The sequence below is a fragment of the Sphingomonas hankookensis genome (assembly GCF_001619955.1).
In the GTDB taxonomy this organism is placed as follows: Bacteria; Pseudomonadota; Alphaproteobacteria; order Sphingomonadales; family Sphingomonadaceae; genus Sphingomonas; species Sphingomonas hankookensis_A.
This window is the reverse complement of the sequence record NZ_LQQO01000021.1, coordinates 53,354-111,024: the sequence shown is the minus strand read 5'-3', so window position 1 is coordinate 111,024 and position 57,671 is coordinate 53,354. Positions and strand designations below refer to the sequence as shown.

At 62.6% G+C, this 57,671-nt stretch carries 46 protein-coding genes and 3 pseudogenes (2 of these 49 running past the window's edge); 7 read left to right on the top strand and 42 right to left on the bottom strand.

The window, feature by feature from the left end:
- From AVT10_RS18865 to AVT10_RS10730, 14 genes and pseudogenes are all read right to left on the bottom strand, one after another.
- A protein-coding gene (locus AVT10_RS18865) for a sensor histidine kinase (RefSeq protein WP_066690862.1) crosses the window boundary here: on the bottom strand, positions 1 to 1,208 show its 5' portion. 1,078 nt of this gene lie to the left of the window's left edge; the window shows 1,208 of its 2,286 coding nt (coding positions 1-1,208); the start codon lies at positions 1,206 to 1,208; its stop codon lies off the left edge, out of view.
- 32 nt (positions 1,209 to 1,240) lie between these two features.
- Positions 1,241 to 2,977, bottom strand: a complete 1,737-nt coding sequence (locus AVT10_RS10780) for an N-6 DNA methylase (RefSeq protein ID WP_084401597.1) — start codon at positions 2,975 to 2,977, stop codon at positions 1,241 to 1,243.
- A 188-nt stretch (positions 2,978 to 3,165) separates the two neighbouring features.
- Positions 3,166 to 4,107, bottom strand: coding sequence for a DUF2493 domain-containing protein (locus AVT10_RS10775; protein WP_066690858.1), 942 nt, complete (start codon positions 4,105 to 4,107; stop codon positions 3,166 to 3,168).
- Between the two features lie 315 nt (positions 4,108 to 4,422).
- Positions 4,423 to 4,812 carry a toprim domain-containing protein gene (locus AVT10_RS18900; RefSeq protein WP_332307330.1) on the bottom strand — a complete coding sequence of 130 codons (390 nt, stop codon included), beginning with the start codon at positions 4,810 to 4,812 and terminating at the stop codon, positions 4,423 to 4,425.
- Complete coding sequence (locus AVT10_RS18955) at positions 4,695 to 5,201, bottom strand: DUF7146 domain-containing protein (RefSeq protein ID WP_420038507.1); 507 nt, start codon at positions 5,199 to 5,201, stop codon at positions 4,695 to 4,697. Before AVT10_RS18955 ends, AVT10_RS18900 begins: the two co-directional genes overlap by 118 nt.
- Before the next feature lie 274 nt (positions 5,202 to 5,475).
- Positions 5,476 to 9,813: a strawberry notch-like NTP hydrolase domain-containing protein gene (locus tag AVT10_RS10765; RefSeq protein WP_066690856.1), complete on the bottom strand. Its 4,338-nt coding sequence runs from the start codon at positions 9,811 to 9,813 to the stop codon at positions 5,476 to 5,478.
- A gap of 86 nt (positions 9,814 to 9,899) precedes the next feature.
- Positions 9,900 to 10,715 (bottom strand): DUF7007 domain-containing protein, encoded by an 816-nt coding sequence (locus AVT10_RS10760; RefSeq protein WP_066690854.1) that lies wholly within the window; start codon positions 10,713 to 10,715, stop codon positions 9,900 to 9,902.
- Positions 10,712 to 11,188 carry a hypothetical protein gene (locus tag AVT10_RS10755; RefSeq protein ID WP_066690851.1) on the bottom strand — a complete coding sequence of 159 codons (477 nt, stop codon included), beginning with the start codon at positions 11,186 to 11,188 and terminating at the stop codon, positions 10,712 to 10,714. The genes AVT10_RS10760 and AVT10_RS10755 overlap by 4 nt, the downstream gene beginning before the upstream one ends.
- Positions 11,189 to 11,282: 94 nt before the next feature.
- A complete protein-coding gene (locus AVT10_RS10750; RefSeq protein WP_066690845.1) occupies positions 11,283 to 13,373 on the bottom strand; it encodes a ParB/RepB/Spo0J family partition protein in 2,091 nt (696 codons plus the stop codon).
- A 119-nt stretch (positions 13,374 to 13,492) separates the two neighbouring features.
- A pseudogene (locus tag AVT10_RS10745) lies at positions 13,493 to 13,756 on the bottom strand (zincin-like metallopeptidase domain-containing protein); the annotation flags it as partial.
- Between the two features lie 378 nt (positions 13,757 to 14,134).
- Complete coding sequence (locus AVT10_RS10740) at positions 14,135 to 15,484, bottom strand: dihydrolipoyl dehydrogenase family protein (protein WP_066690839.1); 1,350 nt, start codon at positions 15,482 to 15,484, stop codon at positions 14,135 to 14,137.
- The gene (gene merB, locus AVT10_RS10735) at positions 15,466 to 16,245 is read right to left on the bottom strand and encodes an organomercurial lyase (RefSeq protein WP_021224338.1); all 780 of its coding nucleotides are present in this window, start codon (positions 16,243 to 16,245) and stop codon (positions 15,466 to 15,468) included. The genes AVT10_RS10740 and merB overlap by 19 nt, the downstream gene beginning before the upstream one ends.
- Positions 16,246 to 16,257: 12 nt before the next feature.
- Positions 16,258 to 16,482, bottom strand: coding sequence for a GDCCVxC domain-containing (seleno)protein (locus AVT10_RS17820; protein ID WP_021224337.1), 225 nt, complete (start codon positions 16,480 to 16,482; stop codon positions 16,258 to 16,260).
- On the bottom strand, positions 16,475 to 16,834 hold the full coding sequence (locus AVT10_RS10730) for a hypothetical protein (protein ID WP_021224336.1): 360 nt from the start codon (positions 16,832 to 16,834) through the stop codon (positions 16,475 to 16,477). Before AVT10_RS10730 ends, AVT10_RS17820 begins: the two co-directional genes overlap by 8 nt.
- A 74-nt stretch (positions 16,835 to 16,908) precedes the next feature.
- Here AVT10_RS10730 and AVT10_RS10725 point away from each other — a divergent pair, with 74 nt between their 5' ends.
- A complete protein-coding gene (locus tag AVT10_RS10725; RefSeq protein ID WP_016744720.1) occupies positions 16,909 to 17,325 on the top strand; it encodes a MerR family transcriptional regulator in 417 nt (138 codons plus the stop codon).
- Between the two features lie 3 nt (positions 17,326 to 17,328).
- On the opposite strand, the gene AVT10_RS10720 is transcribed toward AVT10_RS10725, so the two are convergent.
- From AVT10_RS10720 to AVT10_RS10680, 9 genes and pseudogenes are all read right to left on the bottom strand, one after another.
- The gene (locus AVT10_RS10720; RefSeq protein ID WP_030538909.1) at positions 17,329 to 18,192 is read right to left on the bottom strand and encodes an ArdC family protein; all 864 of its coding nucleotides are present in this window, start codon (positions 18,190 to 18,192) and stop codon (positions 17,329 to 17,331) included.
- A 169-nt stretch (positions 18,193 to 18,361) separates the two neighbouring features.
- Positions 18,362 to 20,524: pseudogene (locus AVT10_RS10715) on the bottom strand (integrase).
- A pseudogene (locus tag AVT10_RS10710) lies at positions 20,521 to 22,307 on the bottom strand (hypothetical protein). The pseudogenes AVT10_RS10715 and AVT10_RS10710 overlap by 4 nt, the downstream one beginning before the upstream one ends.
- Entirely contained in the window at positions 22,304 to 23,653 is a 1,350-nt protein-coding gene (locus tag AVT10_RS10705; protein ID WP_021224415.1) for a tyrosine-type recombinase/integrase, read from the bottom strand. The pseudogene AVT10_RS10710 and the gene AVT10_RS10705 overlap by 4 nt, the downstream one beginning before the upstream one ends.
- A 157-nt stretch (positions 23,654 to 23,810) precedes the next feature.
- Positions 23,811 to 24,581 carry an ArdC family protein gene (locus AVT10_RS10700; RefSeq protein ID WP_084401603.1) on the bottom strand — a complete coding sequence of 257 codons (771 nt, stop codon included), beginning with the start codon at positions 24,579 to 24,581 and terminating at the stop codon, positions 23,811 to 23,813.
- A gap of 175 nt (positions 24,582 to 24,756) precedes the next feature.
- A complete protein-coding gene (locus tag AVT10_RS10695; RefSeq protein WP_066690833.1) occupies positions 24,757 to 25,431 on the bottom strand; it encodes a hypothetical protein in 675 nt (224 codons plus the stop codon).
- A 10-nt stretch (positions 25,432 to 25,441) separates the two neighbouring features.
- Positions 25,442 to 26,692 carry a nucleotidyltransferase domain-containing protein gene (locus tag AVT10_RS10690; RefSeq protein WP_066690831.1) on the bottom strand — a complete coding sequence of 417 codons (1,251 nt, stop codon included), beginning with the start codon at positions 26,690 to 26,692 and terminating at the stop codon, positions 25,442 to 25,444.
- Positions 26,692 to 27,663: a CBASS cGAMP-activated phospholipase gene (locus AVT10_RS10685; protein ID WP_066690828.1), complete on the bottom strand. Its 972-nt coding sequence runs from the start codon at positions 27,661 to 27,663 to the stop codon at positions 26,692 to 26,694. Before AVT10_RS10685 ends, AVT10_RS10690 begins: the two co-directional genes overlap by 1 nt.
- A gap of 18 nt (positions 27,664 to 27,681) precedes the next feature.
- A complete protein-coding gene (locus AVT10_RS10680; RefSeq protein WP_066690824.1) occupies positions 27,682 to 27,918 on the bottom strand; it encodes a DUF2188 domain-containing protein in 237 nt (78 codons plus the stop codon).
- A gap of 99 nt (positions 27,919 to 28,017) precedes the next feature.
- Between AVT10_RS10680 and AVT10_RS10675 the strand changes: the two genes are divergently transcribed.
- The 6 genes from AVT10_RS10675 to AVT10_RS10650 all read left to right on the top strand — a co-directional run bounded on the left by AVT10_RS10675 (position 28,018) and on the right by AVT10_RS10650 (position 40,454).
- Positions 28,018 to 28,881 carry a WYL domain-containing protein gene (locus tag AVT10_RS10675; RefSeq protein ID WP_066690818.1) on the top strand — a complete coding sequence of 288 codons (864 nt, stop codon included), beginning with the start codon at positions 28,018 to 28,020 and terminating at the stop codon, positions 28,879 to 28,881.
- 26 nt (positions 28,882 to 28,907) lie between these two features.
- Positions 28,908 to 32,411 carry a helicase-related protein gene (locus AVT10_RS10670; RefSeq protein WP_066690815.1) on the top strand — a complete coding sequence of 1,168 codons (3,504 nt, stop codon included), beginning with the start codon at positions 28,908 to 28,910 and terminating at the stop codon, positions 32,409 to 32,411.
- Entirely contained in the window at positions 32,408 to 33,259 is an 852-nt protein-coding gene (locus AVT10_RS10665) for a hypothetical protein (protein WP_066690811.1), read from the top strand. The genes AVT10_RS10670 and AVT10_RS10665 overlap by 4 nt, the downstream gene beginning before the upstream one ends.
- The gene (locus tag AVT10_RS10660; RefSeq protein ID WP_066690802.1) at positions 33,256 to 36,054 is read left to right on the top strand and encodes a DUF1156 domain-containing protein; all 2,799 of its coding nucleotides are present in this window, start codon (positions 33,256 to 33,258) and stop codon (positions 36,052 to 36,054) included. Before AVT10_RS10665 ends, AVT10_RS10660 begins: the two co-directional genes overlap by 4 nt.
- A gap of 11 nt (positions 36,055 to 36,065) precedes the next feature.
- The gene (locus AVT10_RS10655; RefSeq protein ID WP_066690799.1) at positions 36,066 to 39,359 is read left to right on the top strand and encodes a DUF499 domain-containing protein; all 3,294 of its coding nucleotides are present in this window, start codon (positions 36,066 to 36,068) and stop codon (positions 39,357 to 39,359) included.
- Between the two features lie 198 nt (positions 39,360 to 39,557).
- Positions 39,558 to 40,454, top strand: coding sequence for a LysR family transcriptional regulator (locus tag AVT10_RS10650; protein WP_066690796.1), 897 nt, complete (start codon positions 39,558 to 39,560; stop codon positions 40,452 to 40,454).
- Here AVT10_RS10650 and AVT10_RS10645 read toward each other — a convergent pair.
- From AVT10_RS10645 to AVT10_RS10565, 19 genes are all read right to left on the bottom strand, one after another.
- Positions 40,442 to 40,669 carry a DUF2274 domain-containing protein gene (locus tag AVT10_RS10645; protein WP_066690793.1) on the bottom strand — a complete coding sequence of 76 codons (228 nt, stop codon included), beginning with the start codon at positions 40,667 to 40,669 and terminating at the stop codon, positions 40,442 to 40,444. The two genes, AVT10_RS10650 and AVT10_RS10645, sit on opposite strands and share 13 nt — an antisense overlap.
- On the bottom strand, positions 40,666 to 41,862 hold the full coding sequence (locus AVT10_RS10640) for a TrbI/VirB10 family protein (RefSeq protein WP_232307972.1): 1,197 nt from the start codon (positions 41,860 to 41,862) through the stop codon (positions 40,666 to 40,668). Before AVT10_RS10640 ends, AVT10_RS10645 begins: the two co-directional genes overlap by 4 nt.
- 83 nt (positions 41,863 to 41,945) lie before the next feature.
- Positions 41,946 to 42,857 (bottom strand): P-type conjugative transfer protein TrbG, encoded by a 912-nt coding sequence (gene trbG, locus AVT10_RS10635; protein WP_066690790.1) that lies wholly within the window; start codon positions 42,855 to 42,857, stop codon positions 41,946 to 41,948.
- Entirely contained in the window at positions 42,854 to 43,537 is a 684-nt protein-coding gene (gene trbF, locus AVT10_RS10630) for a conjugal transfer protein TrbF (RefSeq protein ID WP_066690921.1), read from the bottom strand. The genes trbG and trbF overlap by 4 nt, the downstream gene beginning before the upstream one ends.
- A gap of 22 nt (positions 43,538 to 43,559) precedes the next feature.
- Complete coding sequence (gene trbL, locus AVT10_RS10625; protein ID WP_066690787.1) at positions 43,560 to 44,834, bottom strand: P-type conjugative transfer protein TrbL; 1,275 nt, start codon at positions 44,832 to 44,834, stop codon at positions 43,560 to 43,562.
- Positions 44,831 to 45,034, bottom strand: coding sequence for a putative entry exclusion protein TrbK-alt (trbK-alt, locus tag AVT10_RS17815; protein WP_232307971.1), 204 nt, complete (start codon positions 45,032 to 45,034; stop codon positions 44,831 to 44,833). Before trbK-alt ends, trbL begins: the two co-directional genes overlap by 4 nt.
- A gap of 52 nt (positions 45,035 to 45,086) precedes the next feature.
- A complete protein-coding gene (trbJ, locus tag AVT10_RS10620; protein ID WP_066690784.1) occupies positions 45,087 to 45,806 on the bottom strand; it encodes a P-type conjugative transfer protein TrbJ in 720 nt (239 codons plus the stop codon).
- Positions 45,803 to 48,259: a conjugal transfer protein TrbE gene (trbE, locus tag AVT10_RS10615; RefSeq protein WP_066690918.1), complete on the bottom strand. Its 2,457-nt coding sequence runs from the start codon at positions 48,257 to 48,259 to the stop codon at positions 45,803 to 45,805. The genes trbJ and trbE overlap by 4 nt, the downstream gene beginning before the upstream one ends.
- Positions 48,256 to 48,525, bottom strand: coding sequence for a VirB3 family type IV secretion system protein (locus AVT10_RS10610; RefSeq protein WP_066690782.1), 270 nt, complete (start codon positions 48,523 to 48,525; stop codon positions 48,256 to 48,258). The genes trbE and AVT10_RS10610 overlap by 4 nt, the downstream gene beginning before the upstream one ends.
- Entirely contained in the window at positions 48,525 to 48,857 is a 333-nt protein-coding gene (locus tag AVT10_RS10605) for a TrbC/VirB2 family protein (protein WP_066690780.1), read from the bottom strand. Before AVT10_RS10605 ends, AVT10_RS10610 begins: the two co-directional genes overlap by 1 nt.
- Positions 48,854 to 49,789, bottom strand: a complete 936-nt coding sequence (gene trbB / locus AVT10_RS10600) for a P-type conjugative transfer ATPase TrbB (RefSeq protein WP_420038505.1) — start codon at positions 49,787 to 49,789, stop codon at positions 48,854 to 48,856. The genes AVT10_RS10605 and trbB overlap by 4 nt, the downstream gene beginning before the upstream one ends.
- 237 nt (positions 49,790 to 50,026) lie before the next feature.
- Complete coding sequence (locus AVT10_RS18240) at positions 50,027 to 51,037, bottom strand: hypothetical protein (RefSeq protein WP_157092744.1); 1,011 nt, start codon at positions 51,035 to 51,037, stop codon at positions 50,027 to 50,029.
- A gap of 198 nt (positions 51,038 to 51,235) precedes the next feature.
- A complete protein-coding gene (locus AVT10_RS10590) occupies positions 51,236 to 51,616 on the bottom strand; it encodes a CopG family transcriptional regulator (protein WP_157092747.1) in 381 nt (126 codons plus the stop codon).
- 20 nt (positions 51,617 to 51,636) lie between these two features.
- A complete protein-coding gene (locus AVT10_RS10585; RefSeq protein WP_066690768.1) occupies positions 51,637 to 53,700 on the bottom strand; it encodes a conjugal transfer protein TraG in 2,064 nt (687 codons plus the stop codon).
- A gap of 28 nt (positions 53,701 to 53,728) precedes the next feature.
- Positions 53,729 to 55,486, bottom strand: a complete 1,758-nt coding sequence (locus tag AVT10_RS10580; RefSeq protein ID WP_066690915.1) for a relaxase/mobilization nuclease domain-containing protein — start codon at positions 55,484 to 55,486, stop codon at positions 53,729 to 53,731.
- A gap of 235 nt (positions 55,487 to 55,721) precedes the next feature.
- Entirely contained in the window at positions 55,722 to 56,384 is a 663-nt protein-coding gene (locus tag AVT10_RS17810) for a lytic transglycosylase domain-containing protein (protein ID WP_232307970.1), read from the bottom strand.
- Between the two features lie 113 nt (positions 56,385 to 56,497).
- Entirely contained in the window at positions 56,498 to 56,830 is a 333-nt protein-coding gene (locus AVT10_RS10575) for a DUF736 domain-containing protein (protein WP_066690766.1), read from the bottom strand.
- The gene (locus tag AVT10_RS10570) at positions 56,827 to 57,420 is read right to left on the bottom strand and encodes a S26 family signal peptidase (RefSeq protein ID WP_066690764.1); all 594 of its coding nucleotides are present in this window, start codon (positions 57,418 to 57,420) and stop codon (positions 56,827 to 56,829) included. Before AVT10_RS10570 ends, AVT10_RS10575 begins: the two co-directional genes overlap by 4 nt.
- On the bottom strand, positions 57,417 to 57,671 hold the end of the coding sequence (locus AVT10_RS10565) for a DUF2840 domain-containing protein (RefSeq protein ID WP_066114786.1). Its footprint extends 255 nt past the window's final position; 255 of the gene's 510 nt are visible here — the last part of the coding sequence; its start codon lies off the right edge, out of view — the gene reads right to left on this strand; the stop codon is at positions 57,417 to 57,419. Before AVT10_RS10565 ends, AVT10_RS10570 begins: the two co-directional genes overlap by 4 nt.

Below are 57,671 nucleotides of genomic sequence, written 5' to 3'. Positions count from 1 at the left end.
TTGGTATCCGTGCTCAGTTCGACATGACCGAAGAAGTTGCGGTTGTTCGCGGGGACCAGAAGATCGCGACGCGATACGTCGATGTCGAGTTCCAGCCAGTCGTCTGCCGCTTCGCCGTACGGCAAGACGCGGAAGCCATTGCGATAAATCCTAATGCCACCAAACAAACGGCCCAGTTCGGCGGCCGATGCCATAGTCATTCCAGATAGGGTAGCTGGAAGATAAATGAAGTATGATGCGTTCAGTGATACCGGGCCGGTCACGAGGAATTTTTTGTCGAATTCCTGGCTGTCATCCAGATTGCTTTTTGGGGAAACAACACGAACCGTGGCACGGCCATCTTCGTCGATTGACGCCGAAATAGTGGCGAAGGCCTGCGACAGAAAGCTGGTTTCGATAGAATATTCGGTCCGTTTGGCGTCACGACTGACGCCATTGATGTTCACGGCAAAGCCAGGATCGCCCGATGAAGGTTTCTCCTCCGCCGGCTCGGTGCGGGCAACCGGGAATGGGGGCTGAAGCAGGAGTACCGATCGCCAGACTTTGGCGAGAGCCGCTTCGCTCCATCCGTCCCTCAGATCGACGATCCTGAGCGTTGTCCCGCATTCATCGGATGGCTTCTCGAAGCGCTCGATTTGACTGAAGACCTCGTTGAGATCCCGGCCCGGTCGAAATTCTTCATCCCAGCTAAACCTGACGCGGAAACCAGTGGTCGAACCTCTCGGGCGCGTTTCTAGGTAAAGCCATTTTCCAAGCCTCTGCACCGAGAACCGGCCGATGCCTTTTCTGCCAGCTCTTACTCGTCGATAAATCGGTGACAGAGGCTGATCGACCTTTGAAGCCGTCGAGATCCGCATCCAGGACGAACGAATAACATCGTCCTGCATGCCCGACCCATCATCCTCGATCACCAATGTGCCTCCTGGCTGTTGGTAATCGGTGAAGGTTAGTACCACCTTCGTGGCGTCGGCATCGTACGCATTTTTGATAAGTTCGGACAAAGCAGTATCCTGCTTGCCCACCAACTCTGCACCAAGGCGCTGAATATGGCCGGCGTCGACCGTAAAGCGAACATTGTCCGGGTCGGACTCCACTCGTGCCCGGCTCCATTGTTCGATACGATGCCAGTCCGGGGAGGCCTTCTTGAGTTCCTCCTCGATTGCAGTCTTGATCTGCTCTGGATCCAATGTCTCGCCTGCCCCGCTCATATACCCGTCACCCTCTTCAATTGACGCAAGGCTCAGGCACCGCGCCGAGGCCGACGGCTCTGCCGAATACGGTCTAGAGCCCTGCTTAGCGCGGTCGAGATAGCAGCTTGATCATCAAGCTTGATTGAAGAGAAAACCAGCTTGTCAGCGCGTTTCATCGCACGCTCTCGATCGCCCGCTCTGAGGTCGCGATCAACGGCGCTGAATGTCTTCTCGATCGCTGCCGGGCCGAGCTTTGGCAAAAGGATACGGATTTTTTCGGCTTCCCGAGGCTCATGTTTGAGTACACCGGAGCCATATCGTCGCCCGACCAATTCTGCGGACAATTGCGAAAAGCTGGTCAGCAGGGAAATGGCAATCAGTTTGCGGGAAATATCGTCCATTGCATCCGGGAAATAGACCCGATGGATCGTGTTCGTGTTCGTGAACCCATAGGGGTTCAGAACCAGCCTCGGCCCCCAGTGATGCATGACGGGAAAAAAGGCATCTGGCACCCGCCCGTCGTCCGGTTTCGACCAGCTTTTTCTTTTTTTAAAGGTACTTGTCTCCATGCGCCGCTCGAGCGGGAAGGTGCCAAGATATGCCTGAATGCGGTCATTACCGCATCGCCCGTCACTATCGACGAGATAACCCCGGCCGCCGCTTGCTAGGAACGACAGATGGTCGGTCAGCGAAAATGACACACCTGGCGCGGCAATGAATTTCGCGAGGATTGGCGTGCAATCCTCTTCCAGGAGACCAGCCTCCTCCAGCCCATCATTACCAAGAACGAAGAACTCATTGGCACCTGTGACCAGACCAATCTGGACAGAGGCGACGTCACCCAGAGACTTACAGTTGGGCAGGCATTCAATACGCGCCAGGATATCGCTTTCGCCTTGCGAAAGATTCAGCGCAGCGGGGCGAAGGTCGGACTTTTTCCCGACCCACTTCCCAGTGTCCCAGTCCTCTATGAGCTGTCGCAGAGCATCCAGCGTCTCGACTTGACCGAGTTCGATACCCCCCGACGGCGAAGCCTGATACCCATCGGCTAATAATATGACCGTCTCCTCATCCGCACCGACATCCAAGAAAATACGTTCGCGAATGACGATGGCGGCTACACGGCTGAAGGCGCCGGCCAAGAATATCCGGATCGGCGTTGCATAATCGGCTTGGAGAAAAGCTCCGGGCAGCACCCAGGCCATCCGGCCTTCCTTCGCAAGAAAGGATAGAGCGTGGGTCAGGAAATATGCCCAGAGACTTGCGCGCCCGGCCACACCATCGATCAGCCATCTTTTTGAACTGAGGACATGCCGTCGGTCTGTTCCGAGCTCCTGGTAAGGAATATAGGGCGGATTTGCGAGCACCACCGAGAAGGTCTTCGGCCACTCGCCGCCCGGCGAAACCTCAAGAAAATCTGTTTGTATGAAACGACTTAGATCGACTGGGGCCTGAAAGACATCTGCAAGATATTCAAAGGCAACAGGGTCTATGTCGCAACCGTATATCTGCTTCCGCGGCTCCACGCAGCCCAGCTCGCCAAGTCGGGCCTGCGCGCTTTGCAAAAAGCCACAACCGCCAAAACTGGGTTCAAGAATAAAATCTACGGGCGAACGAATAGCCCAGTCAGAGAGTATATGACTTAATGGCTCAGGTGTGTAAAATGCACCGATCTTGCGGCGCTCTACAAGCAGCCGGTCTCGGAACGCATCATCGCCTGTTGCAAGAACTCCGCTCAAACTATCCCTTTCGAACCTATTCAAGGCATTAGCTTGCCCCTCGATCATATTGCAACCTTAGCGGGAAAAACGCAGCATGGGGAGGGCTTTGGTCATCGCGATCCGCGAGGTGGCGCCTTCATGATGCTTCGCCGAAAAGCCAAAAGCTTCCCAAGACCAGCTCAGCTCTTCGGGTGCCAGCAAATTCAGCGGACCTGCAAGTGGAATTGGCTTAAATTGCAGGGATGTATCTCAAGTCACACGGGCTTGCGATCCCGAAAATCCCAGAGCGGAATGCCCAGTTTGCGGGCCTTGTCGGCAAGGTTGTCCTGGATGCCTGTGCCGGGGAAGATCACAAGGCCGACCGGCAAGGCTTCGAGCAGAAGATCGTTTCTCTTGAAGGGCGCGGCCTTCTTGTGCCTGTTCCAGTCCGGGCGGAAGGCCACTTGCGGGACGCGCCGGGCATCGGCCCAGCAGGCGGCTGCGCGTTCTGCGCCGGTGGGCGTTGCGCCGTGCAGGAGCACCATGTCGGTGTAGCGGGCATGAACCCGGTCAAGCGCCGCCCAGATCGCAGCATGTTCATTGCAATCAGTGCCGCCGGTAAAGCCGATCCGCGTGCCTTCAGGCAGCATGACCCTGGCTTTCTCGCGGACGCGCTTGTCGAGAAAATCCCGGCTATCGATAACGGCGGAGGTAAGCGCCTTGTGGTTGACCCGCGAACCCGAGCGCGGTGTCCAGGCCTTGCGCATATGGATGCGGAACTGATCCGCTGCGGCATCGCGAAAGAACTCCATCGTATCCCGACGCTCGATCATCGATACACCTTCACAGATTGACCGTTCCAGTTCGACCGAACGCACTTCGCTGCCGTCCTGCTCGCGCTGCAGTCGCTTTTGCGCCTGTTCGTTGTCGTCGAGGTCGCGTTCGATCCGCTCGGCCGAGCGATGGAAGACGTTGACCAGCTGCCAGAGCAGATCCTCAAGATCGGGTTCGATCCGGGTGTCGATCAGCGCTGCGACCATGCCGTCGAACATGTCGGCAACCGCGCCGCCTGCGAGCCGGGCTTCGGGCAACGGCCGTGCGTCGGGCTCGTCGTCGAAGGGGCGATAGCCATAGAGCTGCATTTCCTGGAGGAGATAGGCGGTAGGGCCAGGTTCGCTCTGGCCCTCGTCATCGAAATGGTCGGAAGCGTTTTGCATGATTGTCTCCGCATCTCACGCCGCGCCACTCGCGGCTTCGTGGCGACGCCGGGCGGCAGGGGAGGCAGGGATGCACCCGCGCTCTCGCGGGCCGGAGCGACAGCGGAGGATGGAAGAAGGCGCCTATTTTGCTTCGCGATGCAAAGGAGCACCGCTCCGGCGGAAAATAGGCGCCGCTCGCCCATTGCAGCGCCTGGCGCCCATGCCGCAGTCGCCCCTTCACGAAGCCGTTGCGCGGCAACCGACCGATTGCGGAAAATTTTCAATGCGCTCCTGCCAAAGAGACGGGCGAGCGATGGGCATCACCGCTTCCCTCTATGGTCGCAAAAATGCAGCCGCATCGTCGCCGAAAAGTTGTGCCCGCAGTGCCATCGCCAGCTGCTCGGCACCGTCGGCCTGTAGGTCAGTGTTGAAGTCATCGCCGCTGGGTTTCAGCGCGATGACTTCGATCCCGGTCCCGGCAACACGGTGTTGAAGCGTTGCCACCGCGTTTTCGCCAGCCGTGTCGTTATCGCACCCTACGTACAGGCGACGCAGCGCAGGAGGGAAGTGCACAGCAGCCAGATGTGCAGCCGACAGGCAGGCGATCATCGGCAATTCCGGCAGGACGTGGCGGAGCGACAATGTGGTTTCGATCCCTTCGGCTGCGACCATGACGGGACCGGCCAGCCCGAAACGGACGCCATTGCCCAGAAGACCACCCATGGCGCGGCGTGGCGTAGTGATCTGCGCCTTGCTACATGTCGCGGGGTCGAGCCAGTGCGGTGAACGCCGGTGATCGCCCCGTGAAGATCGGTGACAGCTGCGATCATCGCAGGCCATGCACGCGGCGTGTCGGGAGAGTCCTGGCGCGACGGACGGTAGTAGCATGAAGGATGGAAGCGCAGAGCCTGGCCATGCCCGGATGACGTGAGCACTCGGCCTTCCAGATACTTCGAGACGACAGTTCGCTCGATCGGCTTTGAGGCGGCCCAGAGTCGCCGCGCCGCCTCGGCGGTTCCAGGCCGTGCCTTTGCCGATCGTGCATTCTGCAGATGGGCATCTACTTGCGGCAGACTCAAGAAGCGGCGCGCTTCCTCCAGCGTCTCGCGCATCGAATGGTGGCCGGATGCGGCGGCGATGATGTCAAGCAGGTCGCCATGCTCTCCGGTATGGGCATCGGTCCACTTTCCCGCAGCCCCTCGACCGTCCGCCGATGTGCTGAGACGAACATAAAGACTCTGACCGGGTGCGTTTCGCGTATCACCGACCAGCCAGTAGCGTCCTTCCTTGCGTCCAGCGGCGAGGTAGCGTCGGCATACGGCCTCTGCACATTCGCCAAGACGGCGGGCAATGTCACGGGCGGGACTGTCCATGCACCGGGCTCCTTCAAGCGGCCTTGCGTGGATTGACGCGCACAACCGGGAACCGGTCGAGCAGCTTTTCCAACACATCACCGCCGACAGCCCCTGTCGGCACGTAGAGGCGGAGTTTCCATGAGACGATCTCGGAGATCAAGCCCATAGACTTGAGCCGTTCGACCCCCAGATCGTTGAAGCCGGTCAGTTCGATGCGCCATTCGTGCATCGCGCGAACGCGGCGCAAGGTCTGACCCTCTGCGATCTCGATCGATGCCTCGTCGGCGATCAGCATCGACCAGGCCGTGTCCGGCGTGATTTGCGGGGCAGCGTCCGGGACAATGCTTGTTGCCCAGGCCGGTGAAACGCGGCGTCCGATGACACGTTCACCTGCATCGGTCTGAAGGCGATAGACCCGTGTCGATTCGTTCGGGAGACGTCTCCAGATCGGCAGAAGCAACCCTGTCACCATGTGCAAGGTCGAGATTTCGAATTCGGGCAGTTCGGCAAGTTCGCCGGTCCATGCGGCACAAAAGCTGGCACGATCCGCCGTTTCCCAGTGGCTCGAGGCAAACAGGTCCGCGAAGAGGGTGGAAGCTTCCATGGGCCGCACGAGGCGGATCCGTGAGAGTATGGCACCGTCATCATCGACAATGCTGCGGGCACGCAATTTGACGGCGGCCCGGCCGGATCGGGCGTTGATCATCAGATCGGCATGCGCCTCGCCCGCCAGTTCCAAAGCGCGCTCAAGCGATACGGGTGTGAGCTTTTCTTTGCGCGAGATGGTGAGCAAGTGGGTCAGCGCACCGGTCCCCGGATGCGTGTAGATCGTGCGCCGCTCCGAGATCGTGAAACTCTCGGCCTGGAGAGTTTCAAGGCCAGTCTCGAATGTGCCGCTCGCAATCGCGCCTTCGATCCGGGCGGTAAGAAGGCCCTCGAATGCCTCAAACAGGATATTCTGAAGGTCGATTGTCAGCGCCAGCATCCGGTTGAGGAACGTCGTGATGCCGGGCAATTCGTCCTTGATGCCGCCATCGCTGTCGAGCAGTGAAAGCCCCGTCGCTGTCTCGAAGGCGGTGAGAGAGCATCCTTCGATCCGCCCGCGCACCAGCAGCATGTAAAGCTGGCGCAAGGCATCGCGGGCGTAGAAGGATTCGAGATTATCCTCGGGCCGGAACATATTCTGCCCGCCGGTCTGGCGTTGGCCACGGGTGATGGCACCGAGGCTGTCGAGACGCCGCGCAATTGTTGAGATGAACCGCTTCTGCGCCTTCACATCGGTCGAAACCGGCCGAAACAGCGGTGGCTGCTTCTGATTGGTGCGATTGGTCCGGCCAAAGCCCTGTATGGCGGCATCTGCCTTCCACCCGGCCTCCAGCAGATAGTGAATCCGGCGTCGCTGGTTCTGCGCGCCAAGGTCGGCATGATAGGACCGGCCGGTGCCGCCTGCTTCGGAAAACACCAGAATGCGTTTGGCGTCGTCCATGAAGGCGTGGGTCTCTGCGATGTTCGCTGATGCGGGCCGGTTCTCGACAGCGAAGCGGACGGAACCGTCATTGCCTGTGCGCGGCACGATCCGGCGCGACCGGCCGGTAACTTCAGCCACAGCATCGCTCCCGAAGTACTGAACGATCTGATCGAGTGCGCCCGGCACAGGCGGCAGCGCGGCAAGACCTTCGATCATTTGGTCGCGGCGGCGGCAGGCCTCGCGATTGAGCACCGGATTGCCGTCGCCATCGAAGACAGGCCGTGATGCTAAATTTCCTTCGCCATCAGTAAAGGGCTCGAAAAGCTGAACCGGAAAGCTGTGTTCCAGGTACGACAGAACATATTCGCGCGGCGTAATGTCCAGGCGGACATCGTCCCACTGGTCGGTGGGAATTTCGGCAAGGCGCCTTTCCTGCAGCGCCTCACCGGTCGAGACAATTTGCACGACTGCGGCGTGGCCTGCTTCAAGATCGCTCTCGATCGACGCAATGGTGCTCGGGGTCTGCATGGCAGTGATGAGGTGGTTGAAGAAGCGTTGTTTCACGCTTTCAAACGCCGATCGCGCTGCTGATTTCGCCTGGGCATTGAGCGTACCGTGCACCGAGCTGGTCACGCCGGACGCCTCAAGCGCGGCATCGAGATGGGTGTGGATGATCTGGAACGCCGCGGCATAGGCATCGTAGATCCGGACCTGCTCGGCGCTCAGTCGATGCTCGAGAAGGTCGTATTCGACGCCGTCGAACGATAGCGAGCGGGCGGCATAGAGGCCCAGGGCCTTCAAGTCGCGCGCCAGCACTTCCATCGCCGCAACGCCGCCTTCCTCGATGGCCGATACAAAATCCGCGCGCGATGCGAACGGAAAGTCTTCGCCGCCCCACAGGCCCAGCCGCTGCGCATAGGCGAGATTTTGCACGGTCGTGGCACCGGTTGCAGACACATAGAGAATGCGTGCATTCGGCAGCGCATGCTGGAGATGCAGGCCGGCACGTCCCTGCTGAGAAGCCGCGACATTGCCGCGCTCACCTTTGCCGCCCGCCGCATTGGCCATCGCATGGGCCTCATCGAACACGATGACGCCGTCGAAGTCCTGCCCGAGCCACTCAACGATCTGGCTGACCCTGCTGGCCTTGCCCGACCGCGCCTGCGAGCGCAGGGTTGCGTAGGTCGTGAACAATATGCCCTCGGCGAGCCGGATTGGCGTCCCCTGCCGGTAGCGGGACAAGGGCGTCACAAGTAAACGTTCTTGCCCGAGAGCGGACCAGTCGCGCTGTGCGTCTTCGAGCAAGCGATCCGAGACCGAAATCCACACCGCGCGGCGGCGTCCCTTGCACCAATTGTCGAGGATGATGCCTGCGACCTGACGCCCTTTGCCCGCACCGGTCCCGTCACCCAGAAACCAACCCCTGCGGAAACGAACTGCGCCTTCAGCATCATCGGCGGCTGCAGACACGACGTCCCGGGTCGCATCTACCGCCCATGCGCCTGACAAGTGTCCAGCATGGGCTTCGCCAGCGTAGATGATGGCTTCAAGCTGCGCGTCCGAAAGGGTGCCGTTCGCCACCAGCGTCGCCGGGATATGGGGCCGATAGCTGGGCTTGGGCGGTGCGACCGATGCCATCGACGCTGACTGAACGAGCGGCGTCGGATGAGGTTGTGCGCCGGGAATGACCAGCGATTGCAACCCATAGGCTTCGTAGATCGTGTCGCCGAGCCGCTCTGAAGCGGGCGCCCAATCCACGGTCTGGTAGGCGAGCTCGTCTGCCTCGACCGCAATGACGGTCTCCGATGGTGCAACCACGTGTCTATGTCGATCGGTCGGCCTTGATGGCAAAGCTGCACGCTCTGCCGACGGCATCGGCGCAACCGGTGGCCGTGGTGGCACAAGGCCTTCCACCCATTGAAGCAGGGTCGCAGCATCGGGCGCGATGCCAGCACTGGGCACAAATTGGGCAGGATCTTCCGCCGGCACCTTGTCGATCAAGGTGAGCCGGGTCTCGATTGTCGTTCCGTGCTTGCGATAGATGCGGCCGTCGATGGCTGCGGTGAAAACAATCCGGCCGCTGCGCTGCAAGGCTTCGAACGCAGCACGCCAATTCCCATTCTCCGGGCAGTATGTCGCTGAAGTAATCGCGACCAGTCGCCCGCCCGGTTCAAGCCGTGCCAGCGCTGACGCGATGTGCCGGAGCGCGGCATCCTTCATCGCGCGATCGACGTGCGCAATGGCCGAAAAAGGCGGGTTCATAAGAACAACTGTCGGGCGATGGCCCACGGGTAGCCTGTCGTCGATCGATGCCGCATCATGCTTACTGACGGCCGCATCCATGATTTTGCTCAGCAGTTCAGCGCGGGTCTCGCTCAGTTCGTTGAGAACGAGGTTTGCCCGCATTAGCTCGGCGTGCACCGCCAGCATCCCGGTGCCGGCTGATGGCTCGAGTACTACATCGCCAGGCTCGATCATTGCAGCGGTCGCAGCAACAAAAGCGAGCCCAAGCGGGGTCGAGAATTGCTGAAGGGCCTGCCCGACCTCCGAACGGCGCGTGTGCGTAGGCACGCGTGCCGCGATCCGCTCCAAAGCCGTGAGCATGCGCTGGGGTTCAGGATTGCGGCGGGCCAGCGCTCTGCCATAGCGACGAAGAAGCAGAATCTGGGCGGCTTCGCAGGCGTCATACGCCATCTTCCAGTCCCATGCCCCTTCGGCATCGCTCCGGGTAAAGGCACCGGTCATGACATCGCGCAATTGAGTGCTGCTGATGGGCGAGCCTGTTTCCAGCAAAGGAAGCAGCGCATTTGCTGCGGCGAACAGTGCAGCCGAGCGGGGGCTGGTAAGGCGCATGGAAGTGGGCGACGCGGCGCAGGCCGCATCGGCTAGAGTGTCGGACATGATGAGGACTCCGGGAGAATGGAAAAAGGAAAGCCCGCGCCCAAGGCTCTTTCGATGCTATGGCGCGGTCATGGGCAACGGGCAGGTCATCGAGGCGAGAGTTCGATCTCGCCGTGCCTGTCCGGGTCGATGACGAAACCGTGGCGGCCACGGTGTGCATAGTCTTCACCGGGAACGAGGAATGCTCGCTTTGGCGAGGCGTCGCGCCGACCACCCAGCGACGCGATTACCTCGACGTAACCGGGGGGCGATGCTGTTGTCCTGGCGGAAATGACGACCCAGTCTTGGGTATGCCTGCGGGAAAATTCGTCGCGCTCACGGGAAAAGGATTCACCTGGCGCCAGTGCCCGTCCGTGGATCGCTTCCCAGGCGTCGGGGCACCAGTCGCGCAATATCCGGTCAGCTGAGGCCTGCTCACGGTAGGTGAAGAGGTCAGGATAACCGGCTGCAACCCTCGCCCAGTCTCCATCCTCCTCATACCATCCGCCAGCGATGCGCAGCGCTTCTGGCATGGCCTTGTTGCGCATATGATCGAGCTTGAACCCACCATGCCCCGCAGTGGAGTGAAAAACGATCCCCGGGGCATAGACCGTGGCGGTCTGCGATTTGCCCCAAGGCGTCGAAATGGGATGGACCGTCTCGATCCGCCCGAGCGCCTCGCGCTGGCGCACATGAAGCGCGATGTCTCCGACATAGGCCCGGAAGGCTTGGTGGTCGCTGACCGAGCATTCAGCACCGTAAACATCTGCGCGGTTCCACTCGTGTAAGGGGCGACTGAGACGCCAAGCCGATGCGACCGAAAAGCCGGCGTCTATCGGAATGGCGATATAGGCGAGATCGCCCACGCGCGCGGCCATATCGCCATCGCGCGTGGTACCAAATTCGACCATGATGGCGCTCATGCCGCCCTCCTCGTCGTTGGCGGGAGGATGACCGGGTCCGGATCGCTGACAATCTCCGTCCGCATGTTCGAGTAACGATTGACTTGCATCCAGCTCTCGGCGGCAGCCAGGTTGCTGGCGAGATGACGCAGCTCATCGCGGCCATCGACACTGGTTAGGATGCGCACGGAACCCGCTCGCGGAGTCTCGACAATCTCAAAATGCAGACTGCTATCGAGGCCATAGGCGCGCCGCACGGTCAGGACGATCGTGCCCTGACTGCCATAATCGCCCAGGTGGAGCATGAAGTGGGGCGGCGAGTTGAAACTTGCGCTGACGTAACCCGGATAGCGCTCGACCAGGCGACCCACGCCGTTTTCATGCTCCCATGCCCTCAGCTTGCGCCTGAAACGGGCCGGAGGACGGGGTTTGCCATTGGAGTAGCGGATCAGGCTGCCGAGCGGAGCGCTGGTGTAGATATGCTGGGCTGACACGGGATATTCCTCAAGAAATGCGAAAGCCCGACGCAGTGGCCGGGCTTTGCGGGAAAAGGGAAAGAGCAAGGCGGCTCTTGCCGCCCTGCCGGTTTCATTCGGCAGCGATCGCGTAAGCGCCGTCCTCGTTTTCGAGGAAGGCAGGCAGAGCATCGCTGTCCATGTCGCCGGGCTCTGCTTCGCAGGCTGGCGGCGTGCGGAGCGGCTCGGGCAGCCATTGGGCGTCCTCGAGCAGACGTTCGGCCTCGCGCGCCATGTCTGCCTTTTTGAGGTGATCGATCATGCCTGCGAACTGCTCGCCGCGCGCTTCGGTGACGTCGGCGAGAATCCGCGGCTTGGTGACGCTCCGGAAGTAGCCGTCGACGGTCGGTCGCCAGCCTGCGGCTACAGGATCAAGACCAACGGCCCGCGCGAGGACGTGGCTATGGGCAAGACGGCGCTCGATGCTGTGCTTCGATACACGGCCATTGTCGTACTTGGGCACAATCTCGCACTGGGCATTCACGCTGCGCGAAGCACAATGAGCGAACAAGGCCGCCTGCTCGTCGCCGTTGAGGGCGAGCAACGCATCCCACAGATCAGCGTCTGACTCGGGAAGCCGCTCCTCCCAGTAACGGGCGCGCTCGGCGAGGCTGCGGGCAGGCGCGCTGTCACGCAGGCCGGAGGGCGGATTGGCGAAGCTCACATCCTGTACAGTAAGCTGGAGGCAGCTTTCCCGGCTCGCGAAATAGCAGGTCTGCAGAACCAGTGCATGCAGCACCGCGGCGAACGCGGTTGCCGGATTCTGCGCCAGCGCATCCTGCAAGGCGAGTGTGCGCCAGGCGGTCAGATCGGCAACGAGACGATCCGGCAGCGGCTTGAGCCCCTCGTCGGCTTCCTCGTCATCCTCGCCCCCAGTGCGGCCATCGTCATCCGTGCCGACAGGTCTGGCGCTGCCCGTGTCGCCGTCAACCGATACCAGCTCGTGCTCAGTGCCATCCGGCACCGGATCTGCTGCCGGCTCGTCTTCGGGACGGACATAGCCGCGTTCGACACATAGGGAGCCGTCGCGCTCGATCGAAACAAAGACGCCAGCGATTGCCACATCGGCGGGTTCGAAAACCAGCGGTCGATCCGCGAGTTTGCCGATCTCAGCGTTGATGGCGTCGAGCCGGTCATAGACGTCCTGCGGCACATCATGCTCGTCCGCCCATTGCGCTTCGATCTCGTCCGATTCCCCTTGCAGCGCGACAAAGCGGGCTTGCTCAGCCTCGGTCATGGCGACTTCGGTCCCGCTGATTTCGCGATGGCCGTTGGTGACCGCCCAGGGCATGTCGACGGCCGTCGCCACCCACTTCCAGCCTTCGGCGGCGACGTCTTCCCCCGCCCGGCGCAGCTTGTCCGCAACGAGCGTGTCGAGCAATCCGGGGTCGGTCAGCCACCCTCCATCGTCGTCCTCGAACAGGTCGCGCATGACCCCGCCACCGGCAGCGACATAGGCATCGATAGTGACGAAGCGGACACGCTTGTCGGCAACCCGCACGCTGTTTTCGGTGAGGCGCTGCCGAATATATGCCCCCGACTTGTTGTAGCTATGGGCCAGCATCTCCCACACCTGCTCCTGGCGGGCATGGTCGTCCGACACGGTGAACGCCATCAACTGTTCGAGGGTCATGCCGTCATCGGCATAGATTTCGCACAGACGCGGCGAGACCGATGCCAGTTTGAGGCGCTGGCGCACCACGGCGGGCGTCACGCCGAAGTGGGCGGCGATGTCCTCGACCGCGCTGCCTTTGTCGACCATGGCCTGCATGGCGCGAAACTGGTCGAGGGGATGGAGCTGCTCGCGCACCGCATTTTCCGCATAGCTGTCCTCCTCGGCAGATATGTCGGTAGTGGCCGCCTTGACGATGCAGGGTACGAGAGCGGTGCCTGCCAACCGCCTTTGCTTCACCAGCAGTTCGAGCGCACGGTAACGCCGGCCACCGGCCGGAACCTCGAACATGCCGGTTTCGGCACCATTCCCGTCCAGAACAGGCCGGACACTGAGGCTTTGCAGAAGAGTGCGCCGGGCGATGTCTTCGGCAAGCTCGGGAATGGATACCCCCGCCTTGATCCGGCGGACGTTGGACTGGGACAGGACCAGCTTGTCGAACGGGATGTCGCGCGACGGGCTGAGGGTGATTTTCGCAGGCTGTTTGCCCATGTGGTTTCTCCATGACAGGCCGCCGCGAGACTCTCTCCCGGCTCCCGGGCCCATCACGAATTTCCCGGCCCTCCTCTTCCTCTGGCCCGCCGCGAGCGGGGCCGTGCGCAGCCGCGGGGTCACGCCACCGCCCTCGAGGTGGGAGCACCTCCCGCATCAGGCTCGTCTGGCTCCTCGGGATCGTTGGCGGCTTTGCCGCTCGCAGCCGACGGGCCATGCTCGAGCAAGTAGTTGGCCGCCTTTGATGCGGCGCTGGCAGCACGGAGAATGGCGCGATTGTCCTCCCGGATGATCTCGAGCCACGACCCGATATAGTCAGCGTGACGGACGGTCGGGGTGATCCCCAACGCGGCGCAGACAAAGGCACCGGTCATCTCGGCGACATATCCTGACAGTCCAGCCCAAAATGGCGGTTGGAAGGTGAAAACCATCGGTTGCCTCCAGCACTGCCCAAAAGCCCCATGGCCTCCCCCGAGGCGGGGGTGGGCGGCGAGAGCGACCGGAGAGGCCTGCTGAAGCGGCGGGCTGCACCCGCAGGGGCGAAATGAAATGGAGCAGCCCGGCGAAGCCGAGGCTTGCAGCGCGCCGCGGCGGGCCTAGCAGGGAGCGCCGACCACTCCCGCATCGAGGGAGAGGCCAAAAAATCGGAGCCGCCGCGCAAGCGGCGTCCGCTTAATGGCGGGCGACAGCCCGCATCGACATGCATCGCGAAGCGGCCGATCGCGCGAGGGATCGGCCGCCATGGCAGTGGCGCTCGTGCGTTAAGTCAGCATGTAGCCGACGTCGGAGGCGCCGGTCGGATAGGCGAACATGGTGGAGCGAAGATCGGCCGCGGTGAGGCCGTGGCGGATTGCCAGACCGAAAACGTTGATTACCTCGTCGGCGTTCGGCCCCACGAGATGCGCGCCGAGGATGAGGTCCGTGTCCTCGTCGATCAGCAGCTTATGGCCGTAGACCGGCTCGGCGAGGCGGCGGGCGGTGAACCAGTCTGGCGTCGAGGCTGCGTTGACCCGGAGCGCGACGCCGCCGCGGCGCGCCGCCTCCTCTGACAGTCCGACGGCGGCGATCGGCGGCAGAGTGAAGGCCACGCTCGGCACGCCGCGATAGTCCGGCTGGTGCGTCGGGCCATCCAGGAGGTTGGCGGCAACTACCTTGGCATCGTGGCTGGACACCGGCGTCAGCCGCGGCCCGACTCCGGCAGCGTCGCCGGCGGCATAGACCCGCGGGTTGGAAATGCTCCGCAGATGCGCGTCGAGCTGCAGGCGCCCGTCCTGCACCGCCACCTCGCCGGCGGACAGGTCGAGCGCCTTGAGGTCAGGACCGCGCCCGGCGGCATGAACGACGAGATCGGCGGCGACGCTGAGATCAGGCTCGCCCTGGCGCTCGGCGTGGACCAGCAGACCGCTCCCGCTGCGCTCGACCCGGGTAACGGTGGCACCGGTCTCGACGCGGATGCCGAGCGCCTCGAACCGGGGCGTCAGCCAGCCCACCAGGTCGGGATCGAAGTGCGGCAGGAGCCGCTCGGCCCGCTGTAGGATGGTGACCTCTGCGCCCGCTCGGGCCGCCAGATGCGAGAACTCCGCAGCGACATAGCCGCCGCCGATCAGCACGATCCGGCGCGGCAGGGCCTGAAGCTCCAGGAACGCATCGCTTGTGCTCACCAGATCTTCGCCCGGAATGCCGAGCGGGACTGGACGCGCGCCGCTGGCGATCAGGATATGGCGGGCCCGCAATGTCCGGCCTTCCACCACGATCGTGTCTGGGCCGGCAAAGCGAGCAACACCGTGTAATACGTCGACACCGAGCTCGGCGTAGCGGTGCGCCTGCTTGGCGGGGATCGGATCGGTGAAGGTCCGCTTGAACGCCATCAGGTCGGGCCAGTCGATCGCCAGCGTGCCGTCGACGCCATGTCTGGCCATGCGCCTTGCCGCGTCGATCGCTTCCTCGCCGCTGACCAGCATCCTCTTGGGATCGCAGCCACGCAGCGCACAGGTGCCGCCGAACGGACGGTGATCGATGACGGCGACGGACCATCCAGCGGCACGGACCCGGCCGACCGCGACCTGCGCTGCCGTGCCACTGCCGATGACGATCAGGTCGTAGGAAGCCATGGTCGCATCTCCATCCGCATCGGCGCAAAAATCGCGCGCCCAACCTCGAGCGCTTCGGCCAGGCACAGACGAATGCCGTCATCGGCTCCGACCGGACCGCTCGCGCACCAGGCCGCCAGATGATCGTCATCGCAGAAGAAGGCCTGCAAGGTGCAGAGCGACGATGCCGCGCAGCCACTGGCATAGCGACGGCCGGACCAGACGACGATCGCGCCCGGCTCAACCTCTTCCAGCTCGCGGCCGCGGCTGGGGGTATGGATGGCGAGCGTGCGCCGGCACTGGCGGCAGGCCGAGCGGATCATGCAGTCCCGCTCCAGCATGGCGCCGATCCCCAACGCGTCGATGGCGCACATGGCGCTCATGGTCACTCCGCTGACTTCGACTTGATGTTCGCTGGGGCCGTCGGTGAACGGATAGGCGCCGGTCACCCGGCCCGCGCCGTCGAGGACCACGAGATCGCGCCCGGCGAGCCGCTGCAGGGCCGAGCCGACCTCGCCGGAGGGGAGTCCCGATGCGGCGGCGATCTGTGCCGGCACCGGCGAGCGACCATCGGCAGCATAGGCTTGAAGCACGGCGCGCCGGACCCGCTCCTCGACGCCGTCCATCCCGCGCCACTTCGAACCGATGAACGCCGCGAACAGTGCCGTCAGGGCTGCGCGGGCGCTGGGTGTTGTGACTGCGCTCCAGTCCGGGACAACGGCACCGCCGGGAAATGTAACCGTCGATCCAAAGGCGGCTTCAGCGGATGATGCGCGCGCCATCGCCCGCCCTCCTCAGCCGCAGCACGCCTTGCCGCCGCTCTCCTGGATCGGCGGACAGGGCACGTCGCCGTAGGAGCAATAGACGCAGCAATCGCCCGGCTTGGGCTTGAGGACCGCGCCGCAACCCCGGCAGTCGTAGAAATACTGGCAGGCATTGGTCGGCATGGTCTCCGTCGCCCGATGACCGCAGTGGGGACAGGTCAGCGTCGAGCGCAGCTCGGGGGTGGCATCAGACATAGCGATAGCCTGCCCAGAGCAGGGCCGCACCGAGCAGCAATCCGATGAGCGTGAGAACACGCATCCAGCGCGGCGTGCATATGCCGCCCGGCCCACAGCGCGCCGCCGTAACTTGCTGGCGCAACAGCAGCGCCGCGCCGGCAAGCAGGCACAATGCGCCAATGAGGAGAAGCGGCGTGCGATACGGCGCGGCGACAATGGCCACGCCGCCGAGCCAAGCTGCGCCGATCCCGGCGGATGCGAAGAGGATCGGCAGCGCACAGCAGGCGGCGACGCCGAACGCCGCAGCGATCCCCGCCAGCGTGAGCGTGGCGGTGCCGATCCCCTTAGGCGGGCTTGGCGTCTGGGTCACGGGCGACTCCTTGTGGCGGGCATTGAGCTGTCCTAACATCTGTAGCGACTACAGACTCAAGAGGTATTTTGGGGATGGCCGCAACCGGCGCGATCCAGATCGGCGAACTCTCACGCCGCACCGGATGCAACATCGAGACGATCCGCTATTACGAGCGGATCGGGCTGCTGCCCGCTCCGCCGCGGCGGGGCCGCTACCGCAGCTATGGCCGGGAGGACGTGGCTCGCCTGGGCTTCGTGCGCCGCGCGAGGGAGCTGGGCTTTACCCTGGACGAGGTACGCGCCTTGCTCGGACTCGCGGTTGGCGGTCAGGCCTCCTGCGCCGAGGTGCGCGAGCTCGCGGCGTCGCACCTGAAGGACGTACGCGCGCGGATCGCGGACCTCAAGCGGATGGAACGGGTTCTGGCCGACTCGGTGCGCGCCTGCGATGCCGGTCGGGATCCGGGCTGTCCGCTGCTCGACACACTTGGCGCCGAAGTGCGGGTCGCGTGAGCATTACGGCTGTCGGGCGTGCATCCAGTCGGCTGCCGCCTGCGCCTTGCTCGCCGCGGTGAAGATCGCCCGAGGCTCGTCCTTGAGCAGTTGCAGCCAGGAGGCGATGTAGGCCGCATGATCGGGTCGCGGTTCGTGCGCGATCCCAAGATCGGCGAGCAGGAACGATGCGGTCAGTTCGGCGGTCGCTTCCTCCATGGCGAGCGCGTGCCTGGTCCACTTGGCGCTGAAATCCCGGTCAAGCCGATGGGCTGCGCCACTGGCATGAGCCGCTTCGTGAATGTGGGTGGCGTAGAAGCCGTGGGCATCGTGGAAGGCGCTGAAATCCGGCATGTGAATGCGGTCTTCGGCGATATGATAATAGGCGCTGGCCGAGCCGTAGACAGTATCGATGCCGAGCGCGGCGATGAAGGCTTCGGCGGCGGCGAGGCGTTCGCTCTCAGGCAGGTCCGGCGCCGGTTCGGGCGCGTAGCCATCGACCTGATCGGCGTTGAACAGGCTGAACGCCTTGGCGAAAAGCCGTCGATGGTCGTCATCGCCGCCGGCGTCGTCACCCTTCGCGCGAAACTCCTTCCAGAGGACGCCGAGGCTGGCGTGCTCGCCCTTGCGGACCTGCGCGCCGAGCGCCTGCCACTGGCGATAGGTGCCCCAGACCCCGCTCGCGTAGCCGCTGCCATAGGCGGCCGCCCAGAGCGAGATCGTATTTATGCCGCGATAGGGCTTGCCGCTGGCGACGTTGGTCGGGCGGGTGACGTCGGCGCCAAAATGATGCCACGGCATGCGCCAGGTGCCGGTGCCGGCTTCGATGGCGTCGACGATCGCTTGCGTGACGCGAGCGTAGACGTCTGAGCGTGGTGAGGCTGACATGATATGTTCTCCGTTCTCGCGCCGGGGACCATCCCCGGCGGCGGAGGCCCGTTCGCGCCGGGCACAGGGGGGCTCGCGCACCCGTCAGGGCCGCAGCGAAGCGAAGGACGGCGAAGCCGTTGCACGGGCGCGCCGACCGGCGCAGGACTCCGCCAACAGCCGGGGTGGTCTACGGCGCGGGAGGGTCGATCCCGGCAATCACCGCGGTCAGGCGATCAAGCTCGCGCTGGAGCGCCTGACGCTGGAGGTCGGAGATGCGCCGTTCGCGTAAGTGCGCCCGGGCATCGGCCGCCGCACGTTCCCAGGCCGGTCTGTGGCGGGCGGTGATGCAGGCGTTGGGGCAGCGGGTCGGTTCGCACAGGGCGGTAAGCGGCTGCGCGGGATCGGGGGTCGTCACGCGCTTGAGGCAGAGCGCGGTCGCGGGATCGAAGAAGCAATCCGCGAGCGGGCCGACATGGAAGGTGCGCGCGACGCTGGCGAGCATGACGCGCAGGCGGGCCCGATCGGCGATCATGGCGGGCAGTGGCCCGAGCTTAACGGCGGCATCGTCGAGGGTCCGCGCGATGCGTGGTCCCGCCGGTCCGCCGAGTCATGCGCCGCCCTGCCGCCGGTCGAAATAGTCCAGCAGATCGTCAATCTGACCGAGCCGGCGCTGCGCCTCGACCTCTGCGCGAAACCCCGATCCACTGGTCCCGGCATAGCCCTCGAAAGCGGCGACCGAGGCATGCTTGTACTGGATCATGCCGGCGATGGTGCCGAACGGACGGTTGGCGATGTGCCACGCGATGGTGCGCCGGAACTGCCGCGTCGTGATGCGCCACGGCTTGCCATCGGGGCCGGGTGGGATGACCGGCGCATCGGGGCTGCCGAAGACGGTGTTGAGGTGGTCGCGGAAGGCGTTGAGCTGGCGGACCACCTCGCTCGACAGATGCGTCTTGGTGACAGCGCGGGGACGAAGCACCGGCCAGAGCGTGTCGCTTCCAGTCTTCCGTGCCGCGTGTTCCGACAGCCGTTCGAGCACCGTGATCGCCTCGGCCACCGGTTCGATCGTCACCCAGCTCGCCGACTCACCGGCGCTCGATCGGCGCTTGTAGAGGGTCGATCGGACGCGTTGCCGCTCGATCAGGCCGTCTTCGCTGCGCGCGATCGAGAGGCAGCCGCGCCGCATCGCCTGGACCTCGCAGTCGCGCATGCCGGTCAGATAGGCGCATACGATATAGGCGGCGGCCTGCAGCATCCGCTCCTCGATCGCTACGGTCTTCACGTCGAAGCGGGCACGCCATGGCCGACCGCTCTCGGGAGCGATCGAGATCGGCGTGTCCATGCCGCCGACCTCGGTACCAAGCGATGCAACCGCTTCGCGAATGACATCCGGTGCGCCGGTAGTGAGCATGAGATGCATGGCCGGCTCGGCGACGGCATCGATGCCGGCATGCAAATGGAGGAGATGGGCGTTGATCGGCGGGGTTGCATCCCCGGTGAGGGGATCGATGCGCGTGGCGCCGTTGTGTGCCGTCGTCCAGATGGGCACGCCGCGTCCTTGCCGGGCTCGGCGCGCGAGATAGCGCTCGAGGCGCGCGCGCTGCCGCAGGCGGCGCTCTGCATCAGGCAGTCCGCGTTCGGCGGCGAGCAGCCGAGCGCGGACTGCCTCGAGCCGATCGAGCGCGACCCGAGCCGCCAGAATATCGGTCGCGAAGGTCGTGACATAGCGCAGCGACCAGGCGAGCAGCGGCGTGACAATCTCCTCCGGCATGCGTGGGGTGCGGTTCTCGCGCACATGCCGATATCCGGCGACGCGCGCAGCCGCTTGCCCGGCCCACGGCTCGAACCCGAGACCGCCTCCAGGCAGGTGATCCCGGAGATGGTAGAGATCGGTGACCACCTGCAAGAGCTGGCCGACGATGACGGGGCGCCGCGCTGAATCATCCCGCAGGTGGCGCGCATAAGCGTCGATCAGCGCCTGATCGATGCGGCCCAGGTCGAGCCGCCCAAGCCGCTCGCGCGCGAAGGCGAAGAACCGGCGAGCCCGGTTGAATGCCTGTCGGATGCTGGCGGGCGGCAGCTTCGGGTGGTAGCCGGGAAGACCGACGTTGAGGCGGGCGTAGAGATAGGCGCGCATTGCCGCCTGCACATCGGCATGTTCGAGCACGTCGAAATGCACGGTGACGTGGCAGCGCCGAGCGTTCTCGCGGAAGACGGCGGGACCGAGATCCCAGGTCGGGTCGCCGACGTGCGACAGCTCCTCGCGGGCATGGCCCGCCTTGAGCGGCGCGCTCGCCAGCACAGGGCGATCGTCGAACGCGGGCACGAGGGCATGGACGGGCGTGGTCATGCGCGTGCCTCCGGCGGCAGATAGAGCCGTTCGCTCCCCATCTGCCGGCGCGCTTCGGCGATAACGGCATCGGAGAAGACCGGCAGGACCTGGACCGTGATCCGGGTGTGGACGCGGCCGAACTTGGCGGCCCAGTCGCTCGCCGGCAGGCTGCATCGCTGCTCTTCGACGAACGCGAGAAAGGCGAGGATCGCGGGGAGCTTGCGCGCGGTGATGACGGCGTTGGGACAATCGAGGCAGCCCCAGAAGGGCTGCGCGCAGGGCGAACCGGGCTCGGCGAAAGGACTGCTATGGAAGCCCGCGCAGGCGGCGAGCCAGACATCCTGTTCGCCGTCGAGCACCGGACCCACCGTATCAGCCGACATCAGCGACGCGACCTGTTCGGGCGCTTCGCGCAGCGCCTGCTCGGCGGTGGGTGGAAGCACGGTCGGCATCGCCGCAGCGACCGCTGCGCGGAAGGCATCGGCGACGGCCGCCTCGTGCAACGGCCGGAGCGACGGCAGATCGGCATAGTGGCGCGCCGCAACCTCGCGGGTGTGACCGACCGCGAAGCGGGCCATATGCCCCTCGGTCTTGGTGTACCATAACGCCTTGTGGGTCTTGCGCAGCCGGGAAAGCAGCAGATGGAGCGGCTTCCCATCATCGCCGGCGATACCATGGCGACGAGCCCAGGCGGCGAGTTGGAACTTGGGATCGACGATGCCGGCGCGAAGGCCGCCAACGTTGTGATAGAGCCAGAGGCAATCGTCGGTCAGATGCTCGCGTGCGACGGCGGTGACGTCGATCAGGCGACGCATGAGGCCGCCGGGTGTGCCGCTACCCCATCGCGGACCCGCATGCTCTTGTGCTCGGCACCGCGGGCGCGGCGCTTCAGATAGCGCAGCTCCACCGTGCCGGCATGCGGGTTGGTGAGACAATCCACGGTCAGCGTCTTCAGGCACTCCGGCTCGAGGCCGGTATCGAGCGTGAGCAGCACGAGCAGCGCCGGCAGATCGCGCGCGAGCAGATGATGGCGGCCATGCAGGTCGTCGATGAGCGTGCTGATCGGCAATCCGCGCCGCATGCGCATGAAATAGAGGCGCTTCAGCGCGGGCTGGTCTGCGACGATAAAGCCCTGCCGCGCGATGATCGCTTCGACATCGGCGCGCGCCCTGGCGACGACAGGGTCGCCCTCATCAGTGCGGTCGTCGGCGCCGAGGCGGCGAAGCATCGCTTCGATATCGGCCCTCGCGGCGTCGCGCAGCGCGCGGGCGACGAAGGGGCTATAGGCATCGCGCGGGGTCGAGCGGCCCGCCGAAGTGGCCAGCGTGTAGCGCAGCCGCTCATGCAGGTCGGGCGCGATCCGATCGGGCCGGTCTGCCTCGATCGCGCGCAGCGTGTTGATGACCTTGCCGACCGTTATGTGCCGGTGGATCGCGCCCATCCCACGCCGTTCGAGCGCGGACGCAAAGCCATCGATATGGACTGCGCGCAGGTCGTTGACGCCGGTCACCTCCGGCGCATCATCGCCAAGCCAGGCGAAGAAGTGGCGATAGACCTGAACATACTGCTTGATGACGCTGGCCGCACCGATGGGGCCGCCGAGCGCCGCCGATCGACGCAGCGCACCGGCGAAAGCGATGGCGAGTGGGCGAGGATCGAGCCCGGTCATATCGACTAGGACCGTTCCGCCATGCCGCGCCTCGATGGTGAACTTGAGGCCGAGCACAGGATCGGGCTGCGATCGCTCCGGCGTGATCGGCGCAAAGGCGACAGGCCGGCCCTTGCGGGGACGCCCGCTCATACGCCTTGCGGCCCCGGCAGTAACGCCAGCAGCTCCTCGACGGCCGCGTCCACCGTATCGGCGCGGGTCGCGATATGGTCGAGGTAGATATAGGTGGTGGTGAGGCTGGCGTGGCCAAGCAGGCGTTGCACCTGTTGCAGCGGGTCGCCCAGGATCAGCCGATAGCTCTCCACCGGCCCCACCGGCAATGCCGCTTCGCGCAGCCGCTGCTGGATCAGCAAGGCGAGCATATGGACTGCGAAGGCGTGGCGAAGCTGGTGCGGGCTGATCGACAGCGGGAAGCCGTTCTGTGCGCACCGCTTGCAGGCGCGGGTGAAGATCACCTCCCACGAGTTGGGGCGGACAGGCTGGCCGACCTCGGTCAGCCATAGCGCCGCCGGCTCGCGGGGCGTTCCATCCTCGTCGCACAGGATCAGGCGGCATCGTTCCTCCGGGGTGCAGATATCGCGCATGCGGTCGAGACCGGCGCGGGTGACAGGGATCGGTCGGTCGAAGCTGGCCGCACCGTCGCGCGCGGCGAACTTGGCCACGCCCGCGGCGCGCTCGACCGCGACATAGGCGGCGATCTGACGAAGCAGCCGGCGTGGGACCAGAACGCTGCGTCCGCGGTCGCCCTTGGTGAGCGGCGGCGGAAGGGGCAACCAAAGTTGTTGGACGTCACCGTCCTCGCGGTCGATCGCCGCGAGCTCGACGGTGAGCAAGCCCGACGCCTCTTCGAGGCGCAGGCCGGTGGTGACGAGAAGATCCGCGAACAGCGCGTTGCGCAGCCCATTACGGTCGCGAGCGCCGGGGCGCTCCGTGCCGTCAGGGGTGAGCCCGCGCAGGCCGACCTCGCGGAAAATGCGGTAGTCGTCCATCGTGACGAACCGGACATCCGATCGCCTGGCGACACGTTCATAGGCATCGTTGCGCGCCGCGATCATGCCGCGACGGCCACCTTGCGCCGGTCGCCACACGGCGCGGCGGCTGAACGGCGCGTCGGCGATCAACCCTTGCTGCTCGCCCCAACGGTAAAGGCGATCGAGGCTGGCGACGGCGCGGTTCCAGCTTGCCGCCGTTATCCGGTGATCGGCATCGTCGCGGCGTCGCTCACGATGATAGGCGTCGACATCGTCGCGGGTCGCAGCCCACACGGTCTTGCCGCAGGCATCGAGAAAACGAAGCCAGACTACGACATCATAGGCGTAGGCGCGAAGCGAGTGCCGCGAGCGGACGCCCGACAGCGGCAGGTCGAGAAAGAAGCGATCCAGATCGGGATCGTAGAGCGCGTCGTCGCGCTGGATCAGCGGCACATGCGCATCGAGGCCCCTGGCCTCGCGACGCTCGCAAACAGTAATGATCGACACCGGCGCGAAGCCCTCCCCCCGGACCCCCCACCCGGAAGCTGACCTTCACACCGATGCGCGCTATGGCCCGGCAGCTATCAGGCTGGCCTCCGCCAGCTCTTGGGTCAGCGCTACGGCCAGCCTGATTACTGCCTACCGTGGGCGTCCATCGCCGACCTTACTGCAATGTTGCGGACGGCGCAGACTGTCCAGATAACGCGACCAACTCTTCGCGCCCATAGTCCTTCGATCCGAATGCACCTGTCTGGTCACGATCAAGGCGGCTGCGATGCCCGGTCCAGTGCCCCAGCTCGTGAAAGGCTGTGCGATGCCAATTGACGGGGTCGTGAAAATCGTCCGGCCGGGGCACGGCCACGAAATCGTGTGCCGGGCTGTAATAGGCCGATGCGCCACCGATCCGGAAATCTGCACCCGTTGCGCGGATAAGAGCATCCGCCTGCGGCAAGATCAGACCGGCAGGTACGGGCGGTGGCGGTACGCAGACATGTTCGGGCAGTCCTTCGCACTGATCGACCGAAAACACCGTGAAGGTACGCAGGAACGGGATACCCCCGACCGGCTCGCGTTCCTCGGTGGCGGCTCGGCGTTGCTCTTCGCCGGGCACAAACCGGCGCGTGTAGATGATCGGCACGCCGTGCTCGCCGCGCCGTACCGTACCGCCGAGCATCGATGCTTGCCGGAAAGTGAGAAAGGCGTGGCCCGAATATCCGTTGGAGACGATCGCATCCCACAAGGTCAGGATATTGATACCGCTGTAGGCCCGCTGGCTGACGGCATTGTGCGGCATGCCGACGCCCGTCTGGGCACTGGTCCACGGCTGGACCCAAGGCACTCGACCAGCTTCGAGGTCGGCAATGATCCGGTCCGTGATCTGCTGGTAGAGGTTGGCGCGTCCTTTGGGCGAGCGCGGTTTGGTTCGAGATGCCATCGCATGAAGCTCCGCGACGGACCGCGGCAAGCCTCTCTCGCCGCTCTTCATCCGTCACGGACTGATGGAGGCACTCTCACTCTGGCGGGGCGTTGCGGGGCAGCCGCCCCGCTCGAAGGGGTCCGTCAAGACCGGAACGGGCATGGCGGCAGGGGAAGGCCTTCCCCAACGCTAGCTAGAAGCCTGCCTTGAACAACTCGCCTTTGCGGGGCTGCAATCGTACCAGCATGGCGCGCGCAAGATGCGGCGGAATGCGGTGATGCATCGACCACAGGTCGGTATCGTGGCAGTCGCGCAGGCGCCTGGTGCTGCCGCAGGGACAGGGCCAATGCCCCCTCGGTCGCGGCAGTCTCAATATCCGCAGGTAATAGAGAATGTCCTTGCGCCGGTTCGCAATGCCAAGCGCATCGGCATAGGCCTCCTCCATACCCTCCATCCCATGCGCTCGTTCACCGAATGGCCAGCTGCCGGTCTTCTCAAACCAGAACTGACCCAGAAAATACTCGCGCAGAGGTCCGCCGAGATAGGCCGCAATGCCGGTGTCGGCTGCTGTCGCCAACCAGTTTTCCCAGACCGTCACGCAGCAATCGCCATCACCGTTGATGTGGTGATCGGGGTCGCGCTTGATGCGCCCGCCGGTCTCGAACACGCGCGGTTCGATGCGCGGATAGGCATGGGTCAGCTCGATTCTGACAGCGTAGCGCGCCAGTGGACCTGCCGGATCACATACGGCACTGCCGGCTGTGACGACGAACGTCCCTTCAACGACGATTTTGCCGTCTATCTCCGTTGCCCGGAGACCGGGCTGTTCAAACGCGATCGCGGCTTGAACCTCGAGCAAAGTGAGCAAAGTGGCCGCCTCAGCGCACCCAGGGGCGGGACTGGGATCCGCTGCTCTGGATTGCGTCAACCGCGTGGCGGGCACGCTCGAGTTCGGCATCATGGCCGCCCCCCAGAAGCAGTGCAGGAGCCCCGATGGCGCCATCGTCCGGCATAACGCTGTTGAGCGCGCGCTTTACCAGGGCGGGACCGAGCCGCCGCTCCAGTTCGTCCGGAATGGTATCATAGGGGCTGGCGCGCAGATACTGCGCGAAATCCTGCCGGGCCTGTGCGAGCCAGCGGAAGAAGTTGTCGCGCTTGCACGGCTCTTCCGGCCATTTGTCGGCAAAGTTCTCGGCCGGATTAACGGGGTTGGAGACCCAGGCAATGCCGTCACGCTCCTCGATGTAACGATCCATGTTCATCAAGATGGACTGCAGCGCTGCCGACAGCGAGGCTTCCTCGTTATAGGCATGGGCAGCCAGCGTCGTGATGATGATCGAGATCGGCTTGTGTTCGCCGTCTTCGGCAAACATGCAGTCGCGGTGACGCTTGAGAAGCTGGATGGCCTGCTGAAGCGGCGTGCGCACCTTGTAGTCGGGAATCTCGTCGACGCTGGCGGAGATGCGCTCGCGTTCTGCGAACGACCGCTTGGCCTCGGTCAGCCGCACCCGCATCCGGCTCCGGAACCAAGCGGCGTAGCCGTAAGGATTGCTCTGCAGCCAGTCGTCCGAGATCACCGCATAGTCGCTGCGCTGGTTGTCGGTAATTGCGATCGCGTGGCCACTGAGATCGCCGTCAGCGGCGAGGATGCCAAAGCCCTTGGCCCGCAATTGCGCCTGATAGCGCTGCGCATCGGGCAAGGCCGGCAAGACATCCATGTGGAACTGCGCGCCCTCGGCATAATTCAGGGTCCAGCAACGACGACGCTCTTCCGGGTGCATCATGTTCCGAGCACGCGCATACAAGGCAACCTCATGCCCCACAGCGTCCTTAAGCTGCTTCTGCGTGAGCGCAGCTTTCGATCCGTTGACCCGGCAGACAAGATCGACGTCATACTCATCGGCATCAGTCAGCGGGCGCGTGACGGTCCCCAAAAGAAACGAGCCGTGCGGCGAAATGGCAGGATCGAGATCGGCCAGCGTGGATTCCGGGCGGTCGAGCCAGCCGCCCAGCGCTTCATAGCGCTGCCTGGCTTCTTCGAACTTGCCGGGCGGGATATCCAGCGCAGCTGCGATGGCTTCAAGAATATCATCGTGCGACCTGGCCAGCCGCTTGTCGTAAACAGTCATCAGGGCACCTTATGGCAGGGGGTGAACTCCTCGGCGGGCGTGCCGAAGAAATGGGGATGCAGGATTGGTTTCTGGGCGCGGGCTTCGGCAAAGGCGCGGTCCTTGAGGCTGCTGATCCGGCGGGTGTCGTCGAGCGAGTAGAAACCGGCAGGCACCGGCTGGCTAACCCGGAAGACGGCGCGGCGCTCATGTTCGTGACCGGTCAGGATCTGGGCGATGCCGAGCGAGCCGTGCGATTGGCCCGCCATGAAGATGCTGGACAGCTGCGGCGCGATCCTCGCCGCGCCGTAAGCGGCACGCAGGGTTTTGATATCGTCGAGACAGCCAACGCTGAGGAGGTTGATCTGATTAGCTGGCCAGCCAAGCGCGCCGATGGCCTCGACGACTGCCAGTCCGGCAGGATTGTTGGCCCAGAGGCCACCATCGACCAGTCCGACGTCGTTGGCGGTCACATGCTGGGCAAAATAGGTCGGTGCTGCCGCCGTCGCCATGGCTGCATCGATTGCCAGTTCGCGGTAATCGGTCCGCAAGCGAGGGTGATGCGCGGTCTTGAAGACATAGACGCCCTGGGTCTGGGGGTGCCATGCCGGGATCACCAGCCGGGTCCGGGCCTCGCCCAGCAACCGTTCGCCAAGAACGCCATGCAAGGCATTGCGCAGCGGCTCGGCGCTGTACTTAGGCCCCCAGAAGGCCCAGCGACCTTTCCGCAGATGGCGCTCAAGCCAGCCCAGAAAGCCCTTCCGGCTCTGCGAGAAGATGGCCGGGCCTTCCTCTTCGTAGAGGCGCAGAATGTCGGCTGCGCGAAGGCCGAGAGCGAGACCGATGGCGATGATCCCGCCCGTCGATGTTCCCGCGATCAAGTCGAAGTAGCGCCCGATCGGCTGTTCGAGATCCTGCTCAAGATTGGCGAGGAAGGCCGCCGGGAAAGTCCCCCGGATGCCGCCCCCATCGATGGTCAGGATGCGCTTCACCGCCGACTGCTCCTGCGCTCAATGCTTCTTGTCGCGCGGCGGCATCGGGTCGTTGCCCGGCGCGACCGTATCCGAATCGCGCCAGCGGCCGTCACGCCCCTGGATACGGACTTCGCCGCCCCCCAGGTTGCGCACCGTCTGCTTGGCGGCCTGCTCTGCGGAACGCTGGGTCGAATGCACGCTGCTGGCGCGCTGCGCGCCCGCCGCCTTCACGGCCCATCCGTTCGGGTGCTTCGTCACATATCGGTCTGCCATAACCTCACTCCTTGACTCGACTCACGTTAACCGCATATAAACTATTCTCATCGAACGTCAAGGTTCGCATAGTTTCTATACTGATGGAGAGTCGCCAACGTGCGCTGGGGTGTCGAGCAACGACTGGAGTTTATCGAGTTCCGCCTGTTCTGGGAGGGCACGATCAACCGCGCCGATATCATCGAATGCTTCGGTGTCTCGACGCCGCAAGCATCGAAGGATCTGTCGCTTTATCAGGCGCGTGCGCCAGGCAACATGCTCTACGACGCAAGCGCCAAGCGCTACGTGGCGGCAGAGGCATTTGTGCTGCGGTTTCTCGATCCTGACCCGTACAAGTATCTCTCGCAGCTCAGGGCCGTTGCTGAGGGGATGTTGCCGGCAAGCGAATCATGGATCGCAGCGATGCCGAGCGCTGACGTCGCGCTCACGCCCAAGCGCGAAATCGACATCGCTATCCTGCGACGGGTTCTCGAAGCGGTACGGGAGAACCAGTCGATCGACGTATTCTACCAGTCCATGAACAGCGCCCGGCCCGACCCGATCTGGCGGCGGATGACACCGCACGCGTTCGGGTACGATGGCTTTCGCTGGCACGTGCGAGGGTTTTGTCACGTCGAGAACAAGTTCAAGGACTTCCTGCTTCCCCGGATCCTGGAGGTTGGCGGGAAAGGTGAGCCGGGCCAATCTGGCGAACATGACTGGCTCTGGAACAACTATTTCGATGTGATTGTCGGTCCGCACCCGGAGCTGACCGAAAGTCAGAAGCGAGTTGTCGCCAAGGACTACGGCCTCGAAGTCGACACAACGGTGCTTTCCGTGCGCTATGCGATGCTATTTTATGTATTGAAAAGGCTCGGTTTGCTTGATGATGCCGCGAAGCGCAGTGCGCGAAGCCAGCATATCGTCAATGTGAATCGCAAGGAAACGCTGGTCGCGCTCGAACGCGCCGAGTTCCAGCTTTAGGACGTGGGCAGGGGACGGTAGTGCCGATGGGGGCGAAGCTCGAAGAGATCAAGAACGGTGCATCGGTGCGCGGCATTGCCTCGAACCAGCCAGTTCATGTCATTTCGGTCGACTGGATCGGCGATCAGGCGATCAATGTCGTGTACCGTGATCATAACGGAACCGTTGCCGAGTCTGTCCTCTACCGGGATGACGAACATCGCCTAGAGGTAGAGCAGAATGGCCGTCCCTGGTCGTTCGATGCCGACGGTGCGCTTCTGCGTCTTGTGACCGAGGCGAACCGGATCAAGCTGGCGCATTATTTTGACCCCTATCTTGCCATCCACACCAGCATGGTCGACCCGCTGCCGCACCAGATTTCGGCGGTCTATGGCGAGATGCTGCCGCGTCAGCCACTGCGCTTCCTGCTCGCCGACGATCCCGGGGCTGGCAAGACGATCATGGCCGGGCTGCTGATCAAGGAGTTGATCGCGCGCAGCGATCTTGAGCGCTGCCTGATCGTTGCGCCTGGCAGTCTGGTCGAGCAGTGGCAGGACGAACTCGGTCAGAAGTTCAACCTCGAATTCGACATTTTGACCCGGGACATGATCGAGACCTCGCGCTCGGGCAATCCGTTCACGGACCGCGATCGGCTGATCGTCCGGCTCGATGTCCTCGCCCGCAACGAGGATTTGCAGGAGAAGTTGATGAGCGCCCGCGAGTGGGACCTCATCATCTGCGACGAAGCCCACCGCATGTCGGCAACCTACTTCGGCGGCGATGTCAAATATACCCGGCGCTATCAGGTTGGGCAGAAGCTGGGTCAGGTCTGCCGTCACCTGCTGCTGATGTCTGCGACGCCGCATAACGGTAAGGAGGAGGATTTTCAGCTGTTCATGGCACTGCTCGATGGTGACCGGTTCGAGGGCCGGTTCCGCGACGGTGTGCATTATGCCGACACGGCCGACATGATGCGGCGACTGACCAAGGAAGAGCTGCTGCGCTTTGATGGTCGCCCGCTGTTCCCGGAGCGCCGGGCCTATACGGTCAAGTATGAACTCTCCGAGGGTGAGGCTGCGCTCTATACGGCGGTCACCGACTATGTGCGCACCGAGATGAACCGGGTCCAGCGCTTCGCCGAAGGGGATGGGAAGAAGCGCAACAATGTCGGCTTCGCGCTCCAGATCCTGCAACGACGGCTCGCATCATCCCCGGCTGCGATCTACCAGTCGCTGAAGCGTCGCCGCGAGCGCCTCGAGACAGAACTGGGCGAAGCGCGCCTCGCCAACGCTGGTCGCCGGGCAGACATCGCGGTGCCGAAGGTCAATCCCGACATGCTCGGCAATATCGACGAATATGGTCAGGATGAGATCGACGAACTCGAAGACCTGATCTCGACCGGCGCAACGACTGCAGAGACGGTCGAACAGCTGGCACTCGAAGTCGAGACACTAAAGGGTCTGGAATCAATGGCGCTCGGCGTCCTGCGCTCGGGCGTCGACACCAAATGGAGCCAGCTCAACCGGATTCTCGATGACGATCTGATGGTCGATGCGGCTGGCAATCGGCGCAAGCTGATCATTTTCACCGAGCCCAAGGACACGCTCAATTACCTGCTCGATAAGGTTCGGGCACGGATTGGCAATGCCGAGGCCGTCGACGTGATCCATGGCGGGGTCTCGCGTGAGGAACGCCGCAAGGTGGTCGAGCGGTTCATGCAGGACAAGGACATGCTGGTCCTGATCGCCAACGATGCAGCGGGCGAAGGTGTCAACCTCCAGCGCGGCCATCTCATGGTCAATTACGACCTGCCGTGGAATCCCAACAAGATCGAGCAGCGGTTCGGGCGCATCCATCGCATCGGCCAGACCGAGGTCTGCCACCTCTGGAATCTGGTTGCAGCTGACACCCGCGAAGGCGAGGTCTATGCGCGCCTCCTCGAAAAGCTGGAGGCGGCACGCGAAGCGCTGGGCGGACGCGTCTATGACGTGCTGGGCGAACTGTTCGAGGGCACCGCGCTCAAGGATCTGCTGTTCCAGGCGATCCAGTATGGTGAGCAGGAAGAGGTCAAGGCGCGGCTGTTCCAGCAGGTCGATGGCGCCGTCGATCAGACCCATCTGCTTGAGCTGCTGCGCCGGCGCGCGCTGACGAACGACACGATGCCGGAAGCGCGGGTCGAAGAACTCCGCCTGGAAATGGAACGCGCCGAGGCGCTGCGGTTGCAGCCGCACCATATCCAGAGCTTCTTCGTCGAGGCGTTCCAGCATCTGGGCGGCCGCATCAAACGGCGCGAAGAGGGACGCTGGGAAATCACCCACGTCCCGGTCCGTATCCGCGAGCGGGATCGCCAGATCGGAACCGGCGCACCGATCCAGAAGCAGTATGAGCGGATCTGTTTCGAGAAGGACAAGATCAATCAGCAGCCCGTGGCGGCGTTCGTATGTCCCGGCCATCCGCTGCTTGAAGCGGTCATCAGTCTGATCCGCGAGCAATATGAGCAGATCATGCGCCAAGGCGCGATTCTGGTCGACGACACCGACACTGGGGAGGCATTGTCGGCTGTTTTCCTCCTCGAACACAGCGTGCAGGATGGCAGGCTGACCAGCCTCGGCAAACCGCATACCCTGTCGCAGAAGCTGCAATTCGCCGCGATCGACAAGGCTGGCAACGCCACCAATGCAGGGATTGCGCCGCACCTGAACTTGCGCCCGGCAACGCCTGACGAAATCGCGGCGGTGCGAAGCCATTTGGATGAAGGCTGGCTGACCACAGATCTGGAGAAGACGGCGATCCGCTTCGCGACGGTCGAACTGGCGCAGCATCATGTTGCGGAGGTCAAGGCGCGGCGCCTGCCAGAGATCGACAAGGTTGAGCAGGAGGTCCGCGCCCGGCTCAAGAAGGAAATCAATTACTGGGATTCGCGTGCCTTCGAGCTCAAGGAGGAGGAGAAGGCAGGCAAAAAGACCCGGCTCAACTGGCAGAACGCGCAGCGCCGCGCCGAAGATCTGGCTGAGCGCCAGAAGCGGCGGATGGACCAGCTCGAGAAGGAACGGTTCATTTCATCGCAGCCACCGCGGGTCCGCGGCGGCATGGTGGTGATCCCGCGTGGGCTGCTCGACGCCCAGAACGCAGCGCCCATCGGCAACCATTTCTCGGAAGATCCCGCAGCGCGCCGGGCCATCGAGCTGGCCGCGATGGAGGCGGTGATGGCAACTGAGCGAGCTCTCGGTAACACGCCGACCGACGTTTCGATGCAGAAGATCGGCTATGACATCGCCTCGCACGATCCAACCACGGGTCATCTGCGCTTCATCGAGGTCAAGGGCCGGATCGATGGCGCGGATAGCGTGATGATCACCCGGCAGGAAATCATCACCTCGCTGCATGAGCCGGAGAAGTTCATCCTGGCGGTGGTGCCGGTCAGCAACGGCTATGCCCATGAGCCGCGCTACATTCGCGGCCCACTGGTCGAGCGTGAACCATCGTTCCTCGAAACCGCCATTCAATTCCATCTTCCGCGCCTGCTCGAGCGCGCAGAGGCTCCGCGATGAAGCTGGGTTTTACAGAGTTCTCTTATGGCTACGCTTTCACGGAGAACCTGATCCGGTCGAGCGCCAGCGGGCCAGCATCTGCGCCTGTTTTCCCTAATCTCGTCCAGGAAGCCAAGCTGGGTTACGACGTGCGGATCGACATGCCGGGCTCACCGCTGTTCTTCCAGTTCAAGCTGCCTGAGCTGATGGTCCGGGATACTGCACGGGAAATCGCGCAGTTGGGACTGGCGGGGCTCTCAACGCCGTTCTTCCGGATGCCCCTTATGCGTCGCGATCTCTCGGATCAGCATGCCCATCTTATGCAATTAGAAGCGAAATTCCCCGGCGCGGTCTATTATGCGTCACCCACGTGCGAAAGTTCCGCAGCGTTCAACGCTGCCTATGCTCTCGCACAGGTTCACACCAGTTCCGTGTTGATCTCACCTCGCGCGATTGGCCCCTTGCCTGACGATAAAAGCCACGTGGTTTCATATGTTGCCGGGGCCACGATCGCTTGGCGATGTTCTGAGCCGAAAAAGGTCAAGGTAGCCGACTTTGCGGCGATATCGAATGCGGTGACCGAGCGGCTGGCTCAGAATTCCGATGAGTCGCTGGAAGAGACGGTCGGGCAGGTTCGGGAAAAGGTTTGGCCGCTGGTGCCAGAGGGGCTTCGAGGTGCTGAAAATGCGATACGTGATCGATTTCCAATAGCCCTTGAAGGGGCTGATGCCGGCGCGGAAGAGGATCCTCGCATCCGCAAAGTCACAAGAGAAATTTTGGTTCTTCGAGAGGTGGTCCGCGTCGGCCTTGGCGTCGACTTCGTGATTGCGCAGCCTCGCGAACATAAGAAAGAAGTCGAAACGTCATGACTACCCCGTACAAGAAGAAGCTCATCGAGGTCGCCATTCCGCTGGAGGCGATCAACGAGGCCTCGGCGCGTGAGAAATCGATCCGGCACGGGCACCCGTCCACGCTGCATCTTTGGTGGGCGCGGCGGCCGCTTGCGGCCTGCCGCGCGGTGCTGTTCGCGCAGCTGGTGGATGATCCGTCGAGCCACCCTGACAAGTTTCCTACCCACGAGGATCAGGAGGCCGAGCGCAAGCGGTTGTTCGCGATCATCGAGAAGCTGGTGAAGTGGGAAAATTCCACCAACGAAGAGGTCCTGGAAGAGGCCCGGGCTGAGATACGCAAGAGCTGCGGCGGCGAGCTTCCGCCGGTCTATGATCCGTTCTCGGGCGGCGGATCGATCCCGCTAGAAGCACAGCGGCTCGGCCTGCCCGCCTACGGTTCCGACCTGAACCCGGTCGCGGTGATGATCGGCAAGGCGATGATCGAGATCCCGCCCAAGTTCAAGGACAAGGAACCGATTCATCCAGGCGCGAAGGACCGGCAGTTCTATCGGAACGCCGAAGGCTTGGCCGAAGATGTCAAGTATTACGGTGAGTGGATACGCAATAAAGCCTGGGAGCGTATTGGCCATCTGTATCCGAAAGTGAAGCTTTCTAAAGAATATGGTGGCGGGAAGGCCACGGTTATAGCTTGGATTTGGGCGCGAACCGTTCCAAGCCCAGACCCTGCTTTTAGTGATGTCCAGGTTCCGTTGGCGTCAAGTTTTCTGCTTAGCAGCAAGTCAGGCAGCGAAACTTGGATTGAGCCGTTAGTGGATAGGACAACTAAGTCGATCACTTATAGAGTCCGATTTGGCGGCACTAAGGCAGAGATTGCTACGGCAAGCGAAGGGACTAAAGCGGGTCGAGGATCTAATTTTCGTTGCCTTATTTCAGGTACTGCCATCACCCCCGAATACGTGAAGCGAATGGGGAAATCTGGGCAGATGGGGCAAACGCTGATTGCCATTGTCGCTGAAGGTAAGCGCAGCCGCGCTTATATTGCCCCAACTCAAGAGCATGAGGATTTGGCATTTGAGGCAAAGGCTCAATGGGAGCCTGAAACCAGCTTGCCCAATGATCCGCGAAACTTCTGGACTGTAGATTATGGACTGACGACCTTCGGAGATCTCTTTACGGATCGCCAACTTGTCACCCTGAACACATTTAGCGAACTCGTGCATGAAGCGCGTGTTCAGGCTGAAATCGATGGCCGGGCTGCCGGGTTTGGTAACGACCCTGCAACACTTCGAGACGGTGGGAAAGGTGCTGTCGCATATGCTGAAGCAGTGAGTGTGTATCTCGGGTTTGGCGTTAGCCGCCTGTCCGATATCCAAAACTCATGTTGCCGCTGGGAGTCTTCGAAGACACAAGTTCGGAACCTGTTCGGCAGGCAAGCAATCCCAATGATGTGGGACTTCGGTGAAAACAATGCTTTTGCGGATGCAGCGGGAGACTATCGCACTAGTCTTGGAAGCATCGTAAAAGTTATAGAAAGGTTCAGTCCTGCTGCAATCGGGGTAGAACGCAACCACGATGCTCAGACGGTCACCTATCCAGTTGGTGCAGTCATTTCCACCGACCCACCGTACTATGACAACATCGGCTATGCAGATCTGTCCGATTTCTTCTTTTGTTGGCTGAAACCAGCACTCCGCCCGATATACCCTGAAATTTTCGGAGTTCTTGCAACTCCAAAGGCCGAGGAATTGGTGGCGACGCCATATCGTCATGGGGGAAAAGATGCGGCCGAAGCATTTTTCCTCGATGGCATGAGCCGGGCGATTGCGAACATGGCCTCTCAATCGTCGGATCTCTTCCCTGCCACAATCTATTATGCCTTCAAGCAAAGCGAAGTAGCCAAGGATGGGATTAGTTCAACTGGCTGGGCGACCTTCCTCCAAGCCGTTGTTTCCGCAGGTTATGCGGTAGTCGGGACCTGGCCCATGCGTACCGAAATGGCGAACCGAATGATCGCCTCCGGCACCAATGCACTCGCGAACTCTGTTGTGCTCGTGTGTCGAAAAAAAGAGGAATCGGCTGAGATCATTACCCGTGCTGAGTTTATTCGTGCCCTAAAGCGCGAACTGCCTTCGGCGATCTCAGAGCTTCAGGCAGCCAACATCGCCCCTGCTGACATGCCACAGTCAGCAATTGGGCCAGGCATGGGCGTGTTCTCACGGTATAAAGCTGTCTTGGAATCCGACGATAGCCCAATGGCCGTCAAGACTGCACTGCAACTCATCAATCAAGAACTCGATGAATATCTTGGCGGCATTCAGGGTGAATTTGACCCTGACACGCGGTTCGCCATCACTTGGTTCGAGCAGCACGGGAATGCCAAAGGCGATTATGGTGCAGCCGACAATCTTGCCCGCGCGCGCGGCATTTCCGTCGAGAGCGTCAAGCACGCCGGGATCGTCGAAAGCGCGGCCGGTAAGGTTCGCATCCTTGCGCGCGATGAACTTGATGAAGATTGGGATCCCGAGGAGGACCGTCACCTGACGGTGTGGGAGTGCCTCCAGCACCTTGTCCGATTGCATGAGAAGGACGGCATCTCGCACGACACCGCCGTGCTGCTCAAGAAGCTCAGCACCCAGGCAGAGGCGATCAAGGATCTGGCGTATTGTCTCTACGACATCTGCGCCAACAAGCGAAAGGATGCCAAGGAAGCGACGGCCTATAACGGGCTTATCGCCGATTGGACCGAGCTTACCCGCCAGGCAGCCGCTGTCCACGACACCCGCCGTGACGGCCAGATGCGCTTCGACGTCTAAAGGGAACGACCATGGCAAAAAGCACCCGCCAGTATGTGTTCGAAGGCATGGAACTGTTGCCTTCCGCGTTGATCCCGTTCGTGGAAAAGCGCCTGGAAAGCTCGATCAAGGGCCATTGGCAGCTAGAAGTGGTCCAGCGCGTTCAAGGGCTGCGCCCCAATTCGAAGGGCGACGTGGGCTGGGACCAGCAAGGTCTTCTCAAGACGATGATGGCCTTCTGGAAGGACGCCTTCGCCACGGTGCTGGGGCATCCCGAGCGTTCGTACGTGTCGGAATTGCTCGATGTCCGAAACAAGCTCTCGCACAACGAGACCTTCACCTACGACGATGCCGACCGCGCCCTCGACTCCATGCGCCGCCTCATGGAATCGATCAGCGCAGGCGATGCGGCTGAGCAACTCAGCCGGATGCGCGACACGATCCTGCGCACCAAGTTCACCGAGCTTCAGCGCAACGAGGAGCGGCGTAAGACCCAGCGCCTCGAGATTTCGGTCGAAACGGTCGCCGGTCTTAAGCCGTGGCGTGAAGTCGTCGAGCCGCACCAGGATGTGGCGACTGGCGAGTTCCAGCAGGCGGAGTTCGCCGCAGATCTCGCCAAGGTCCATTCGGGCAGCGCTCCCGCAGAGTATCGCGACCCGAAGCAGTTCTTCAGCCGTACCTACCTGACGGAGGGCTTGAGCACTCTTCTGGTCGGCGCAGCCAAGCGCTTGTCCGGAACCGGCGGCGACCCGGTGGTTGAACTGCAAACCAACTTCGGCGGCGGCAAGACCCACTCGATGCTGGCGCTCTACCACATGGCAGGCACGACACCGGTGCAGGACCTGTCTGGCCTCGACCAGCTGCTGGAGACCAACGGCCTGACGGTGCCCAGTGGCATCAACCGGGCTGTCCTCGTCGGCACGTCGCGTGGCCCGCAGGACGTGCTCAATGCTGATGGCGGCCGGAAGATCAGGACCACCTGGGGCGATCTTGCTTGGCAGCTGGGCGGTGCCGACGCTTTCGACATGGTCGCGGAGAATGACGCGACCGGGATCGCACCCGGCTCGAACCTTCTGGAAGCGATCTTCAAGAAGTGCGCCCCATGCCTCATCCTGATCGATGAATGGGTCGCCTACTTGCGCCAGATCTACAAGGTCGAGGGGCTGCCATCCGGGTCTTTCGATGCCAATCTGTCGTTCGTCCAGGCGCTGACCGAGGCGGTGAAGGCCAGCCCCGGCACGCTGCTGGTGGCGTCCTTGCCGGCGTCGCAGATTGAGGTCGGCGGCGAAGGCGGCCAGGAGGCCTTGGCTCGTCTCAAACAGACGTTCAGCCGCGTCGAATCCTCATGGCGACCGGCCAGCCAGGAGGAGAGCTACGAAATCGTACGCCGGCGCCTGTTCAAGGAAATCCCCGGCGACCGCTTCCACCATCGTGACAACACGTTGAAGCAGTTTGCGAAGCTCTACCGCGAGAACGCCAATGATTTTCCGCAGGGCTGCGCCGATGAAGATTATCGGCGCAAGCTGGAGAAGGCATACCCGATCCACCCCGAACTGTTCGATCAGCTCTATACCAGCTGGGGATCGCTTGAAAAATTCCAGCGCACCCGCGGTGTGCTCCGATTGATGGCGCAGGCCATTCACGAATTGTGGATGAGCGGCGATCCCTCAGTCATGATCATGCCGGGCAGTGTCGCCATCAATTCGCCGCGCGTGGAACCCGAACTGCTGCATTATCTTGATGTCAGCTGGCAATCGATCATTGCTGGCGACGTCGATGGCACGGCTTCGACCCCATACAAGATCGACCAATCGGCGCCCAACCTCAACCGCTACTCGGCAACGCGCCGTGTCGCCCGCGCCATCTTCATGGGCACGGCCCCTACTCACCAGCAACAGAACACGGGCCTCGACGACAAGCAGATCAACCTCGGCGTCGTGCAGCCGGGCGAGCGGCCAGCCATTTTTGGCGACGCATTGCGGCGCCTGACCAATCAGGCCAAGTTCATGCACTCGGACCTCGGGCGCTACTGGTATTCGATGGCGGCCAGTCTGAATCGCATTGCGACGGACCGAGCGGCTCAGATCGAAGCAGCATTGGTCGATGTGACGATCGACGCAGAGCTGACCAAGTACGTCAATGCGCTGCCCGATCGAGGACATTTCGACGCCGTGCAGGTTGCACCGGCAGGGTCGGCCGAGGTGCCGGATGAGGCCGGTGGAGTCCGGGCGGTGGTCTTGGGTGTAGCGCATCCGCATAATGGCCGGGAAGGCTCGGAAGCGTTGGTTGAAGCCAAGGAAATCCTGATGCAGCGCGGCAGCACGCCGCGCGTGTACCGGAATATGCTGGTATTCATCGCAGCCGATGCAAAGCAGCTCGACAACCTCAAGGACGCTGTTCGCGCATCTCTCGCTTGGAATGAAATCGTTCGGGATACGGATCGCCTCAACCTCACACAGAGCGATAGCGCTCTGGCCAAGGCAAAGCTCGCCGAAGCCAACGAAACGGTGAAGACGCGGCTCAAGGAAGCGTGGTGTTACCTTCACTATCCGGCGCAAGAAAGTGCGCAGGCAGACCTTGAATGGGTCTCCGGCAAGATCCCCGCCCAAGACGGATTGCTTGCTCGCGCCAGCAAGAAGCTGATCGGCGAAGAAGGGCTGTTGACCGAACTCGGCCCGACGCGGCTTGATAGGGACCTGCAGAAATACATCTGGAACGACCGGCCCCACCTGCAACTGCGGGATCTGCGCGAATACCTCAACCGCTACATCTACCTGCCCCGTCTCAAGAATCAGGACGTGCTGATCAGGTCTGTGCAGTCCGCAGTCAGTGGGATGCTGCCTGGGCCGTTTGCCTATGCGGAGCGCTGGGAAGAATCGACAGGCAGGTATCTTGGTCTGGCGATTGATCACGCCAGCAATGCGATGATCGTCATCGACGGCGATAGCGTCATCATCAGGCCTGAAGTTGCTGAAGCGCACCGACCGGCACCGTCGCAACCCACCGAACCTCAACCGGGAACGCCGGAGACCGGCAACCCCGCCGAACCGGGCAGTCAAACGCCGGGTCAGGAACCGACCCCGCCTGTCGAGCGCAATCCGACCCGGTTCAGTGGCACGGTCATGATCTCACCAGATCGCCCCGCCCGTGACATGCACCAGATCGTCGAAGCCATAGTCGAGCAATTGACGACGCTCCAAGGCAGCAAGGTGACTCTGCGGCTCGAGATTGAAGCAGAAGTGCCCGCCGGCCTCGATCGCGCCAAGGTTCGCACACTCATCGAAAATGCCAATACCCTTGGCTTCGCGGAAAAATCTGTCGAGTGACGCAAGCTCGAATTTCTTACAGTGTGGCCCAGATATTTCTCCAAATTGGAGAGATATCTGGGCAGCTCTCTGAACTGTAAAATCTGTGCTTAAGTTCTCGTTTCAATGCACTACATTGCTGATGATGAATTTTTTCATTGAACACGAATGCTGAACTTGGCTCAATTGGCATAAGGGAGCGAGTTTGGGGGCGGATGCATGACGATCGAGGTTCGGCAGCTGCGCTACGCAGTGCTGACGGCAGACATGAGCAGTTTGTCCCGGGCTGCGGCGGCGCTCAACATGCGACAGGCGACGCTCAGCCAACGGGTAACGCAGCTTGAGGATCAGCTGGGAATCAAGCTCTTCACTCGGTCTACGCGCGGCGCTGAGCCGACCGAAATGGGCAAGGTATTCATCGAATCCGCCCGGCGTATCATCACCGATATCGACAATCTGCAAACCACTGCGCGGGCGGTCAGTTACGGCGAACAAGGTCGGCTCGCGGTTGGCTACAGTTCGTCCCTGATGGCCGGAAACCTCAAGCAGACCTTCTCGGATTACCTGGTGCGGTTTCCCGACGTTCAATTCGATGGCGTCGAAGCTGGTCCCGAGCGCCTGCTCCATCGCTTGCAAGCCCGGACGATCGATGTCGCGGTGGCTCCGACAGGTATGGAAGAGGCGGGGATACGGTCGCGACGGGTCTGGTCGGATCGTCTGATGGTGACTCTGCTCGACGGTCATCGCTTGTTGCAGAACGAACGCATCTATTGGTCTGACCTGCGGCGCGAAGTGTTTGTCGTCCCCGGCAGTGGGGTTGGCCCTATCATTTCAAACCTGCTGGCCGCGCGCCTGACCGAGCAAGGCTACCGCCCCAATATCATTGTCCAGGATACAAGCCTGGAAAGCGTCCTCAGCATCGTGTCGGTCGGGCGTTTCATCACGATCGCGACCGAAGCTTCACAGGGCGTGACATGGCCCGGGCTCAATTTCCGGGAAATCCATGATCAAGGTGGAACGGCCCGCCTGGAGTTTTCGGTCTACTGGCGCGAGGACAATGAAAATCCCGCGCTGCAACGCTTCTTCACGCTCATCAACGAGCGCTACCCCGCCTGAGAATTTCGACGCCCTTTGGCGAAGCCCCGGTCGGTGGCAATAAATCGCTCCAGCATGGGCGGGACAAGCCTTTCGACCGTGGGCGCCCCCTTCGGATCGCCCCCGTTCACCGCAAGGGCATAGGCGGTAAGATCCCGGTGCAGCCGCGCTGGCAGTTCGAGTGTCAGACGTACAGGCTTTTCGTCGGCAAGATCGGTCAGTTTGAGCCGGGTCATCGCGCTTCTCCTGTCTGAAAGGGCTCAAGGATCAGGTCACGCGTGACAATGATCCGGAGAGCAAACCCCGGACGCACGGTAAGGGTGGGTGGAACATTGAGCTGCCGCTGCACCACCTGCCGCCCCGTCTGGCTAACGGTATCCTGTGTGCCGTAGCGCAGTGCCCGGACGAGATCGCTCTCATCACTGGCGACCAGTTCCGTGCCCGCGCCGAGCAGTGTTGAGATCAGGGCAGCCTTAAGCATGTTGCCCCAGTGGAAGTTGGTGCGATCCTGAAGGCCGGCCATACCTGCGACATCTGCACCGGGAAGCCGGTCGAGCAGGATCGAGTGCCCACCCGGGAGGATGAGCCTGTCCCAGGCCAGCAGTACGCGGTTTTGCCCGGACGCAACGTCGCTGTCGTACTCGCCGATCAGACGCGCCCCTTGCGGAATCAGCAGGATGCGTCCGGTGGGGCTGTCATAGACATTCTGCGTGACCTGCGCCGTGATCTGGCCAGGGAGATCCGAGCGAATTCCCGTGATCAACGCAGCGGGAATGATGCTTCCTGCCTGCACGACGTTGGGAGACCCAAGCCGCATAATGCGCTCGGGGCTCTCTGTCCTACGATCCGCCCTTCGCTCCAAAAATGAACGGCGACTGGTCGACGGTGAGGCAGGAGCGGCCTGAGCCGCCTCACCGGCGGAATTGGCAATCGCAGGTATTGCGTTAGGCGCCGCATCGGCTCGATTCTCGTTTTCCCGTGTTCCCCCTGCCAGAAACAGCTGACTCGTGCGCGCGCTGTCGCGCTCCTGCGCGGCCCGTTCCCGCGATTGCTCCGCAGCTATCTGCCTTGGATCGGACGTTGCTGTGTCATTAGCTGGCGGTCCGATTGGGGGAATCGGGACATTTTGACCACCCTGTTGTGCAGCGACGATTGGCCTTCCCAGATCACCTGGTAGCGGAGGCCCTAGTTTGGGGACATCGCTATAGTTGGCTGGCGCGCCGGTCACCTGATCAGCGCGGTTCCGGCTGTTTGTATCGAAGAGGTTTTCTGGCGGTACAGGCGACTTGGGCTGAAGGGCATAGATGAGCGAACCGCCAATGGCGACGCTGGCAGCCACGCCGAGCGTGGCAAGAGCCTTTCGCGATAGCCGCATTACGCGTGGCGGCTCTCCGCCAAGGCGAAAGCCGTCGGGGCTGGTCGGCGCCATTGGGGCTTCTGCTTCCGGCTTTTCATGCAAATCCTTGAGCAGCTCGTCGGCAGATGGCTGATGATGAACCTGGGAGGATGTGATCATGCCCGCCCCCTGCTGCGGGGAATTTCGCGTACGATGCGAACCTGACGTGCGTTGCGGCCGGCACCGAGCCGCAGCTCGGCTTTATCGAATAGCCGGTCTACGACCATGTAGCGCCCTCGCACCCGATAGTTGACGAGTTCCGCCGAACCGTCTGCGCCGATTACGAAGAGGGGTGGCATATCACCGTTGGCGATGCTCGCGGGGAACTCGATGAAGACCTGGCGTCCGTCATCAAAGACCCGCAATGGTCGCCATTGCGGCCGGTCACCAGACATGCGGTAGTCAAAGCTAAGCGCTGAAAAGTCGATTCCTGCCGCAACCGGGGCGCTGCGTTCGGCTTCGGCCTCAGCGCTGCGCAGAGCAATGAGGGCATCCTGCGGATAGGTCCAGGAGACGGCTGCCATATAGGTGGACGTCGTGGCGCTCAGTTCGAGGTGATAGGTACGACGATTGGTGTTGATGACCAGATTGGTGCTGATATCGGCCCGCGTTGGCTTCACCAAAATGTGGACGCGGCGCGTAAGGCCGGTGCCGCTCACTGTATCTCCGATGATCCAGCGGACTGTATCGCCCGATGCTACCGGCCCCGGCCCCACAAGCTCCTCGCCTTCTTGAAGCATGATATTCGTGACATGCCCCGGTGAGGTGTAGATCTGGAACAGCGCGCCTTCAGCATAGGCATATTGCTGGATCGCATTGAAATAGCTTGTCCGCTCCGGCTGCACGCGCGCCGCAGCGTTTGCGCGACCGATACGTGTTCGCGGGTCTGCAGGTTCGGCAGTGGGCGGCGGCGTCTGCGCAAAAGCTCGAACGGGTGCCCCGCTGGCAATGACAGGGACAGGGATGTTTCCGAGAGCGGTTACCGACAACAGAAGCGACAGGCGCAGCGCGCGTGAATGGGGGATCATTGGCTAAGCTCCTTTGACCAGTTGATGGCGTTGACAAACAGGCCGAGCGGATTCTTGCGCAGCGCGTCAGGTGTTCGTGGCGGCTGCACGACCGTGGTTAGAATGGCGGACCAACGTGTGGTTTCGATCAGCGCCCCGTCTTGATAGCGCCTCTCGGTCCATGCGACGCGGAAGCTGTCGTTCGAGGCACGGATGACGCTTGAGACATCCACTGCGACCTGCACCTTGCCGACTTGGGCGAAAGGATCGTTGCCACGCGCATAGTCGTTGAGCGCCTGTGCGCCGCGGTCAGTGGTGAAGTCGTAGGCTCTGAGCCAGTCCTGCCGCAACACAATGGGATCGGCCGGAATGGAGCGCACCTGCTCGATGAAACGGGCGAGGTGAAAAGCCATTTGAGGATCAGTTGGACGAAAATCGGCGTCTGCCGGAGCAATGGCCTGAGCCTGTCCCAACTTGTCGACTTCGACCACCCATGGGGTGATTGTGCCGCGTGCGGATTGCCAGACCAGACTTCCCGCAAGTCCACCCGAAAGCGCAAGGCAGCCAAAGAATGCCAGGCGCCAGTTTTTCGCCTGGACGCGTGCGGAGCCAATACGATCGTCCCACACCTGCGCTGCGCGCTGATAGGGAGTGACGGGTTCGGGACTTGCCCCGTAGCGGATGGATGGACGTCGAAACATGGTGATGTCCTCGTGGATGATTTCAGCTCTTGTCGGTGATGTCGGGGCCTGAGCCGCTGCCATGGCTGTCGCCGCCCTTCAGCGTGTGCGTGGCAATGGAGGCGCCTTGGCCCATGGTCTGCCGGCGCCGCATTGCTGTTGCCCAAGCCGGTGGACCGTCAGGCGTCGCTGTTCCGTCTTTGGGAGCGTCAGCCTTCGCCGAGGCATAGTTGGCCTTGAGGCTATTGGCTGCGCGCTTGAGCGGCGAGGTTGCAGCGTCGGCGGCCGATTTCGCGACGTTGGCAAAACCCGATGCCGCTGCGGCGCCGCCAGTCTTGCCGGCGGCGCCTGCTGCGTAGGCGCGCGAGGCACCACCCGCGGCGCGAGCGCCTCCAGTGGCAGCTCCTGCCATGGCCGATCCGGCGGCACCCGCAGCAAGCTTGGCGCCCGCGATACCACCAGCCAATGTAGCACCTGCAGCAATCACCGTTCCTGCCGCCGCGCCTGCGCCGAGCTGCGGGCCACCGGCAACGATGCCGTTAGCGATGCTGGGACCAAAAATGCCGAGGCCGAGCAGTGTCAATGCAGCCAGAGCAATGGCCATGACCTGCTGGATGTCAGGTTCGGCGCCAAGCCCGGCGTTGATGAACTGCGCAAAAAGAGTGGTGCCGATGCCGGTGATGACGGCCAGCACGAGGACCTTGATCCCCGACGAAATGATATGCCCAAGAACGCGCTCTGCCATGAAGGCGGTGCGTCCAAAGAAGGCAAACGGTAGCAGGACGAAGCCTGCAAGCGTGACCAGCTTGAACTCGATGATCGTGACGAAGACCTGGATTGCCAGCACGAAGAAGGCGATTACGACGATCACCCAGGCAATCAGCAGGATGAGGATCTGCACGAAGTTTGTGAAGAGCCCTACCGGTCCGACGAGGTCTGCGGTCGCATCGATCAGAGGCTGTCCGGCATCAAGCCCGGTGGCGGCGACGACACCGGGGCGCATGAAATCGCCAATCGCCATGCCGCTGCCGCTGGCCTGGAGGCCGAGACCGGCAAAGCTCTGGAGCATGATCCCGGCGAGGTTCGAGAAGTTGCCGATGATGAATGCGAAAGTGCCGATATAGAGCGTCTTCTTGATCAGACGCTGCAGGACATCCTCGTCCGTGCCCCAAGCCCAGAACAAGGCCGCCAGCGTGACGTCGATCACGATCAGGGTCGATGACAGGAACCCCACCTCGCCGCCCAGCAGGCCAAAGCCACTGTCGATATATTGGATGAAGACCGCCAGGAACTGGTCGATCACGCCGGTGTCATTCATCGGTGACCATCCCTTCCATGGAAAAATCGCTGGCGTTCGGCATCCCAGACGGCGTCGCACCCAGATTCCGGCATGGTGATTGTCCGACAGCGCCTGAGTTCGGCGGCATGAGGGTCGGGAGACGTTGCCTCGTCAGCGACAAGGATGGTCGTCGTTGGCACCACTGGCGACCGCGTTGCCGAAGCAATCGCGATCGCCATGAGGAGCCCGCCAAGTGCTGCGGCCGCCGCCAACTTGACCGACCGGCTCATGTCAGTTGCGGGTCCGGAAGCGGCGGAAGCGCTCGCGTCCTTCAGCCTCAGTCGCTGCACTGCGGGCAGCTTCCAGTGCCTGTGCGCGGCCCTGCGCCGCGATGACCGCTGTCAGATCGGCAAGCTGCTGGGTCTGCAACGCGAGCAGCTGATTTCCCGCCTGTGCTGCCTGAAGAGCGCCTGTTGCCGACTGGCTGGCACCAACAAGCGTCGTGATGGTGCTGCGGGTCGCGCCGAGATTGCCAACGATCCCGGCCTGAACCTTCATGGCATCTTCAAACGCGCCGACGCTGTCCTGCCAGCGGGCATCGGCATTGGCGACCATCTGAGCCTGTCCCGCTGACAGGGCTGCGCCCTTGTAGCGACCGTTGAACACCTGCTGGACGTCGGTTACATCGTAGGCGATCCGCTGCGCCTGGTTGAGCAACTGCCGTGTCTGATCGACCTGTTGCTGGAGCGTCTGGATCGTCGACACCGGCAAGCTGGCGAGATTGCGCGCTTCGTTGATCAAGCTGGTCGCCTGATTCTGGATCTGCTGGATCTGGTTGTTGATCTGCTGCAGCGTCCGGGCGGCGGTCAGCACGTTTTGCGCGTAGTTGCTGGGATCATAGACAATCCCGCCGAACTGGGCCTGCGCTGGCGCGGCGATCATGGTGCCTGCCACCAGCGAGGTGGCGATTGCCGTCGCCATGAGGGTGCGGCGGAGGACGGGAATTTTCATGGGAGGATTTCCTTTCCGTTGAGTGCGGGCGGCGGGGGAGGAAGCAGTTCGGCCGCCCATGCGAGGCTGCGATGCCGGAGCCAGGCCGCGGCAAAACCGTCGCGGCCATGGGCAGCGACAAGTTCGGCAATGCGGAGCTGGTCGGATTTGGAGGATGCCGCGCTGAAGGCGAGTGCGACCTCGCCAAGGCCAAGTTCGAACAGGCGATTGCCGCGCCGTGACTGGCAGTAATAATCGCGCTTCGGCGTGGCCCGGCTCAGGATCTCGATTTGCCGGTCATTCAGTCCAAACCGCTCATACACCTTGGCAATCTGGGGTTCGGCGGCCCGCTCGTTAGGCAGAAATATCCGCGTCGGGCAGCTCTCGATGATGGCCGGCGCGATAGCCGAGGTCTCGATGTCGGCAAGGCTTTGCGTGGCGAAGATGACGCTGGCATTCTTCTTGCGCAGCGTCTTCAGCCATTCGCGCAGTTGTGCGGCAAAGGCCGGGCTATCGAGCACCAGCCAGCCCTCATCGATGATGATCATGGTTGGCGAGCCGTCGAGCCGACCTTCGATCCGGTGAAACAGATAGGCGAGAACAGCCGCAGCCGACGACGCGCCGATTAGACCCTCGGTCTCGAATGCCTGGACCGGGGCCTCACCAAGACGTTCCTGCTCGGCATCAAGCAGCCTGCCCCAGGGGCCTCCGACGAGGTAGGGCGACAGCGCCTGTTTCAGCTCCTGCGATTGCAGCAGTACGGCTAGTCCGGTCAGGGTGCGTTCGGGCGGCGGGGCGGACGCAAGTGACGTCAGCGCCGACCAGAGATGCTCCTTTGCCGCCGGGTCAACATGCACGCCTTCGCCCGCGAACATCGCTGCCAGCCATTCCGCGGCCCAGGCGCGCTCACCCGGATTGTCGATTCGGGCGAGCGGTTGAAGCGCGACGGCCGTGTTGTCATCCTCATCTGCGCTGAGGGCACCGCCCAGGTCCTGCCAATCGCCGCCCATTCCAAGTGCTGCGGCCCGGATGGAACCGCCGAAGTCGAAGGCGAAGATTTGCGAGCCGGGGTAGCGCCGGAATTGCAGCGCCATCAGCGCAAGCAGCACCGATTTCCCGGCCCCTGTCGGGCCAACAATCAGGCTGTGGCCGACATCGCCGACATGAAGGGAAAGGCGGAACGGGGTCGAGCCTTCGGTCTTGCCGTAAAGCAAGGGGGCGTCACCGAAATGCTCGTCCCGTTCCGCTCCCGCCCATACCGCTGACAGGGGGATCAGGTGGGCGAGATTGAGCGTGGAAATGGGGGGCTGGCGGACATTGGCGTAGACATGGCCGGGGAGCGATCCCAGCCACGCCTCGATCGCGTTCATGCCCTCGATCGTGCAGGTGAAATCGCGGCCCTGGATGACCTTCTCGACCAGGCGAAGCTTCTCGGCAGCAAGCGCCGGATCGCGGTCCCAAACGGTGACCGTTGCCGTAACGTAGGCAATGCCGGCATGGTCGGCGCCGAGTTCCTGAAGCGCCATGTCAGCGTCGGCAGCCTTGTTCGAAGCGTCCGAATCCATGAGTACCGATTGCTCGTTGGTCATCACCTCCTTGAGAATGGCGGCGACCGATTTGCGCTTGGCGAACCATTGGCGGCGGATTTTTGCCAGCAGCTTGGTTGCATCGGTCTTGTCGAGCATGATCGCACGGGTCGACCACCGGTATGGAAATGCCTGCCGGTTGAGTTCGTCGAGCAGTCCGGGAAATGTTGCGGTCGGGAAGCCGGTAATGGTGAGTGTGCGCAGATGGGCTTGCCCGAGCTTCGGTTCGAGACCGCCGGTCAGCGGCTCGTCGGTCAGCAAGGCGTCGAGATAGACGGGCGTTTCGGGAACGCGGACATGCTGGATTTTGGTGGAAACAGTGCTGTGAAGATAGGTCAGCGTCGCGCGATCATCGAGCCAGCCGGCATCGGGCATGAAGCCCTCGACAAGGTGCAGTACGCGGTCCGTCCGATCGACGAAGGACTTAACCAGCTCGTTTGGGTCGACACCCGTCGCCGCCTTGCCCTCGTAGAGCCAGCTTTCGGCACGGGCCGCATCCTCCGGCGGCGGCATCCACAGCAGGGTGAGGTAGTAGCCGCTCTCGAAGTGCGCTCCCTCTTCGCGAAACTGCTCACGACGTTCCATGTCGACCAGGGCCGAAACGGGATCGGGGAAATTGCTGTGCGGGTAAGCCTGTGCGGGGACACGCTGCGCTTCGACGAACACGGCCCATCCCGAGCCCAGTCGTCTCAGGGCATTATTGAGGCGTGATGTCACGGCAACCAGCTCAGCGGGCGTGGCGCTGTCGAGATCCGGACCGCGAAAGCGCGCCGTGCGCTGAAACGATCCGTCCTTGTTGAGCACCACGCCCGGCCCCACCAGTGCGACCCAGGGGAGGAAATCGGCCAGACTGGCGGATTTGGCGCGGTATTCGCGGAGCGACATCATGGCCGCACCCACGTCGGATATTTGAGGTGACGACGCGCGACGTCGACAAACTGGGGATCGCGCCGGGCCGCCCAGACAGCGAGCGCGTGTCCGATTGCCCATATCGCGAGGCCCGCGAGCCACAGCCGCAAGCCGAGGCCAATCGCGCCCGCCAACGTACCATTGACGATGGCCAGAGCACGAGGGGCACCGCCGAGCAGAATCGGCTCTGCCAGCGCGCGGTGGACCGGCGCGTAGTAGCCCAAGATATCGTCAGCCGGTGGCATCAGATGAGCGCCCCGCCGCCAAAGCTGAAGAAGCTGAGGAAGAAGCTCGATGCGGCAAAGGCGATCGAGAGGCCGAAAACGATCTGGATCAGCCGGCGAAAGCCGCCGGACGTATCGCCGAACGCCAAGCTGAGGCCGGTGACGATGATGATGATCACCGCGACAATCTTGGCGACCGGCCCTTCGATGCTTTCAAGGATCGATTGCAGTGGTGCTTCCCACGGCATCGACGATCCACCAGCAAGGGCCGGGGTGGAAGTGGCCACCGCAACAAATGCTGCGGCAGCGGCGAGCGAAGCACGAGTGGTGCCACGCCGGAGGGCACGGGTCATAGGAGGTTTCCTTGAGTTTGGGTGGCGGGGATCAGTCGATAATCGCCGGTGACAGGGTCGAGCCCGTCGACGCGGGCCAGTTCAGCGAGACGTCGTCCCGTGCCCTCGCGCACCAGCACGGCAACGAGGTTGATAGTCTCGGCAATCAGGGCGCGCGGAACGGTGAGGACCGCTTCCTGGATTAATTGCTCCATCCGCCGAAGTGCGCCCATGGCGCTTCCGGCATGGATCGTTCCGATCCCGCCAGGGTGGCCAGTGCCCCAGGCTTTGAGCAGATCGAGCGCCTCGGCGCCGCGCACTTCGCCAATCGGGATCCGGTCAGGGCGCAGACGGAGGCTGGATCGAACCAGGTCGGATAGCGAAGCCACGCCATCTTTTGTCCGCATTGCCACGAGGTTTGGCGCGCGACATTGCAGCTCGCGGGTGTCTTCGATGAGCACGACTCTATCTGTGGTTCTGGCCACCTCGGCGAGTAGAGCATTGGTCAGGGTGGTTTTGCCGGTGCCGGTTCCGCCCGCGACGAGGATGTTGAGGCGGTCAGCCACGCCGGAGCGAAGCGTTGCGGCCTCTTGAACGGACATGATCCCGGAACCGACATAGTCTTCGAGCAGAAACACTGCGATGGCGGGCTTGCGGATCGCGAAGGTTGGTGCGGCTACCACCGGTGGCAGAAGGCCTTCAAACCTCTCCCCGCTTTCCGGCAGCTCGGCCGACACGCGGGGAGCATCGCTGTGGACTTCGGCACCGACATGATGAGCGACCAAGCGGATTATGCGCTCCCCATCGGCAGCCGTTAGCCGGTCACCGCTGTCCGAGAGACCCATACCCAAACGATCGACCCAGAGCCGCCCATCGGGATTGAGCATGATCTCGATGACCTGCGGATCGGCAAGCCAGGTTGAGATCGATGCACCCATCGCGGTGCGCAGCATGCGTGCGCCGCGTGAACGTGCCTCGATTTTGACTGGCTCAATGCCCATCGGATACCCCGCCTTGGGAGCGGGACAAGTTCGTCCTGCTCGACGGGGACGATTAAGAGACGCAGAAAAGGGGCAGATTCAACAAGGATTTAGCATCATCGTAGTGGGGCGCAGAAAAACAGGGATGAGCGTAGATTGCGACCTGTATCAGCCGTCGACGCTGCGACGCTTACGCCGGGGATTTGATGGTTAGGCCAATACAACCTTGCGGTTCGGTGCTGGCGTTAGGTGGAAGCGGCGCAACTTGATTCCGAGTTCTGCTAAGCAGAGATCCATCCCCTCTGGCAGGTCCCCTTCTGGCAGGACCAGTGTCCGATTGACTTCTGCGCCTTCGCGGACTGAGTGGGCTAAGAGTTGACCGATACCTGTGTAGAGAGACTGGCGCCCGCAGTCCGTTTTGACCTCATAAATTTCGGTCATCCTGCTTCCGATTTTCACCATGAGGTCGACAAGCAGACTGTTTACGACCACTTCATTTTTTGCGGCCATTGCCTGGCGTTCATCACGAAGCGCCCTCACAACATCGCCGTGGTAAGAAAAATAATCGAACTCGGGGCGTCGCCGTCCTTTCCGGCGGCCTGAAGCTTCATCTCTGAATTTATCCCATTCAGCGATCTTCTTACGAGCAGCGACGTTATCAAGGTCTCCTCGCTTCACGGCGTCCTTGAATTGACGGACGGTGCAGACGAAGGTCCAGATGCGGCCAGCCAGATCGGGATCATCTACCCGACCGATGACGATCCCTGATCTTGGCTCGCCTGTCGTTCGTTCGACATCCTCTAGGACACTGTCTGACCAACTCATGAAAGCACCGCGTCCAACGCCCTTTTTCCCGCCGCCCACGCTTCCATCGTGCATGAGATAGGTGGCGCCCGTTGATGGGTCGTGAGCGAAGAAACCTGCGACAGATGCGGAATTCGTAGTGGTCGGGACGTTAATCTCGACGGTAATCATCTGGGTATGGCGCTCGCTGTCATAGACTCCGAAGGCATTCCAGCGCCTCGGTATTTTGGCATCATTGGCATGCGAGAACGCTGCCCACAAAGTGCCGTCACCGTTGGCATACATAGTTTCGTCGAGATTTCCGCTGGGAAAGCCGATGTTGCGCTTTCCGATGCACTGCAAAGATCTAGTCAGGCCGTCTTCCATAGCCTTCTGGGCTGCGTCTTTCGCCTTTTTGTCTTCCACCAGTACGAGCATGCATCACCAATTTCTGGAATTTCCGGCCATATGAAGCATGAATATATGTGCCGGGCAGCAGAAAATGTCAGGCAACATTTTTGCAGGGGCACTGCCGGCGCGCGTATGTGACGGCATTAACCTTCGTGATGATGTTGTGGGCTTAAAGTCGGATGAGAGGCTGACCACAAACCAAAGGCCATCGCCAGGGTCGGTTTCTTACCCTTCCATCTCTTCCCGCAGCTTCGGCCCAGTCTCCATCCGCCGCGCTAAGGACTCCACAAAGGCCTGATACCGCTTTTTCCCGGTTGTCTGTGCCGCCCGCATTGCCTCGTCGGGCAACGGAGCATTGCTGGTCAGCCAGAACCGCACGAAGATCGCAAACGCTTCATTCGACAGCTCAACATGCCATTCGAGGCGCTCAAGCTGCCGCGATATCCGGTCGAGCCGCTTGGTCAGCACGGCCTCGACCCGTTCCTCCTGGTCAGGAGTGAGCATCGAAGCGAGCGCGGCCTCGAGGACTTCTGTTTGCGACACCCGCCTGGACCGCGCACGCTCCGAAAGCTGTCGCGCCAAGTGGGCATCGATGCGGAACGTCATCTTTTGGCGATCAGGCTTCTTCACAGCTCGATTCCATCGTCTGGATCGAGCGAGGCATTACGCGCATTGCGCCGCATGGCCCGGTCAATGGCCTGCCGGTTCTGTACCGTCTCGTCCGGGGATGTGTCGGCGTCGGGATCGAACGGGTTGAAGGGACGGTCCGGCTCCGGCGCGATATTCTCATGCTCGGGCAGGCCGGGCTCCTGGCGGATACCGCTGGTCTCGGTCTGACTATCGGCCTTCGACTTCATGTTGCGCCTCTTGACGGACGCATTGGGCCTGGTGGTTTTCAAAGCTCCTATCGCTGCGGGCCGTCCATTGGCCTCGGGAGCCTGGAGAAGCTGTTCGGCTTGGATGGGCTCACGGCCAGACCAATCATCTGCAGCAGCTTTCGAGAAATTGGCGTGTACCGGCTTTGGTGGCTCGAGCACACGCATGGTGAATCGCGGGTCTCGGAAATAACGTGCCTTGTGCGCACGGATCGGCGGGATCCCAGCAGCCATCACGACCTCGTCATCTGGGGGCAGTTGCATCACTTCGCCGGGCGTCAGCAAGGCCCGTGCTGTCTCGGAGCGCGAGACCATGAGATGCCCCAGCCATGGTGAAAGCCGGTGCCCTGCATAATTCTTCATGGCCCGCATTTCCGTCGCGGTTCCCAAGGCTTCCGAGATTCGCTTCGCAGTCCGCTCGTCATTGGTCGCAAAACTGACCCTGACGTGACAGTTGTCGAGGATGGCATTGTTCTGGCCGTAAGCCTTCTCGATCTGGTTCAATGACTGCGCGATCAGGAACGCCTTGATCCCGTAGCCCGCCATGAAGGCAAGTGCGCTCTCGAAGAAATCGAGCCGTCCGAGCGCCGGAAACTCGTCGAGCATGAGAAGCAGACTCTGCGGACGATTGCCGGGATTGAGGTCTTCGGTCAGGCGTCGGCCGATCTGGTTGAGGAGCAGCCGGATGAGCGGCTTGGTCCGGCTGATGTCACCGGGCGGAATGACGAGATACAGCGAGGTCGGATGCTGACCGGCCATAAGGTCTGCGATGCGCCAATGCGACGCGCTGGTGACCTTCGCCACCACCGGATCGCGGTAGAGCCCAAGGAACGACATCGCGGTCGACAGCACGCCGGACCGCTCATTGTCCGATTTGTTGAGCAGTTCCTGCGCCGCTGCCGCCACGACGGGGTGGACACCCTTTTCACCAAGATGCCGGGTGGCTTTCATCCGGTGCAGCGTCGTTTCGATCCCGCAGCGCGGATCAGACAGGAACGCGGCGACCCCGGCGAGCGATTTGTCCTTTTCGGCATAGAGCACGTGAAGGATCGCGCCGACAAGCAAAGCATGGCTGGTCTTTTCCCAGTGGTTGCGCTTTTCAAGGCTGCCTTCAGGATCGACCAGCACGTCGGCGACATTCTGCACATCGCGCACTTCCCATTCGCCGCGCCGGACCTCGAGCAGAGGATTGTAAGCGGCGGAAGCGGGATTGGTCGGATCGAACAGTAGAACGCGGCCATGGCGAGCGCGAAAGCCTGCCGTGAGCTGCCAGTTCTCGCCCTTGATGTCGTGAATGATCGCCGATCCGGGCCAGGTCAGCAGCGTTGGAACGACCAGGCCCACACCTTTGCCTGACCGTGTCGGTGCGAAGCAGAGGACATGCTCAGGCCCGTCATGCCGGAGATAGGTGTCCGCGAAGCGTCCGAGTACCACACCAGCATCTCCGAGCATGCCCGCCTTGCGGATTTCGCGCTCATTGGCCCACCGCGCCGAGCCATAGGTTTCGGCCTTCCGGCGTTCGCGGGCACGCCAGACAGACATGGCGATAGCGACCATGAAGGACAGAAATCCGCCTGATACTGCAATGAGGGCACCGCGCTCGAATACTGACGGCGCATAGGCATCGAATGCGAACCACCACCAGAAGAAGGCCGGTGGCGGATAGACGGGGGAAGCGCCGATCCAAAACCACGGCTGTCCCAGTTCCGGCTGATAGCCGAGCGCGGCAGCGGTCCACTGGGTCGCGCTCCAGATGGTGAAGAGGATAATCGCGAACACGGCCAATATCTGGCCCCAGAGAATCTTGTCATTCATGGGATTTTGTCCTCTCGGAATTGGTGCATCACAGGCCGATCCCCCGCCCGCGACCCAAGCTCCAATCGACTGTCCCGCCGGGCGACATCGTGCCTGTGATGTGTTGCCCAAGGTGCGTGTCGAGCGCTGGGCGCCACGGCACGAGCTGGAAGCTCATACCGTCGTCGATCCTCGCGAAGCGCCCGGACGATAGTGTCAGGCGCTCGCGATAGATCCCGCTGACGTATTCGCCCGAAGACGACGATTTGTGCTCAAGCCCGGTCCGCGCAGCGATCGCTTGCGCGGTCGACGCAAGCTCTTCGTTCCGGAGCGTGCCGATAAGGTCCTGTGCGAGGATCAACCTCTGTCCCTGCCGCCGGGCAAGACCCTTCGCTTCGAGATGGTGCGCGCGGGCCTCCATCGCGTTGCGCACTTCGAGTCCGAAGCCATTGCCTGTGGTTACCGGTTCGCGCGCGACGATCTGGCGATCGAGCCATGTTGCGCCTGGCGAAGTGATCTGGTCCGCAAGGGGCACGTCCGAACGTGTTGCCAGCGAGAGCCGTGTCTGGCCTTTGGCGTCCTCCCATGATCTGAGCTCGACGATTGCTCCCGGCCTCGCATCGCCGGTCATGTCCATGTCGTCGAAGCGCAAGTGATGCGTACGGCCATCGGTGCCGTCGACGATGGCATAGGCGCTGCCTGCCAGTTCATCCTGGAGGCCGCGCTCAACGAGCCGCCCGACGATGGGGTCACTGGGCGTCTTTGAGTGCAGAGCCAGTGCAGCTGGATCGAAGCGTCCGCCGTCCCGGGTCATGGCGCGGTGCATGGTCTTGATGATGTCGTTGCGGACCGAAAGATCGCGCAAGGCGCGCTCGGCACCGGGATCAATGGTCCAAACTGCAGGACCTTCGCGGGACGCAAGCCCTAGTTGTTCCAGCTTGGCGGCACGGCCGATGAGCAGACGGCGCATGCCGGGTTCGCCATCGCCCCCTGGGCGAAGGTCGACCCGGCCCGACATGTCCTCGCCGAGCTTTGAGAGCTGGCGGTCAAGACCAGTCCACCGTTCGGCATCGACTTCGCGTTCAAGTGCCGTACGGATATCCAGTTCACTGCGCCGTCCGAGTTCGAGCGTGACGCGCTCCTCGGCTCGGCGGCGCAGTCCATCGCTTATGTAGCCGCGGTCGATGATCAGGTCTGTGCCGTCATCAGCAACGCCGCGGACAAGGATATGAATGTGCGGATTGTCGGTGTTCCAGTGGTCGACCGCCACCCAGTCCAGCCTGGTGCCGAGATCCTTGGCCATGTCGGTCATCAACTCGCGGGTGAATGCCCGCAGGTCCGGCATGTCGCCCGCATCTTCGGGACTGACGATGAAGCGGAAGTGGTGCCGGTCATCCTCGCAACGATCGGCGAAGCCTTCGCGATCACTCTCGTCAGAGCGGGCATCGAACATGGATGCATCGCGTCCGTCGCGGGTCACCCCGTCGCGTTCGAGATAGGAGATATGGCGAGCAAGCGGTGCGGCGCGATAGTGTGCGCCCTTGTGCCGGACGATGCGAGCCAGGACAGTAACCCGTCGCTGACCAGGCGAGCGGTGTCGCATAGCGGCAAGCGCAAGCCGACCTCGGCCCGCTCTGCCAGAGCTTCGGCCTGTTCGCGTCCCACCTCTGCGCAGGCGCGTTTGCCCTGATCGTGCTGCAGCACGGCGGACCTGTGCCGCCAGCTTCTGGCCTCTTTGGCCTGCGCCCTTACCGCTGTCTCTCCCCCATCCCGGCCGGACACGAAATTCACTGTCGTCCCCGCTCATGGTCGGTGTGCCATACTGTTTTGCGTTGAAAACAAAGCCGAATTCGAAGCAGCGTATGGCAGACATGCCTTCATGCCATACGAAATCTGCCAATCATCCCAACCACATAGGACTAGCCTGCTGGCAGCCCTTTTATCTTGCCCTCCAAAACTGACCTGTCTCTCCCACGCCTGCCTCACCGCCAGAACAAGCCCGCACATCGCCGTGACCGTCAGAACTGCGACCGAGAACACCATCACGGCACCCGCGGTGAAAGCGGAATAAACAGGGGGTGCGGAGCCGACTCATCGCGCTGCGAAGAAGCCGCTGTTGGTGCACTGATCGCACGTTCCAGCTGCACCGAAGTTGCATCGGTGATGACTTCTGCGCCGCCATAGTCACGCGCCGCAAACAACGCCGCCTGACGCCAAGATTGCGGAGCTGATGCCGGGATCGCCGCAGTGGCAACAGTACTGGCTATACCAAGGCTTGGGGTGATCTGCGCAACATAGCTGACGGTTTCTGCTGGCAGTCGCCGACGGCCATTTGCATAATCATCAGCACGAGCCGGCCCGGCATTGTAGGCCGCCAGCATCAGGCTGACGTCGCCATATCGGTCCCACATAGCGCGCAGATAGGCTGTCCCGCCGAGAATATTTGCGCGGACATCGAACGGGTCAGATCCAAGCCGGTGGCGCTCGGTGAGCATTGCCCAAGTGCCCGGCATGATCTGCATCAGACCCATGGCGCCTGCTGGCGAGACGGCACGGGAGTTGCCCCGGCTTTCGGCCCGCATGACCGCCCAGATCCAGAGTTCGGGTATACCGAAACGCCGCGAGGCTTCCACGACATGCGGCGCGTAAGGATGGGCCGCGAACTGGTCTGACCCGCTAGCAGACGCTGCCTGCTGGGCGGTCACTGAACTGACACCAAGTGCGAGGCAGAGACCGGGAAGGAGGAGATAGCGGTGCAGATGAAAGGCGATCCGCAATGGATGCCGCCTGCTCGCGGAGCGTGATCGACGATCCATGGCTATCTCCGATCGCGATGTGTTGGACGTGTCCAGAGCAGGTGATACTCATCATGCCGACTCATCGAGCGCAGCAGGTTGGCGCGCAAAGGCTGGACAAAAGCCGGGTCATCGATCTGTACCGCAACATAGGCGCCGGCGCGCTCGCCGGTGCGATCCCATCCCGCACCGATTTCGATACCGGTGTCCGCATCGCCAAGCAGAACGCGCCAGTCGGGCGCATTTTCGCTGTCGTTTGCAGACGCTGGAACAAGTGTCACAACAGCATCAAGCATGAGCGTCCTGATGCGGCCTGCAAAGCCGTCCTGCGTGGATTGAAAGTCGCCGATCATCATGGCTTGATCTCCTGGTTGGTCGTCGGGAAAGGGATGGGTCTGTCCGGCACGCGCCAGCGCAGCGGCTCTCCGGGTGCATTGCGTGTGAGGACGGGGTGCGCGGTGCCAATCAGGCCTGCTGCTGGGAGCACCCCGAAATAGCGCCCATCGAGACTGTCGGGGGCAGGATTGAGGAGGAAGATTTCACCGGCTCGGACGCGATGGCAGCCGCGCCAGACAGGCAGCGCGCGGCCCATGCGGTCCTGCAATTTGGCCACAGCCAATGGCCGTCCATCGATCGTGATGACTGCACCGACGCGGCAGACCTGCTGACCCGGCAAAGCCGCGACATGCTTCATGAGCGGCACACCGGACGGCAGATAGCGGCGGTTGTCGAGGAAACGGGCAATCTCGGCGCTAGGCGCGACAGCGACGAGCTGGTCGAGCGTCACAGGCGCATCGCTATCGATCCGGTAGAGACCGATGGGCGCGCTGGCGCTCGCGTTCCACATCAATCGCGGTCGCGGTGCCAGCACAGCGACTGCGGCAAATCCGGCGCTGAACAGGCATGCCGACAGCAGCGTCGCGTGCAGATAGGGACGGCGGCTCACGCTTCGAGCGCCTTACGGCGAAGCCAGGCTGCATGGCGCTCAGCCGTATAAGCGCGAGCCGGCATTCCGGCGCTCAAGCGGTTGCAGACATGGCGCCAGTGATCGGGTGATGCGTCGCACGGATCGACCCCAGCCGCTTCGACGGCATCGATGGCCTGGAGCACTTGTGCGACCTTGGGCCAGCCTTCGATATGCAACAGGATTTCACCGCCCGGGCGCACGAATGGCAGCGTCGTGTAAGGCTCGCCGGG

Excerpts from the sequence above, each read along its gene's own strand:
- trbG (WP_066690790.1), bottom strand. The coding sequence starts at position 42,857 with ATGATCCCCCATTCACGCGCGCTGCGCCTGTCGCTTCTGTTGTCGGTA.
- AVT10_RS10720 (WP_030538909.1), bottom strand. The coding sequence starts at position 18,192 with ATGTCAGCCTCACCACGCTCAGACGTCTACGCTCGCGTCACGCAAGCG.
- AVT10_RS17820 (WP_021224337.1), bottom strand. The coding sequence starts at position 16,482 with ATGTCTGATGCCACCCCCGAGCTGCGCTCGACGCTGACCTGTCCCCAC.
- AVT10_RS10655 (WP_066690799.1), top strand. The coding sequence starts at position 36,066 with ATGGCAAAAAGCACCCGCCAGTATGTGTTCGAAGGCATGGAACTGTTG.
- AVT10_RS10740 (WP_066690839.1), bottom strand. The coding sequence starts at position 15,484 with ATGGCTTCCTACGACCTGATCGTCATCGGCAGTGGCACGGCAGCGCAG.
- AVT10_RS10640 (WP_232307972.1), bottom strand. The coding sequence starts at position 41,862 with ATGGCGCCGACCAGCCCCGACGGCTTTCGCCTTGGCGGAGAGCCGCCA.
- trbK-alt (WP_232307971.1), bottom strand. The coding sequence starts at position 45,034 with ATGGCGATCGCGATTGCTTCGGCAACGCGGTCGCCAGTGGTGCCAACG.
- AVT10_RS10680 (WP_066690824.1), bottom strand. The coding sequence starts at position 27,918 with ATGGCAGACCGATATGTGACGAAGCACCCGAACGGATGGGCCGTGAAG.
- AVT10_RS10645 (WP_066690793.1), bottom strand. The coding sequence starts at position 40,669 with ATGACCCGGCTCAAACTGACCGATCTTGCCGACGAAAAGCCTGTACGT.
- AVT10_RS10750 (WP_066690845.1), bottom strand. The coding sequence starts at position 13,373 with ATGGGCAAACAGCCTGCGAAAATCACCCTCAGCCCGTCGCGCGACATC.
- AVT10_RS10690 (WP_066690831.1), bottom strand. The coding sequence starts at position 26,692 with ATGACTGTTTACGACAAGCGGCTGGCCAGGTCGCACGATGATATTCTT.
- AVT10_RS10590 (WP_157092747.1), bottom strand. The coding sequence starts at position 51,616 with ATGACGTTCCGCATCGATGCCCACTTGGCGCGACAGCTTTCGGAGCGT.
- AVT10_RS18240 (WP_157092744.1), bottom strand. The coding sequence starts at position 51,037 with ATGCTCGTACTGGTGGAAGACAAAAAGGCGAAAGACGCAGCCCAGAAG.
- AVT10_RS10660 (WP_066690802.1), top strand. The coding sequence starts at position 33,256 with ATGACTACCCCGTACAAGAAGAAGCTCATCGAGGTCGCCATTCCGCTG.
- trbE (WP_066690918.1), bottom strand. The coding sequence starts at position 48,259 with ATGATGTCGCTCCGCGAATACCGCGCCAAATCCGCCAGTCTGGCCGAT.
- AVT10_RS18900 (WP_332307330.1), bottom strand. The coding sequence starts at position 4,812 with ATGGGTGGTCTTCTGGGCAATGGCGTCCGTTTCGGGCTGGCCGGTCCC.
- AVT10_RS10775 (WP_066690858.1), bottom strand. The coding sequence starts at position 4,107 with ATGCAAAACGCTTCCGACCATTTCGATGACGAGGGCCAGAGCGAACCT.
- AVT10_RS10670 (WP_066690815.1), top strand. The coding sequence starts at position 28,908 with ATGGGGGCGAAGCTCGAAGAGATCAAGAACGGTGCATCGGTGCGCGGC.
- AVT10_RS18955 (WP_420038507.1), bottom strand. The coding sequence starts at position 5,201 with ATGCGCGAGACGCTGGAGGAAGCGCGCCGCTTCTTGAGTCTGCCGCAA.
- AVT10_RS10665 (WP_066690811.1), top strand. The coding sequence starts at position 32,408 with ATGAAGCTGGGTTTTACAGAGTTCTCTTATGGCTACGCTTTCACGGAG.
- AVT10_RS10650 (WP_066690796.1), top strand. The coding sequence starts at position 39,558 with ATGACGATCGAGGTTCGGCAGCTGCGCTACGCAGTGCTGACGGCAGAC.
- AVT10_RS10610 (WP_066690782.1), bottom strand. The coding sequence starts at position 48,525 with ATGCCACCGGCTGACGATATCTTGGGCTACTACGCGCCGGTCCACCGC.
- AVT10_RS10580 (WP_066690915.1), bottom strand. The coding sequence starts at position 55,486 with ATGAGCGGGGACGACAGTGAATTTCGTGTCCGGCCGGGATGGGGGAGA.
- AVT10_RS10575 (WP_066690766.1), bottom strand. The coding sequence starts at position 56,830 with ATGATGATCGGCGACTTTCAATCCACGCAGGACGGCTTTGCAGGCCGC.
- trbF (WP_066690921.1), bottom strand. The coding sequence starts at position 43,537 with ATGTTTCGACGTCCATCCATCCGCTACGGGGCAAGTCCCGAACCCGTC.
- trbB (WP_420038505.1), bottom strand. The coding sequence starts at position 49,789 with ATGCTGCGCACCGCGATGGGTGCATCGATCTCAACCTGGCTTGCCGAT.
- AVT10_RS10700 (WP_084401603.1), bottom strand. The coding sequence starts at position 24,581 with ATGGCATCTCGAACCAAACCGCGCTCGCCCAAAGGACGCGCCAACCTC.
- AVT10_RS10765 (WP_066690856.1), bottom strand. The coding sequence starts at position 9,813 with ATGTCCGACACTCTAGCCGATGCGGCCTGCGCCGCGTCGCCCACTTCC.
- trbJ (WP_066690784.1), bottom strand. The coding sequence starts at position 45,806 with ATGAAAATTCCCGTCCTCCGCCGCACCCTCATGGCGACGGCAATCGCC.
- AVT10_RS10585 (WP_066690768.1), bottom strand. The coding sequence starts at position 53,700 with ATGAATGACAAGATTCTCTGGGGCCAGATATTGGCCGTGTTCGCGATT.
- AVT10_RS10725 (WP_016744720.1), top strand. The coding sequence starts at position 16,909 with ATGGCCGCAACCGGCGCGATCCAGATCGGCGAACTCTCACGCCGCACC.
- trbL (WP_066690787.1), bottom strand. The coding sequence starts at position 44,834 with ATGAATGACACCGGCGTGATCGACCAGTTCCTGGCGGTCTTCATCCAA.
- AVT10_RS10780 (WP_084401597.1), bottom strand. The coding sequence starts at position 2,977 with ATGATCGAGGGGCAAGCTAATGCCTTGAATAGGTTCGAAAGGGATAGT.
- merB (WP_021224338.1), bottom strand. The coding sequence starts at position 16,245 with ATGGCGCGCGCATCATCCGCTGAAGCCGCCTTTGGATCGACGGTTACA.
- AVT10_RS10760 (WP_066690854.1), bottom strand. The coding sequence starts at position 10,715 with ATGAGCGCCATCATGGTCGAATTTGGTACCACGCGCGATGGCGATATG.
- AVT10_RS10605 (WP_066690780.1), bottom strand. The coding sequence starts at position 48,857 with ATGACCCGTGCCCTCCGGCGTGGCACCACTCGTGCTTCGCTCGCCGCT.